The 57,671-nt window shown below is 45.5% G+C and carries 53 protein-coding genes (1 of these 53 running past the window's edge); 30 read left to right on the top strand and 23 right to left on the bottom strand.

Going from position 1 to position 57,671, the window contains the following annotated elements; genetic code table 11:
* The 3 genes in view from QW597_00265 to QW597_00255 are tightly spaced (at most 10 nt apart) and all read right to left on the bottom strand, a layout consistent with a single transcriptional unit that may run on beyond the window.
* Nucleotides 1–416: the 5' end (the start) of a zinc ribbon domain-containing protein gene (locus QW597_00265; protein MEM0155030.1), read on the bottom strand. Its footprint begins 592 nt before the window's first position; 416 of the gene's 1,008 nt are visible here — the first part of the coding sequence; its start codon is at nt 414–416; the stop codon falls past the left edge of the window.
* 10 nt (nt 417–426) lie between these two features.
* Entirely contained in the window at nt 427–1,593 is a 1,167-nt protein-coding gene (locus QW597_00260; protein MEM0155029.1) for an SPFH domain-containing protein, read from the bottom strand.
* Complete coding sequence (locus QW597_00255) at nt 1,590–2,147, bottom strand: hypothetical protein (protein ID MEM0155028.1); 558 nt, start codon at nt 2,145–2,147, stop codon at nt 1,590–1,592. The genes QW597_00260 and QW597_00255 overlap by 4 nt, the downstream gene beginning before the upstream one ends.
* A 397-nt stretch (nt 2,148–2,544) precedes the next feature.
* On the opposite strand from QW597_00255, the gene QW597_00250 reads away from it, so the two are divergent.
* From QW597_00250 to QW597_00240, 3 genes are all read left to right on the top strand, one after another.
* A complete protein-coding gene (locus tag QW597_00250) occupies nt 2,545–3,546 on the top strand; it encodes a sulfite exporter TauE/SafE family protein (GenBank protein ID MEM0155027.1) in 1,002 nt (333 codons plus the stop codon).
* On the top strand, nt 3,543–3,953 hold the full coding sequence (locus QW597_00245; GenBank protein MEM0155026.1) for a DUF1634 domain-containing protein: 411 nt from the start codon (nt 3,543–3,545) through the stop codon (nt 3,951–3,953). Before QW597_00250 ends, QW597_00245 begins: the two co-directional genes overlap by 4 nt.
* Before the next feature lie 420 nt (nt 3,954–4,373).
* The gene (locus tag QW597_00240; protein MEM0155025.1) at nt 4,374–5,807 is read left to right on the top strand and encodes an FAD-dependent oxidoreductase; all 1,434 of its coding nucleotides are present in this window, start codon (nt 4,374–4,376) and stop codon (nt 5,805–5,807) included.
* Between the two features lie 5 nt (nt 5,808–5,812).
* Here the strand turns inward: QW597_00240 and QW597_00235 are convergent, their stop codons facing one another.
* Both QW597_00235 and QW597_00230 read right to left on the bottom strand, forming a co-directional pair.
* The gene (locus QW597_00235; protein ID MEM0155024.1) at nt 5,813–6,769 is read right to left on the bottom strand and encodes a class I SAM-dependent methyltransferase family protein; all 957 of its coding nucleotides are present in this window, start codon (nt 6,767–6,769) and stop codon (nt 5,813–5,815) included.
* The gene (locus QW597_00230) at nt 6,766–8,841 is read right to left on the bottom strand and encodes a DEAD/DEAH box helicase (protein ID MEM0155023.1); all 2,076 of its coding nucleotides are present in this window, start codon (nt 8,839–8,841) and stop codon (nt 6,766–6,768) included. Before QW597_00230 ends, QW597_00235 begins: the two co-directional genes overlap by 4 nt.
* Nucleotides 8,842–8,928: 87 nt before the next feature.
* On the opposite strand from QW597_00230, the gene QW597_00225 reads away from it, so the two are divergent.
* The 5 genes from QW597_00225 to QW597_00205 all read left to right on the top strand — a co-directional run bounded on the left by QW597_00225 (nt 8,929) and on the right by QW597_00205 (nt 13,223).
* Nucleotides 8,929–9,561, top strand: coding sequence for a RibD family protein (locus QW597_00225; GenBank protein ID MEM0155022.1), 633 nt, complete (start codon nt 8,929–8,931; stop codon nt 9,559–9,561).
* Nucleotides 9,551–10,780, top strand: coding sequence for an adenosylhomocysteinase (locus tag QW597_00220; GenBank protein ID MEM0155021.1), 1,230 nt, complete (start codon nt 9,551–9,553; stop codon nt 10,778–10,780). Before QW597_00225 ends, QW597_00220 begins: the two co-directional genes overlap by 11 nt.
* A gap of 97 nt (nt 10,781–10,877) precedes the next feature.
* Entirely contained in the window at nt 10,878–11,222 is a 345-nt protein-coding gene (locus tag QW597_00215) for a rhodanese-like domain-containing protein (GenBank protein MEM0155020.1), read from the top strand.
* A 57-nt stretch (nt 11,223–11,279) separates the two neighbouring features.
* Nucleotides 11,280–12,494: a 2,3-bisphosphoglycerate-independent phosphoglycerate mutase gene (locus tag QW597_00210; GenBank protein MEM0155019.1), complete on the top strand. Its 1,215-nt coding sequence runs from the start codon at nt 11,280–11,282 to the stop codon at nt 12,492–12,494.
* A gap of 69 nt (nt 12,495–12,563) precedes the next feature.
* Entirely contained in the window at nt 12,564–13,223 is a 660-nt protein-coding gene (locus QW597_00205; GenBank protein ID MEM0155018.1) for a hypothetical protein, read from the top strand.
* A 36-nt stretch (nt 13,224–13,259) separates the two neighbouring features.
* Here the strand turns inward: QW597_00205 and QW597_00200 are convergent, their stop codons facing one another.
* Nucleotides 13,260–13,553 (bottom strand): TA0938 family protein, encoded by a 294-nt coding sequence (locus QW597_00200; protein ID MEM0155017.1) that lies wholly within the window; start codon nt 13,551–13,553, stop codon nt 13,260–13,262.
* On the bottom strand, nt 13,537–14,436 hold the full coding sequence (locus tag QW597_00195) for a C2H2 type zinc finger domain-containing protein (protein MEM0155016.1): 900 nt from the start codon (nt 14,434–14,436) through the stop codon (nt 13,537–13,539). The genes QW597_00200 and QW597_00195 overlap by 17 nt, the downstream gene beginning before the upstream one ends.
* 129 nt (nt 14,437–14,565) lie before the next feature.
* Between QW597_00195 and serS the strand changes: the two genes are divergently transcribed.
* From serS to QW597_00170, 5 genes are read left to right on the top strand one after another with little or no spacing between them, the layout of a single operon-like run.
* The gene (gene serS, locus QW597_00190) at nt 14,566–15,897 is read left to right on the top strand and encodes a serine--tRNA ligase (protein ID MEM0155015.1); all 1,332 of its coding nucleotides are present in this window, start codon (nt 14,566–14,568) and stop codon (nt 15,895–15,897) included.
* Nucleotides 15,898–15,955: 58 nt separating this feature from the next.
* Nucleotides 15,956–16,732, top strand: coding sequence for a polyprenyl diphosphate synthase (uppS, locus tag QW597_00185; protein ID MEM0155014.1), 777 nt, complete (start codon nt 15,956–15,958; stop codon nt 16,730–16,732).
* The gene (locus QW597_00180; GenBank protein ID MEM0155013.1) at nt 16,733–18,037 is read left to right on the top strand and encodes a tRNA(Ile)(2)-agmatinylcytidine synthase; all 1,305 of its coding nucleotides are present in this window, start codon (nt 16,733–16,735) and stop codon (nt 18,035–18,037) included. It abuts the gene before it with no gap.
* On the top strand, nt 18,034–18,489 hold the full coding sequence (locus QW597_00175; GenBank protein ID MEM0155012.1) for an AAA family ATPase: 456 nt from the start codon (nt 18,034–18,036) through the stop codon (nt 18,487–18,489). The genes QW597_00180 and QW597_00175 overlap by 4 nt, the downstream gene beginning before the upstream one ends.
* A gap of 16 nt (nt 18,490–18,505) precedes the next feature.
* Nucleotides 18,506–19,117: a CDP-alcohol phosphatidyltransferase family protein gene (locus QW597_00170; GenBank protein ID MEM0155011.1), complete on the top strand. Its 612-nt coding sequence runs from the start codon at nt 18,506–18,508 to the stop codon at nt 19,115–19,117.
* On the opposite strand, the gene glmM is transcribed toward QW597_00170, so the two are convergent.
* Nucleotides 19,106–20,470, bottom strand: coding sequence for a phosphoglucosamine mutase (gene glmM / locus QW597_00165; protein ID MEM0155010.1), 1,365 nt, complete (start codon nt 20,468–20,470; stop codon nt 19,106–19,108). The two genes, QW597_00170 and glmM, sit on opposite strands and share 12 nt — an antisense overlap.
* Before the next feature lie 299 nt (nt 20,471–20,769).
* On the opposite strand from glmM, the gene QW597_00160 reads away from it, so the two are divergent.
* Complete coding sequence (locus tag QW597_00160; protein MEM0155009.1) at nt 20,770–23,232, top strand: hypothetical protein; 2,463 nt, start codon at nt 20,770–20,772, stop codon at nt 23,230–23,232.
* A 27-nt stretch (nt 23,233–23,259) separates the two neighbouring features.
* On the opposite strand, the gene QW597_00155 is transcribed toward QW597_00160, so the two are convergent.
* Nucleotides 23,260–24,339: a glycosyltransferase gene (locus QW597_00155; GenBank protein MEM0155008.1), complete on the bottom strand. Its 1,080-nt coding sequence runs from the start codon at nt 24,337–24,339 to the stop codon at nt 23,260–23,262.
* A 186-nt stretch (nt 24,340–24,525) separates the two neighbouring features.
* On the opposite strand from QW597_00155, the gene QW597_00150 reads away from it, so the two are divergent.
* Complete coding sequence (locus QW597_00150) at nt 24,526–25,233, top strand: iron-containing redox enzyme family protein (GenBank protein MEM0155007.1); 708 nt, start codon at nt 24,526–24,528, stop codon at nt 25,231–25,233.
* Nucleotides 25,234–25,293: 60 nt separating this feature from the next.
* Nucleotides 25,294–25,710, top strand: a complete 417-nt coding sequence (locus tag QW597_00145) for a DUF296 domain-containing protein (protein MEM0155006.1) — start codon at nt 25,294–25,296, stop codon at nt 25,708–25,710.
* On the opposite strand, the gene QW597_00140 is transcribed toward QW597_00145, so the two are convergent.
* Genes QW597_00140 through hppD form a run of 4 tightly spaced genes read right to left on the bottom strand, consistent with a single transcriptional unit; the run spans nt 25,711 to nt 29,872 of the window.
* The gene (locus QW597_00140) at nt 25,711–26,748 is read right to left on the bottom strand and encodes an iron-containing alcohol dehydrogenase (GenBank protein ID MEM0155005.1); all 1,038 of its coding nucleotides are present in this window, start codon (nt 26,746–26,748) and stop codon (nt 25,711–25,713) included.
* The gene (locus QW597_00135) at nt 26,745–27,887 is read right to left on the bottom strand and encodes a homogentisate 1,2-dioxygenase (protein MEM0155004.1); all 1,143 of its coding nucleotides are present in this window, start codon (nt 27,885–27,887) and stop codon (nt 26,745–26,747) included. Before QW597_00135 ends, QW597_00140 begins: the two co-directional genes overlap by 4 nt.
* Before the next feature lie 11 nt (nt 27,888–27,898).
* Nucleotides 27,899–28,783, bottom strand: a complete 885-nt coding sequence (locus QW597_00130) for a fumarylacetoacetate hydrolase family protein (GenBank protein MEM0155003.1) — start codon at nt 28,781–28,783, stop codon at nt 27,899–27,901.
* A 3-nt stretch (nt 28,784–28,786) separates the two neighbouring features.
* Complete coding sequence (gene hppD / locus QW597_00125) at nt 28,787–29,872, bottom strand: 4-hydroxyphenylpyruvate dioxygenase (protein ID MEM0155002.1); 1,086 nt, start codon at nt 29,870–29,872, stop codon at nt 28,787–28,789.
* A 707-nt stretch (nt 29,873–30,579) separates the two neighbouring features.
* On the opposite strand from hppD, the gene QW597_00120 reads away from it, so the two are divergent.
* A complete protein-coding gene (locus QW597_00120) occupies nt 30,580–31,269 on the top strand; it encodes a chlorite dismutase family protein (protein MEM0155001.1) in 690 nt (229 codons plus the stop codon).
* Between the two features lie 32 nt (nt 31,270–31,301).
* Nucleotides 31,302–32,753, top strand: coding sequence for a THUMP domain-containing protein (locus tag QW597_00115; protein ID MEM0155000.1), 1,452 nt, complete (start codon nt 31,302–31,304; stop codon nt 32,751–32,753).
* Here the strand turns inward: QW597_00115 and QW597_00110 are convergent.
* The 4 genes from QW597_00110 to QW597_00095 form a co-directional block, all read right to left on the bottom strand.
* Nucleotides 32,724–33,386 carry a hypothetical protein gene (locus QW597_00110; protein MEM0154999.1) on the bottom strand — a complete coding sequence of 221 codons (663 nt, stop codon included), beginning with the start codon at nt 33,384–33,386 and terminating at the stop codon, nt 32,724–32,726. The two genes, QW597_00115 and QW597_00110, sit on opposite strands and share 30 nt — an antisense overlap.
* Before the next feature lie 40 nt (nt 33,387–33,426).
* A complete protein-coding gene (locus QW597_00105) occupies nt 33,427–34,770 on the bottom strand; it encodes a DHH family phosphoesterase (GenBank protein MEM0154998.1) in 1,344 nt (447 codons plus the stop codon).
* Nucleotides 34,771–34,775: 5 nt separating this feature from the next.
* Nucleotides 34,776–35,213, bottom strand: a complete 438-nt coding sequence (locus QW597_00100) for a 30S ribosomal protein S15 (protein MEM0154997.1) — start codon at nt 35,211–35,213, stop codon at nt 34,776–34,778.
* Between the two features lie 73 nt (nt 35,214–35,286).
* A complete protein-coding gene (locus QW597_00095; GenBank protein ID MEM0154996.1) occupies nt 35,287–36,006 on the bottom strand; it encodes a 16S rRNA methyltransferase in 720 nt (239 codons plus the stop codon).
* A 105-nt stretch (nt 36,007–36,111) separates the two neighbouring features.
* Here QW597_00095 and QW597_00090 point away from each other — a divergent pair, with 105 nt between their 5' ends.
* Entirely contained in the window at nt 36,112–36,624 is a 513-nt protein-coding gene (locus QW597_00090; protein MEM0154995.1) for a TIGR00725 family protein, read from the top strand.
* Between the two features lie 5 nt (nt 36,625–36,629).
* Here QW597_00090 and QW597_00085 read toward each other — a convergent pair whose 3' ends face one another.
* From QW597_00085 to QW597_00075, 3 genes are all read right to left on the bottom strand, one after another.
* Nucleotides 36,630–37,397 carry a hypothetical protein gene (locus QW597_00085; GenBank protein ID MEM0154994.1) on the bottom strand — a complete coding sequence of 256 codons (768 nt, stop codon included), beginning with the start codon at nt 37,395–37,397 and terminating at the stop codon, nt 36,630–36,632.
* Entirely contained in the window at nt 37,394–43,717 is a 6,324-nt protein-coding gene (locus QW597_00080) for a hypothetical protein (GenBank protein ID MEM0154993.1), read from the bottom strand. Before QW597_00080 ends, QW597_00085 begins: the two co-directional genes overlap by 4 nt.
* Nucleotides 43,718–43,804: 87 nt before the next feature.
* Nucleotides 43,805–44,275, bottom strand: a complete 471-nt coding sequence (locus QW597_00075; GenBank protein ID MEM0154992.1) for an AAA-associated domain-containing protein — start codon at nt 44,273–44,275, stop codon at nt 43,805–43,807.
* 252 nt (nt 44,276–44,527) lie between these two features.
* On the opposite strand from QW597_00075, the gene QW597_00070 reads away from it, so the two are divergent.
* Complete coding sequence (locus QW597_00070; protein ID MEM0154991.1) at nt 44,528–45,523, top strand: hypothetical protein; 996 nt, start codon at nt 44,528–44,530, stop codon at nt 45,521–45,523.
* Here the strand turns inward: QW597_00070 and pheT are convergent.
* Together pheT and QW597_00060 are read right to left on the bottom strand one after the other, a co-directional pair.
* The gene (gene pheT, locus QW597_00065; GenBank protein ID MEM0154990.1) at nt 45,520–47,154 is read right to left on the bottom strand and encodes a phenylalanine--tRNA ligase subunit beta; all 1,635 of its coding nucleotides are present in this window, start codon (nt 47,152–47,154) and stop codon (nt 45,520–45,522) included. The two genes, QW597_00070 and pheT, sit on opposite strands and share 4 nt — an antisense overlap.
* A 46-nt stretch (nt 47,155–47,200) precedes the next feature.
* Nucleotides 47,201–47,521, bottom strand: coding sequence for a ribbon-helix-helix domain-containing protein (locus QW597_00060; protein ID MEM0154989.1), 321 nt, complete (start codon nt 47,519–47,521; stop codon nt 47,201–47,203).
* Nucleotides 47,522–47,634: 113 nt separating this feature from the next.
* Here QW597_00060 and QW597_00055 point away from each other — a divergent pair, with 113 nt between their 5' ends.
* The 10 genes from QW597_00055 to QW597_00010 all read left to right on the top strand — a co-directional run bounded on the left by QW597_00055 (nt 47,635) and on the right by QW597_00010 (nt 57,111).
* Nucleotides 47,635–48,186 carry a gamma carbonic anhydrase family protein gene (locus QW597_00055; GenBank protein ID MEM0154988.1) on the top strand — a complete coding sequence of 184 codons (552 nt, stop codon included), beginning with the start codon at nt 47,635–47,637 and terminating at the stop codon, nt 48,184–48,186.
* Between the two features lie 112 nt (nt 48,187–48,298).
* Nucleotides 48,299–49,045 (top strand): flagellin, encoded by a 747-nt coding sequence (locus QW597_00050; protein MEM0154987.1) that lies wholly within the window; start codon nt 48,299–48,301, stop codon nt 49,043–49,045.
* A gap of 51 nt (nt 49,046–49,096) precedes the next feature.
* Complete coding sequence (locus QW597_00045) at nt 49,097–49,564, top strand: flagella accessory protein C (protein MEM0154986.1); 468 nt, start codon at nt 49,097–49,099, stop codon at nt 49,562–49,564.
* The gene (locus tag QW597_00040; GenBank protein ID MEM0154985.1) at nt 49,554–50,258 is read left to right on the top strand and encodes a FlaD/FlaE family flagellar protein; all 705 of its coding nucleotides are present in this window, start codon (nt 49,554–49,556) and stop codon (nt 50,256–50,258) included. Before QW597_00045 ends, QW597_00040 begins: the two co-directional genes overlap by 11 nt.
* Complete coding sequence (locus QW597_00035) at nt 50,248–50,667, top strand: flagellar protein F (protein MEM0154984.1); 420 nt, start codon at nt 50,248–50,250, stop codon at nt 50,665–50,667. Before QW597_00040 ends, QW597_00035 begins: the two co-directional genes overlap by 11 nt.
* Nucleotides 50,667–51,116 carry a flagellar protein G gene (locus QW597_00030; GenBank protein ID MEM0154983.1) on the top strand — a complete coding sequence of 150 codons (450 nt, stop codon included), beginning with the start codon at nt 50,667–50,669 and terminating at the stop codon, nt 51,114–51,116. The genes QW597_00035 and QW597_00030 overlap by 1 nt, the downstream gene beginning before the upstream one ends.
* A gap of 4 nt (nt 51,117–51,120) precedes the next feature.
* Nucleotides 51,121–51,792, top strand: a complete 672-nt coding sequence (locus QW597_00025) for an ATPase domain-containing protein (GenBank protein MEM0154982.1) — start codon at nt 51,121–51,123, stop codon at nt 51,790–51,792.
* Nucleotides 51,793–51,810: 18 nt separating this feature from the next.
* Nucleotides 51,811–53,430: a type II/IV secretion system ATPase subunit gene (locus tag QW597_00020; protein ID MEM0154981.1), complete on the top strand. Its 1,620-nt coding sequence runs from the start codon at nt 51,811–51,813 to the stop codon at nt 53,428–53,430.
* Nucleotides 53,431–53,435: 5 nt separating this feature from the next.
* On the top strand, nt 53,436–55,091 hold the full coding sequence (locus QW597_00015) for a type II secretion system F family protein (GenBank protein ID MEM0154980.1): 1,656 nt from the start codon (nt 53,436–53,438) through the stop codon (nt 55,089–55,091).
* 40 nt (nt 55,092–55,131) lie between these two features.
* Complete coding sequence (locus tag QW597_00010; protein MEM0154979.1) at nt 55,132–57,111, top strand: type IV secretion system DNA-binding domain-containing protein; 1,980 nt, start codon at nt 55,132–55,134, stop codon at nt 57,109–57,111.
* A 55-nt stretch (nt 57,112–57,166) separates the two neighbouring features.
* Here the strand turns inward: QW597_00010 and QW597_00005 are convergent.
* A partial coding sequence (locus QW597_00005) for a competence damage-inducible protein A (GenBank protein MEM0154978.1) occupies nt 57,167–57,671 on the bottom strand: 505 nt, incomplete at its 5' end.

Raw genomic sequence — 57,671 nt, 5'->3', positions numbered from 1 at the left:
ACCCAGTATGGAATATAAGCAAGATTCATGCCCTCGCTCTGAGATTCTTCCTCGAGGTGCCTCCTTAAGATGCCCCGATCCATGTAGTCATGGAGGAGTTTTGTAAGACTATCCTTATCATTTATCTTCAACGGCAGCATGGAATGTTTCTGGACATTTCTCCAACCGTCAGAGTTAAGCGTGACGCTTGCTCCGCAATACTCGCACGTTATAATCATTTCACCAAGTTGAGGCTTAATTGGAGCACCACAGCTCGGGCATTTCATCGCCTGGATCTCCGGGGCAGCGATCACAGGTCTGCTGTCCTGGCTTTTCTGTCCAGCATTTCCTGAAACAGCCAAACTGGTCTTCGCACCACATTTAGGGCAGAACAAGGCATCATCAGCTATCTGAGCACCACATTTTTCACAATACATTCTTTACACCTCACAGTTGTTTTCCGCAATTCGGGCAGAATTTTGTTCCCACAGGGGATTCGGTCCCACAATTCTGGCACTTTATCTTCTGGGGTTCCAAGCTGGATCCGCAATTCGGGCAGAATTTTGTTCCCTCGGGAGATTCAGTTCCACATTTCGGGCACTTTATCATTCCTGTCTTCTGCTGTATCGCTAAAGACGCACCGCAATTCGGGCAGAAGGTAGAATTTGCCGGTATCATTGATCCACACTTTGGACATGCCTTCATCTGGGGTTGCTGCATTCCAGAGGTCATACCACCCATCATCTGGCCGCTCATCGCGTACCCCATTCCAGCCCCAGCACCGAGCCCTATGCCAATGCCTGCGCCAGCACCTGCCATACCGGAAGGGTTCTTTGCGGCGTCAACCATCGCCTCACCAGCCTGCAGCTGCAGATAATTCACGCCGAGCACAGACATCTCAGATCTTTTATCTATGGCCTTCTGCACATCATCAGGCAGGTTGACGGTCAGGCCAGAGAGCTTATTTATTTCTAATCCGTATTGCTGGAACTGATCCGGAGCAGTTGCAAGTACCACCTGTTCAATATTTAGAAGGTTTGCAGGTATGTCAGTGACCTTCAACCCCTTCTCCTTCATCTTTCCAATTGCACTGTAAATTAGTATTACCATCTGCTCCTTTAACCTGGTTTCAACCTCTTCACTGGTTTCAAGGTTGAAAGTCCCTACGAACTGGTTTATGAATACCTCTGGGCTGGATATCTTCCACCTGTACTCACCGAATACCTTAAGATTTACCACTCCGAATGTGGCATCTGTGAACTGGTAAGGCTGAGTACTGCCGAACTTTCCGTCAAGTATCCTTCTCTGAATATAGTAAACTTCAGCCTGTTGCTGTACCCCGGCAAAAAATTTAAGGAGTCCGCCAACGACAGGAGCATTGAAATCTGTCAGGGCATACCTGTTTGGCTGATCGAAATATGTCAGTACCTTTCCGTCTCTGAAGAAAACAGCAGTTTCATCCTCGCGTACCACTATGTTGTCGTTAAGCCTGATCAGGCGCGGGACCTTCCACATGATGCTTCCTTGCTTGTACTCAGTTTCCCAAGCTATTGTTGTGGAACCAAAAACGCTTCCTCCCTTATCAGGAATATTCTTAGACTTCTTTCCGATCATTGCTTGTCACCACCTCTGCTTATCAGTATATTCTCAATAGTTTCAATTCTCTTTTCCCAGTTATTTTTCACTTCCACCGCGAGACCGGAAATGTCATCCATTCTCTGCTTGAGGGCATTCGAGTCATTAAGGGGTAGAGATCCAGAAAGAGTCTCGAATTTTTCTGAGTAGTCTAGAAATCCGAGATCGTACTTGTACAGTGAATTGAGTCTTGAGGCATCTATTCTTATCGTCGGGGAAATTCCTGTATACCCCTGTGCGGAATGGAGTATTTCACCATCAAGCTGCTGAAGTTTCGAAAGGGCAGAGGCAATGGAGGTCAGGTTGTTGAAATCCCCATCTGATGCTAATCTGCTTCTAGCTGACTGAAGAGCAGCAATTGATCTATTGAGGGAACTGGAGATCTGCTTCCGCAGCAATGCGTCCGCAGCCCTTAAATCGTCGCCAATTCTGTATTCCCTGAATCCAGGTATAATTAACTGTATCTTCTTTAAAAGCCCGCGGTTCTCCTTCACTTCCTGCGGGATATCCGGGTTAGGTTCTTCAGGTTGCATTAATATCCCTATCCACAAATGTTACCTTAGCATAAATAACTATGCGGATAAGGATCTCCGTTTCAATACTGCAAAGATATTAACTCTACACCAATAGCATGAAACCCCATTAATTTAAGTCACTAATATGAAACCAATTAAAAGGACTTGAAATAATTCAAGATAGGATATAAATCATATTATAAAGCGATTTGTGAAATTGTCAGCAACATAGTTTACCAAGATACATTTACACAATACCAGCGGTCAAATTATCCAGAAATAACGCAGGAAATAGAGGTCCACTTCAACTGGATAATACATACGACTTACAAACCTTTCATATAAAATTCGTAACTTGGATCGGCTTAAACGTTAAGCGAATTCAATTTATAATATCTTTCAATAGGTGTCGGTCATGTTTGCGACATTGGCTATAATCGGCAAATTCTTGTCTATCGTCATTGGAGGCATTCTTGCAGGTTTCATAGGATCATTAACCGGTCTTGGTGGCGGTACAGTTCTTGTTCCATTGCTTACTATTTTCTATGGAGTACCTATTATTTTTGCCACTGGTGCCAGCCTTATCTCTACCATTGCAACCTCGGCCGGTTCTGCGAGTTCGTACACTAAAGAGAAAATTGCCAATATCAAAATAGGCGTTGGCCTCGAAGTCGCAACGACGACAGGCGCAGTAATAGGATCACTTTTGTCAGTATACCTGACAGGTCACAATTTCGAATGGGTAATATACATTATTTTCGGAATCGTCTTGCTGGTTTCGCTGATCCCGACCGTAAAACGAGGACAATCAGAGCTCCCCCCTAATATAAAACCGGACTGGACTACCAGATTGTTCGATCTTTCGGGCACATATTACGACTCAAGGCTAAAGAAAAAAGTCAGTTACGACGGAGTTCGATGGTGGCTAGGGGAAATCATAATGTTATTTGCAGGCATAGTTTCTGGGCTTCTGGGAATAGGAAGTGGCGCCCTAAAGGTTCTTGGGATGGATTGGGCCATGAACCTTCCAATGAAAGTGACCACGACAACCAGCAATTTCATGATTGGAATTACCGCGGCTACGGGGAGCTCTATTTACTGGTATTCTGGATATATTCAGATATTCATTGCAGCCGGTACGGCAATCGGTGTTGTCATTGGGGCGTACTTTGGCGCAAAGGTACTTGTAAAGATAACCAATAAAAACATCAGGTGGATCTTCCTGGCACTCCTTTCTTTCCTTGGTGTGGAAATGATTCTCAAGGGATTTAGCATAGATTATATAATTTCTTTGGCGCCTATTGCCGAGTTTTCAATTGCTATTGTCTTTGCAGTTGTATTCATTACAATTCTGTTTATACACAACCGGAGGCGGGTAAATAAGGCTATGTTGATTGAAGAGGTGAAGCAGAAATGAAGGAGATCGATATATATAAGCTGATAAGTGCCACACTGAGAGCAGGGGTTCTCCTGAGTATTTCATCCCTAATTGCAGGCGTCGTTCTGATGTTTGTTAGAGGTGGCGCCGACGGGTACACAATCCAGCAAATATCATACTATTCAACCCCTCCTCCTACGAATACTACCTTATATTCCAAACTGATCCCGCTTAACAACATATTTGCTGGGATTTATCATCTCAATGGTGCATATTTCGTTTCTTTCGGTCTTTGGGTACTTATATTTACCCCCATAACAGTCGTGTTCTTTTCACTTATATCGTTTGTGAGGGAAAGAAACGCACTTTACATAATCTTATCTTCAGCTGTATTATTTGTGTTGTTTTTTGCCATGCTTGTTGTACCGCATTTTGTATTATCTTAAAGCAGCACTTTGCTGCCTAATACTATTTTTTTCTTTATCCGACACCACAGACAGTTTCATCATCCGGGAAGCCTGTCATCATAAGAATACACAGTCTCCTCCTTGACGAAACACACATTGGCTGTTTGAGCTGGGTTTGGCAAATAGGTCCCTCACTCCAAGCCAAATATTGGATGCGTTAAGAAACTGGTTAATCAGGAGAAGCGAAAAATCATCTGTACCTAGAACGCAACTGTGATATTGAGGCATATCCTCTCCCTAACCGTATAAAACCGGATGTCTAATGGGCTGGCAATTCCAGAGATCACAAAATTAGGTCTCCCTAAAAATATCTTTTCCGGCTGATTTCACCTAACCTGAGGAAAAGCTATTCGGGATAACATTTATAATTGTAGAGATAATTTCGTATGGGTCAGGTAAGTGCTCAATTTCGAACGTGTTAAACAGAGTCATGAAGATCCAGAAAAGCGTGTCAGATCATTCGATCTTGAGCCCGTTAAGGAATACACGGATAATGAAGCATTTGCTGAAGCCAACAGATGCATTGGCTGTAACATCTGCACACAGGCATGTCCAGCAAGCCTTGATATTGGAGGTTATATCCGAAGCACTGCTGTGGGCGATCCTGCCCAGACAGTGAGGATCGTTTTCGAAAACCTTCCATTCCCGGCCATCATTGGACGGGTATGTACTCACCTTTGCGAGGATATCTGCGTTCTCAAGGATGATGGAGGACCAATTTCAATTAGGCACCTGAAAAGGTATGCAGCGGATAAGTTCGAAGATTATGGCAAGATTCTCGACATTCCTAGAAGGAAATTTGTTGGAAAGCGGGTAGCCGTCATTGGCGGTGGCCCTGCAGGGCTTACAGCCGCATTTTACCTCTCTCTTCAAGGTGTTAGGGTAACTATATATGAAGCCCTTCCGGTACTTGGGGGATTCATGAAAACAGGCATACCGAGATATAGGCTGCCGCAATTTGTCCTCGACAAAGAAATCAACTTCATACTTTCACAGGGTGTTGAAGTGCACCTTAATACTGCTGTGGGTAAGAACATAAAGTTCTCAGAAATCATGAGCAACTATGACGCGGTGTTCCTAGGAATTGGAACACATAAACCGCACATGACCGGAACTCCCGGATCAGATGCACCCAACGTTTTGCACGCAATGGATTTCCTCCAGCGGGTGAGTTTAGGGGAGCACATTGACGTTGGGGAGAATGTGGTCGTCATTGGCGGCGGCTTCACAGCCAATGATTCCTCAAGGACATCTATGCGCCTGGGCGCAAAAAACGTTACCATAATGTACAGAAGGAGAGAACAGGATAGGCCCGGATACCCATCTATGAATGCGGAAGAGGAACTTGAAGAATCTGTGGAAGAATTTGTTAACTACGAATGGGAAGTTACCCCGTTTGAGTATGTTAAGGAAAAAGGAAAGGTTGTCGCGGTAAAATACTGGCAGAACGAGATGATAATAGAGCAGACTGGGAGGGCAAAACCCGTCCCGATCAAGGATAAGGTCCATACCAGGAAGGCAGATCTTGTCATTGAAGCTACTGGCCAGGATTCAGATTACTCTTTCATGGATCCAGAGTACCTGAGAAATCTGAGACTGAGCCCACAGGGGCATATCATGATTGATGCCAACGGAATGACATCAGTTCCCGGTCTCTTCTCTGGAGGTGACTCCACCAATGAGAACAAGGATCTCATTTCTGCTGTAAGGGATGCGGACAGATCAGTTCTGGGAATGCTCGAATACCTTAACCTTATGGACACGATTCACGAAGACAAACTGCCATTGCTTGACAGATGGAAGACATATCAGGTCACTGCAGGAAGGGCATAAGTTTTCTATAGTACTTTGAGAAATTCCATAGAATAGAGGTTTTCACTTTTTGAATAACCATGTACCTCCCTTTTCCAGTTGAGCTTCATCCCTTTCTCCCGAAACAGTTGCATTCTGTCCATAATCCCCTCCAGCGTGCTGATCTCATAATAATTGACAACTCCCCCGGTCTTCAGGGAAGATACTGCCTCGTCGATGAAATTGAAAGCACTGTGAGGAAGATTCATTATTATTCTGTCGAATAGACCGTGTTTGTGCACTTCATTCCCTGAATCAGCGCAAATGGGCTTTATTGATCCGATGATCCTGTTTAGCAAGATGTTTTCCTGCAGCAGCTCGATCGCCCTGCAGTTTGAGTCGACGGCAACTATTTCCGCCTTAACCCTTTTCGCAATAGAAATAGAGAAAGGGCCGATCCCGGCAAACATGTCGCACACCTTTTCGTTCTCCCTGACAGTCTTTGAGATAAGTAGCCTCTCAGTTGCGAGTCTCGGTGAAAAATACGCCTCCTTTACATTCACCCTCAACGTTATACCATTCTCACGGTAAAAAGCCTCCGGGAGATCTTTCCCGGCCATAAGTTCAAGCGTGCGCGTTCTGCTGTCTCCCTTGACGCCGTGGTCGAGGTAAACGGTAGTTATCATTCTTCTTGTCTCCAGGACCTCTCTTGCCCTGTCCAGATACTTATTCCGATCATTCCCCTTGAAGATCGCTATATGCCCGATCACGTCATATGATCCAACAACTGGCACAGGTTTCATGGGAACTTCATGAGGTATACCTTCTACGTCCACGCATAATTTCTTTATGGAATCTGGCAGTTCTAAACCCTCATTCACTGGAATGTAAACTTTCCCACCTGCATTGTGTATCCTGTATTTCCTGCTTATAATATTGGCTTTTTTCAGGTCGTTGATGTATCTCTGTGCACTTTCACTCTTCACGCAGACATGAATGGTCATTGTTTCCTTCCCGCAATTCTTCTTGCATGGTTTACTGTATCATTTGCCAGTTTCGATGAAAACCCAAAGATCTTAGAAATGTCGGCGGGATCCGCATTTGAAACCATCTCAATACTGCTATACCCAGACCTGTGAAGTCTCCTGGCCCTGACGCGCCCGATGTTTGGTATGGTGATGAGGGAAATTACATCCTCCCTGATTCCTTCCTTGATCCTTATGTTTAATCTTTCAAGGTCTCCCCGTATCTCGGGCTTGAACAGTTCAGCAAGCCTGGAGAGGGAGTATGATATCCAGTCGGCAGAGGCGATTTTGCTCTGCACATCCCCAGGCCCTATGTTGAATCTTTCAGTAATTTCCAATACAGGCACTTCATCTATCCACTGGCGCATAACCATGGCTGTCTTGGCGGCTGAGAAGGTCTCCTCATCGGCCTCGAGGAAATCAATGCTTTCCAGGAACTCCGATATCATGGGTTCATCCGCCGATCTGGCAGAGAAATTGACCATGTCTGGCGTGCGGCATATGTAGAAAAGCGCAAGATCTATCGAATGTGGCTTCTCAAAGTATTCCCTCAGTATAATTGCAGTTGCTGGCTCAATATAAAGATCGCTAACAGTTTTTCCGAATGTCGTGGCTTCGTAGGTTCCCAGCCTCTCACGTATGAAATCCTCGGAAATTAGGAAGCCAACAGTTCTCTCTAGATCTGGATAGACATCTGAAATCCGGTTCTGCTGTCCGTAGAACGTTTCTCCGAAGAATTTCTCCACCTCTCCAAGGTTCTTTGCAATGCCTGTGGCTATTAGGGCGAGGACGTTCATCTGAAGAGCGTGTTTCTCCCCAAAAATTGACATTATAGGTTCAGGGTCGCCAGAGAGGTATTCATGGGCCTTGTCTACTGCATTGCTGGTGGATGCATACAGAAGTGCCCTGCCCTCGGTGTCGTATCTCGGCCTTCCGGCCCTTCCAAGCATCTGGAGAATCTCGATGCGCTTGATGTACTGGCTATATCCTCCACTGAACCTGCTCATATCCCTGACGATAACGGTCCTTGCGGGGAGATTGACGCCGGCAGCCAGTGTTGGGGTCGCGACAAGTGCCTTTATGTACCGTTCCTTGAACAGTTTCTCAACGCTTTCTCTCTCCTTGGTGGAAAGACCTGCATGGTGAAATGATACCCCTTTCCTTAGTAAACCCTTCAAAGTTTCCTGGTACCTGTCTGTGTCATCGCCAAGATCCATCAGGCTATCCTCTAGGAAAACGTACTTTCCAGTCACCTGGGATAGCTGTTTCGCAAGGTTCTCCGCCCTGCTTCTGGAATTGACGAAAACAAGTACCTGCCCGCCATTTTCCACATCTTCGCTTATGATGTCCTCAAGGTAGTCCTTCCCGCGGACCTTTTCCATCTTGCCATCGGAATATTCTATTTCGTTACCGTTTATGACGCCATATCTCAGCGGAACTGGCCTGAAATCGCTTTTAACCAGGTCGCTTCTCAGCCATTTTGCGATCTCCTCCCCGTTGGAAATGGTGGCGGATAGCGATATGATGGAGATATCCGGATTAAGGTAAAGGCAGGAGGAAAGGACCATCTCCAGTTTTGGCCCCCTCTCAGGGTCACCGATGAGATGTACCTCATCGGCAATTATGAGGCTTATGTCGTAAAGCATGGAAGGGTCGTGTCTTATCATGGAATCTGCTTTCTCAGATGTACAAACGACTATGTCGTAGTTCTTTATGAACGCAGGCGAAGAATCCATTTCACCTACAGCAATTGTGACACGAAAGCCGAGTTTACGAAGCTTCTTCAGATCATCAAATTTCTCTGATGCCAGGGACTTCAATGGAACAATGTACAGTGATTTCAGCCCCTTCTTCTGCTTCTCCATGATTGCGGCGTACGCAATTAGGGTTTTTCCGGAGGCAGTGGGTACCGAGACAAGCACGTTCCTGCCGGCCCTTATGCTCTCAATGGCCTTGACCTGATGTTCATAGAGATCGAGATCGCCGCCGGCAACCTCAAGAAATTCTTGTGGGTATCCCAGATCACTTACTTTCATCTTGACAGTTGACATTGCTACACGTTTAAAATATAATTCCATGTCTGTAAAGATTTCAATAAACAGGGAACCATTATTATACAAAAAGCCATAATTGGTCTGATGGCAGGAAGACCTCATGTAACGATAAACGTGGCACAAAGCCTCAATGGCATGATCGCTGGGAGAGGAGGTAGGCCAGTGTCCATTTCCTGCAAGGCTGACATAATTCGGGTGGATCGCATAAGGCAGTCCGTGGACGCGATCTTGGTTGGTGCCAACACAATAATTAACGATAATCCGTTTCTCACGCTGAAATCCGACAGGCAGAGGGGCCCTAAGCGGATCATTCTCGACCGTAGAATGAGAGTACCATGGGGATCCAATGTTTTTGACGGATCAGTGGAAACGATCATTTTCACCTCGGTCAGTGAAAGGAAACCCGACAACGCAAGGACAATAGTCAAGCCGGATCAATGGCTTACCCCGGAGAATATACTTTCTGAAATATGGTCACTTGGGGTAAAGAAACTGCTCATAGAAGGTGGCCAGACAGTCATCGAGGAAATCCTTAATGCAGGGTTGTGCGACGAGTTCTTTGTATATCAGGGAAACGTGATCATCAGCGATGGACTGCCACTCTTCCGAAGCCTGAGAGACATTAAGGATACGGTGCTGGAGAAAACAATTATTGGGAATGGAGTGCTGTACAGAATGGATTGCAAAAAATTTGTAGGTGAACTCAATGGAAAGTAAGGGATTTTTAAGGCTCCAGTGGGCAAGAGAGCATATGGATGTGACGTCTCAGATACGTCCGAGATTTATAAAGGATAAACCATTCAAGGGACTCAAGATATCTATGGCCTTGCATGTTGAGGCAAAAACAGGCATTTTTGCCCTCTTACTGAAAGAGGGTGGCGCCGAGATCAACATGGCTTCGTGCAATCCCCTAAGTTCTGATGACAGTGTTGTGGATTCCCTGAAGAAAGACTATTCCATGAACGTGTTCGCCAGGAAAGGAGAAGATGAGAAGGAATACTATGAATATCTGAACAGGGCACTGGATATCGGTCCGGATATAATAGTGGACGATGGTGGCGATCTTGTGAAGCTTGTTCATGGCGAAAGAAGAGAACTGCTGGACAATGTTATTGGCGGTAACGAAGAAACTACCACTGGGGTTGTAAGGCTTAAGGCAATGGAGAAGGCTGGAGCCCTTAAGTTCCCAATGTTCGACGTAAATGATGCACAGATGAAGCACCTTTTTGACAACAGATATGGAACTGGCCAGAGTACACTTGACGGGATCATGAATGCAACAAATGTCATCATAGCTGGAAAGAAAGTGGTGGTAGCCGGCTATGGATACTGCGGGAAGGGAATTGCGCTCAGGATGAAGGGCATGGGTGCAAAGGTCACGGTGACCGAGATAGATCCTGTGAAGGCTAACGAAGCCATGATGGAAGGTTTTGTCATTGAGCGTATGGAGGATGCCATAAAGAGCGCGGACATGGTAATCACTGCTACTGGGATGAAAGACGTGGTTACCTATGAGCACATGCTCAATGCAAAGAAGGACGTCATACTCGCTAACGCAGGTCACTTCAACAACGAGATCACGGTGAAGGACTTAGAATCAAGGAGTATGGGGATGGTACCGGTCAGGGAAAGCGTCAAGAAATACAAGCTTGAGAATGGAAACACAGTGAACCTGATCGCCGATGGAAGACTTGTCAACCTGTCATCCGGGCAGGGTCACCCAGTAGAGATCATGGACATGAGCTTTTCGCTCCAGGCGCTTGTTGCAGAGTACCTGTCCAAGCACTACAGGGATCTCGAAAACAAGGTGTATCCTGTACCTGAGAGTATCGATTCATATGTTGCCCAGGCCAAGTTGCAGGCTCTTGGCGTAAGGATTGACTCCCTCACTCCTGATCAGGTAAGGTACGCAAACTCTTGGGAAGAAGGTACATAATCGAACGGGTTTCTAATACTGAAGCACTTTTCCCACCTATTTTTCATATTCACTAAGCTTTTAGCAATGGATTTATAGCCGATGATATTAGCCAGCAATGAGTATTCTTGATTTTTTCAGGAAACCGGAACTGCTTCAGGACCTCTCCCCGGACGAGTTTGAACAGAAGCTGAAGCGGGATGACGTTATAGCCCTTGATACCAGGACCCACGCGGAATACTCGAGGGGGCACATAGAAGGGACCAAGCTCCAGCCATTGAGCACAATCAAGAGCATTGTGGGCGATCTAGAAAAGGACAGGCACTATGTTCTTGTCTGCGCCACAGGTCATAGAAGCAGGGCAGCTGCTGCCACCCTTATCAGGAACGGCATCAATAATGTCAGTCATCTTGAGGGGGGAATGCGTTCATGGAACAGGGCTGGTAAAAAAATAGTCAAATGATCTATATTTAGCCTCAGCCTGCGCAGTGATTATAAATGAATTTACTATCACATTTTCATGAAAAAGATATTGCTCGTGATCCTTGATGGGTTAGGAGACAGACCGAACTGGGAACTTGGAAACATGACAGCCCTGCAGGCTGCTTTCAGGCCTAATCTCAATTACATGGCTACCAAGGGAATAAACGGCCTGCAACATCCCATTTCTCCTGGGATCCGCGCTGGATCTGACACTTCTCACCTCTCACTCCTGGGATATGATCCTGTATCCGTATATACGGGAAGGGGCCCATTCGAGGCCATGGGGCTTGGAATGGACGTTCTTGCAGGAGATATTGCATTCCGTGCTAATTTTGCATCAAGAGACGATTCCATGCGCATACTCGATAGGAGGGCGGGGAGGATCACAAGCGGTACAGCTGAACTGGCGAAGGCGCTTAATATGGAGATAAACGGCGTTGAATTTCACGTAAAGGAAGGAGTGGAGCATAGGGCTGCCCTTGTAATGCATGGAGAAGGTCTTTCCCCAAACGTGACAGATTCAGACCCGCACGAAGCTGGAAGAAAGGTTACCAGCGTGAGCGCAACAAAAGATGACGGGGAATTTACAGCATCTGTTATAAACAAATTTATAGTTGAATCCCGGAAAATATTGGATGAACATGAAGTAAATCATGATAGGATAAGGCAGGGTCTCCCACCAGGCAATGAACTCCTTCTCCGGGGTGCTGGGATCGCTCCAAAACTGGAATTATTCCAGGACAAGTTTGGAATGAAGGGTTCCTGTGTCGTGGGTATCCCAATGATTTCGGGGATATGTAAACTCGCAGGCATCGATCCAATTAAAGTTCCCGGTGTAACCGGAAGAGTAGATACCGATTATGAGGGAAAGATAAGGGGCGCCGTTGACGCGCTGAGGAAATATGATTATGTTCTGGTGAACGTAAAGGCAACTGACATAGCCGGACATGATGGCGACCCTGGACTCAAAAGGGACGTGATAGAGAAGATTGACCTTGCGCTCGGTCAGCTGAAACATCTCTCACAGGACACAGTTGTATGTGTCACCGGAGACCACAGCACTCCGTGTTCTGTTAAGGATCATTCCGGAGATCCAGTTCCAATACTCTTCTACACCGACGGAACCGTTGCGGACAACGTCATACAGTTTGATGAGATAAGTGCTCAGAGTTCTGCGCTGAGGCTCAGAAGTGTTGATGTGATGCCATATCTTATGCAACTTTCCGACAGAGCTGAAAAGTACGGTGCATGATCGGGAACATCCCAGCGTTAGGGAAAGATAGATTCATATACTCCTTCGTCGTGTCATGTCTGACACGGTATGACAGGATGGAAGCGTTCCGTTTGGGAAGATATTACTGAGAAAATGAGACTGAAGAGCATCTTTCGTCTAGAAAAAAAGAGGCAAAAAAAGACATCCTTGAGTTATTCACAGCCGAAGGGTATCGCCTATGCGCTCTTGTTTTCAATGCTTCTCTGGTGGATTCCTGTCGCGGGCCCAGGCATTGCGGGTTATCTGGCTGGAAGAAAATCCGGTTCAGTGGGTAAGTCACTCATGACGGCCCTTATCGCGGACGCCCTGATCACATTTGCTATGCTTTCGCTTGCCCCGTTCACTAGCGGTCCCCTTGGGGACGTTTCAGCATATCTCAGGAATGGTGTTGTGACTGCTTCATCCTCATCTCTCTTCATTGTGTCCAATGTCGCGACCGACCTCAACACCTATTATGGCTTTGTGAAAACCGTAGCAGTAATCCTGCCCAGTGCGATCGCAACTTTGACCATATTCAGCTATGTTGGTGGATTCGTTTCTTCAATGAAGATATCTGAGGAGAATTTCAACTATGGTTACATCAATAACAACGCCGGGGCCCCTTCATGGAAAAGACCCAAGGTGGAAATACACGAGAGAAGTGTAACGCCATTCACGGCAGACAGAAGGGATGATGACGGCGCGCTTGGCTGGTCCAAAACAGATTAAGTTGTTTCACAGCATTCGTTCCACCACTCGAATAAATCATCTGTCCTCAAATTTCATCAGTCTTCCGTCTGAGTACGTTCTGAAATAGTATTTGTATTCAGAACCACCATTTCTGGCCTTACAGTTTCTACCCGATGAATAATTCCCAACAAGTTCAACGTAATCAATGCTGTTCCACCCCGTTCTCCTTTTTATCTCTGCCACCATGTTTCCGAAAATGTCCGCGCAGATGTTACAGCAGAATAACATCTTCTCCCCGTCAATCTCCCGGTAATACTCCCCCCATGTGGCATCACAGAGCGCGCAACCTTCCTTATTGTTTGTTTCCAAAGCTCTCACCCCTCTCAAGTCTTGCCTCTAGATAGCTGCTGAAAGCGTCAACGGACTTCAGGTAGGCGTACTGTATGCCCTCTGTGTCTTCTGGCTTCCTGTATTTTTCTACAAGGTCCAGCGCAATATAGGAATGAGAAACGTCCGCCTCATACCCTTCCCTGAGAAAATTCTTCACCGAGGTGGGGATATTATTCATGAGGAGAAAATCGGGATTGAAATACTGGTATTTTGCCCCATACCTGCCCAGGTCCCTGTTTGCTATTAGCTCTAGAGAATGCATCGCCGCCATTACCCGGATCCAACTCTCATTTCTTGCGAGCTGATCCCATGTTCTGGTGGCACTGGCTGTGGCTTTCAGCGGTTTTTCAGAGAGTATATACTCCCTACTCATGCCAAGTGCCTCACCCATCCTTATGAGCAGCTCGTGATGTGACGGTTCTTCGCTTCCATAACCATGAAGCTCTGTCATTATGTTATCCAGCTCGTAAGACTGAACGTCCTCAAAGTCGGTCTTGGCAATGACGTAGGAGCATGATTTTATCCACTGCTTTAGAAAATGGTGATGCTCCACAACATATCCTTTCATGACATCTGGGTTGTATGCCTGCATGGAGAGAATGAATGGGTGGGGCATGTCACCACGGAATCTTCTGATAAAATCCCTAATTATCCAGTTTTTCAGGTCACCATCACTCAGATGATAGTATCCGGCAAGCTTCTGTGCAAGATCCAGGTGGGGAGCCTTATTCTTGGTTATATTCCTGTTCAGCCAAGAAACGTGAAGGGAGTCACTCTTTTCAGCATACTGGTGGAAGTGATATGCCATATCTTCGTAATTATTCATGGGGAATTCAGCGTCGCATACAGGACATATGGGCATAAGATAACTAGCAAGATACGGTATAAATACGTTTTCTAGTTTCGGCCATGAATTGCGCGGACATGATCTCCAGAAGGAACGCCGGTTGATCTGTGAAAATTTATAACAGAGGCACCGATCGGCATTCAGATGATAGATGTTAAACTCCTGAGAGAGAACCCTCAACTGTTTTACGATTCCTGCAAAAAGCGCTTTTTCGACACCGCTATTCTGGACAAGTTCTTTACACTCGATTCATCGTGGCGAGATAAACTCAGGGAGATCAACGACATAAAACACAGCAAGAACCAGATTACGGAATCAATCTCTAAGGCAGTAAAATCAAGTGGGGATGTCTCGGCTGAAAGAGAAGCCGTTAAAGATCTCAACGCAAGGATTGCAGTGCTTGAGGCTGACCAGAGCAGGATATCCGAGGAGAGAGATACTATCCTCCGGTTGATCCCGAATCTTCTAAATGATGACGTTCCCGTATGCCAGGGGGATGAGAACAACAGGATCGTGAAGTATGTTGGGCATGCCACGGTGTATAAGGAAGATCTTCCAACGTTCCTGCGTGATTCCGGGAATTCCAGTGATTATGAAACCACAGACAGCCGACCGGTAAGTCACGTTGACATTATCAAGGATCTGGACATTGTGGATCTGGAACGTGCCGGGAAGATTTCAGGGGCCAGATTCTTCTTTATCAAGAACAGGCTGTTCAAGCTGGAGCAGGCACTGATAAATTATGCAACAGATTTCCTGGCAGACAGAGGGTTCACGGTTGTTGAGCCTCCGCTGATGATTAATTTTGATTCCATGGCTGGGGCTACCGATGTGGAAACCTTCAAAGAATCTCTTTACAAGATAGAGGGGGAAGATCTCTACCTGATAGCAACGTCTGAGCACGCCATTGCGGCAATGCTGAAAAATGAAACTCTCGAGGAAAACGAGCTTCCACAGAGGGTTGCAGGCGCTTCCCAGTGCTTCAGAAGAGAGGCGGGCGCACATGGGAAAGACAGCAAGGGAATATTCAGGGTGCACCAGTTCAATAAGGTGGAGCAGTTCATCTTCTGCAAGCCCGAGGATTCTTGGGATTATTTCGCTGAAATTCTCGCGAACAGCGAAGATATATACCAGAGCCTTAGATTGCCGTACCGGGTCGTGAATGTGTGTTCCGGAGAGCTGGGGTATCTCGCCCAGAAGAAGTACGACATGGAAGCATGGTTTCCTGCACAGGGGAAATTTAGGGAGATCGTTTCAATATCCAACGACACTGACTACCAGTCAAGATCGCTGGGGATAAAGTATCGCACCAGAGACGGGAACAAATTTGTGCATACGCTCAACGGGACAGCAGTCGCTACTAAGAGGATACTTGTAGCAATTATGGAGAACTTCCAGTACGACAACGGAAAAGCATTCCGAATTCCTGATGTGCTTGTTCCATATACCGGATTTGACCATATAGATCAGAAATGATGGCGACAATAAAAGAAGGAAAATTTGATTCGCTGTATTGCAATATCTTGGCAGAAAGATGGGCGTAACCTCTAAGTTCGGAGACTTCGTAGGTCAAATATATGAGAGAACTCTTCTGCAGGAGATTTCCCGCGATAAGGTTCCCAATCATCTCGGGATAATAACTGACGGTAACAGAAGATATGCGAGATCTTTTGGAATAAGCATCGACGAGGGCCATGTGGCGGGAAAGAACAAGCTGGAAAACGTTCTCGACTGGTGTCGGGAGGCTGGCATAAAGATCGTCACCGTGTATGCTTTCTCCACAGAGAATTTTCGCAGGGACGAAAAGGAAGTCAAATTTCTCTTCAAGCTGATAAACCAGGGCCTTCTTGACCTTATGAAAGACGAGAGGGTTCAGAAGTACCGCATTGGAGTCAAGGTCATTGGGGAAAAGGTCTATCTTCCAGAATATCTCATAGAGACAATCAAGAAAGTAGAACAGGAGACTTCTAAAAACAAGGATTTTAGGCTGAACCTCGCCATAGGATACGGTGGAAGAGAAGAGATCCTCAACGCAGTAAGAAGATTGCTCGATGACGGCATGAATGGACGTATAAAATCTTCAGATATCACGGAAGAGAAGTTCAGGCAATATCTTTACGACGGAAATACGCCAGATCCAGACCTGATCCTGAGGACGAGCGGTGAAGAGAGGGTATCAAATTTCCTGCTGTGGCAGAGCGCCTATTCCGAGCTCTACTTCAGTGATGTTTACTGGCCTGAATTAAGGAAAGTCGATTTTTTAAGGGCCATAAGGTCATATCAGATGCGAAAGCGGAGGTTTGGAGAATAGTTGTATCTGGCTTTTGACGATACTGACTCAAAGGACGGCATGTGCACCACTTATCTAATGGCAAGATTCCTGTCTGAAACAAGGTATTCCATAGTGGGGTTCCCGAGGCTTGTTAGGCTGAACCCAAACATAAGGTACAAGACCAGGGGAAACGGGGCGCTGATGGTGCGCATTGGAACCGGAGGGAGAGGAAACCCCAGTAAAATTGGAACTTATCATGGAAAGGATATTGTTTCGTACGAGGATGCAGTTGATGTTTCAGATCCGGGAGAAATCCTCGAAGAAATACTTGGTCTTATGGATATCCTGGCCAGATATGATGATCCGGAAACAAATCCAGGTGTGGTAATTTCGGGGAGGCAGTTTCCACCGTGGCTCTATTCTGAGGCTCTTATCCGGGAAGTCACCATGGGTGAGGTGGAGGAATTCCTCAGGGAACATGGCGCAACATGGGTAAAGAGGAAGAATGGAAGAGGTATTATCGGGTCGGCAGCTGCAATATCATGGCCTATGCATTCCCTGACCTATGAATGCATATCATACAGGGCTCCACATAATGTGCTGGATAACAGAACTAAAGTTGAAGCAGCGGAATATGCGGACTCTCTGCCAGGCACTTTCAACAATATAGACAGGGAGAATGGTTATGCTGCAATATTCCCAAGAGAGAGAACACCTGTGATGTATGGCATAAGATCGACAGGTTATGAGGGTCTGCTAGAAGAAACGGAAATAATGGACCGTAAGTTTGGTCTACAGAGTGAGGGAAAAATCCTATATGTAACGAATCAGGGAACTGACGATCATATACTCTTTGATCCGCTGGTGCTGAGGGAACTTGGGTCTTATAGTCTGGAGGGGGAAGTTTCAGGAAATCCATGGGTGATCGATGGGGGACACTACTTCGCCAACATTATGAATCGTAATCTTGAAGCGAGGATTTGCGCCTTTGAACCAACTAAGTCCTTCCGACGGATTTTTTCTCAGCTGCGATCTGGAGATCGTGTTCGTGTCTTTGGTTCATATGTGGATGGAGCTATTCATGTGGAAAAGATGCAGGTACTAGAGGTATCAAGGCAATTCTCCAGAGTATTGCCTTACTGCAATGAATGCGGTGCACAGATGAAGAGCAAAGGTGAAAGTGATTTCCGATGCCCCATGTGTGGGAAGAAGAAAAGATACGCTGAATACAGGGAGACCAAGAGAAAACTGTCAGCAGGATTCTATGATGTTCCCGTAATGGCGCGCAGGCATCTTTCGAAGCCATTTGAACTTGAAAATATGAAAGAGGAACCTGCACAATGATTTGCATATCAGGGGTTCCAGGCTCTGGAAAAACGACCATCTGTTCTTTACTCGTCTCCAAGGGTATGGATTGCAGGTCCGCGAACAGGGTTGCAGAAGATCTGGATTGCATAAGCAACGGTGCAGTCGACATCGATAAGATGAGGTCAAGAATGCCTCAAGTTGACGTTTTAGAAGGACATTACGCTCACTTGCTAGGCTGTGAAGCCGTTATAATACTTACTGCCCGTGAGGATATAATCAGGGAGAGGCTTTCAGCGCGGGGATATCTTAATGAAAAAATTGAGACAAATATCGATTCCCTTCTGGCAGATACGATCTACTATGAATCACTTGATCTGCTCCCCTCCGGAAAAATCTTCAGGGTTGATACCTCAGATATTTCTCCAGAACAGGCTGCGAATTTGGTAACACAGACCATAAGGAACCTCAGGATAAATAATAAATCCTAATTCCTGCTGAACCACTATGGTTCTCGATTCCATGCGTTCGCGAGTAGACCCTTATTTGCTTCCAATAGCAGAGAGATTCAGCAAAACAAGCCCTGATCTCATCTCGTATCTTGCCCTAGTTTTAGCTGCTCTTACTGGAATTTTCTACTATCTTTCGTCTACCTATTTCCTCATAGCTGCATTCATAGCTCTCCTACTGTCCTCTCTTTTCGATGCGCTTGACGGAAGGGTGGCGAGGCTCAGAAACTTATCCTCCAAAAGAGGGGACCTCCTGGATCACGTCTTTGACAGGTATGCGGATGTATTCATCATAACGGGAATAACGTTCTCTAGATTTGGAAGCGTTCCGATTGGCCTAGCAGCCATTATAGGTGTTATGCTCACGAGTTACATGGGTACACAATCCCAGGCTCTCGGGCTTAAGAGGAATTATTCTGGCATACTTGGGCGAGCCGACAGGCTTGTCTTCATACTGGTCGCAATTATGCTTCAGATTCTCATCTTATGGTCACATAATTACTATGGAGTGCGAGTTGACGTTTCTACCATACTACTCATTTGGTTTGCCATAGGTGGAAACATAACGGCAGTGATGCGGTTCAGGGATGCCTACAAATCACTTACCTGAGTTGACCGATTTAACGATATCAACGAATTCGTTCTCAAGGTCCGAGGCAGCATTCGGGTTCTTTGACTGAGAGTATACCCTCACTATGGGTTCAGTTCCAGATGGGCGAATAAGGACCCAGCCATCTTTTCTTATGACCTTTATCCCATCCATAAGATCGGTGACCTCTTCACTCAGCTTTGCAATTAGGGCATTCCTGACATCTGTCCATGGTCTCTTGAGATCGACGCTTCTCTTGATGAGGTGATACTCAGGTATCTGCTTCAATAGATCTGAAGGTGTTTTGTTGGTCTTGGCCATCAGTTCCAGAAAGAGCGCGACTGCCATTGCGCCGTCCCTGCAGTACTGGTGAGGACCATAGATTATTCCACCGTTTTCCTCCCCGCCAATCTTTGCTCCATTCTCTATCATTGTTCTAGAAACAATAGGTGCTCCAACCCTCGTTCTAATAAGCCTCGCTCCTGCTTCACGGCAAACGTCACCGATAGCATCAGAACTGCTGATCGGGGTGACTGCAATGTCCCCATTCTTGATCGAGTTCTTGGTGATCAGTGCAAGGGTTCTGTCTCCATCAATGAATTCTCCGGATTCGTCCAGTACTACCGCCCTGTCGGCATCTCCATCATGAGCGAAACCAACGGCGAATCCACCTCCCTTCATTATGGTCATGATCGATCCAAGATTCTCAGGTTTCGGCTCGGAGTGCCTGGCGCTGAACGTCCCATCAGGATTGGCGTTAAGGGAAACAACAGAACACCCAAGATGCTTCAGAAGATCCGGTGTGCTTTCATAAGAAGCCCCATTTCCGGTGTCCACAGCGACTCTGAATGCCTTACTCCTTATGAGTTCAACGTCTACCATCGACATAACTCCCTTGATATACTCCTCGACGGCACCAGAATATCTTCTGTACCGTCCGATAGATTTCCAGTCGGCACTGGTGAAGTCGTTATCATAATATAGCTGCTCGATACCTTCCTCACCTTCACTGGGCATCTCTGTTCCGTCTCTGTGAATGCACTTAATGCCATTGAAATGCGGAGGATTGTGCGAGGCAGTGATCACGATCCCGTACATTCCTTTCTTCTTACAGAAATACTGCAGTGCGGGTGTTGGAACTATACCCAGATCAAGGATATCTGTACCAGTTGACATGACTCCCGCTGAAACGGCAGATAGAATCATGTCTCCGCTTATTCTGGTATCCTTTCCTATGACTATCTCGGCGGAATTGACATACGTTCCTATTGATTTTCCAATTTTTTCGCAGAACTCCACGTTGAGGTCCTTGTTTGGCGTTCCCCTTATGCCATTTGTTCCGAAAAGTCTTGGACGTGCATCATTGCCGGACATATCAATAAGCATAACGATACCTGTAATAAATATTTCAAGAGTTTAAGGCACCACCTTTCTCAAATTCTGCTGTGCCAGATTTATTCATTGCAACACATTGTGAGACTAAGTTCAGCGACATCTGTTGAATATGGGAATAATTTGGGAAAATTTGCTAATTCCTAACGCTCTTTAAACATTTCAAAATACACTCGATAAGTTTATCACTGCCGGAACTGCAGTTCACAGGGTTAGCATTGGTGAAACAGGCACAATTTTCTTCATATAAAACTTTATCTGCTGTATCTCGTTATATTTGTATGGGAAAGTTAACGGGATACATCCTTGGCGTCTCAGGGGCTCTTCTTGTCTCATATTATGTCCTGTCGATCTATTACGCTCCGCTGATCAACTGGTTAGGCCCCTTTTTTGGAACGCCGATTATGTTTCTCCTGCCCATCCTTTTCCTGTTACTTGGAAATCCACTTGCATATCCTGTCCTTATTCTCGCGTGGCTGTTCATCGCATTAATGGTTGCGGTTGGAGCGCGTAAAGGAGGAAAAGCTGTGGGAACAGCATTCACGGTATATCTTTCCATTCTAGGGTTTCTTGTTCTGTCCGCACTGGCAATCGCCTTTGGACAGGGCGTACTCTCAGGAAACATTTTTGGAGGTTCCTCTCTTAGTTCGTTCGGGGGAATACTTGCCAATCCACCAGCGGGAACGAACCTTTACTCTCTTGAAAATGAACCGCTCATAGGTAACCTAGTTCTCATTTTCTCTTCATACGCAAACATCCTTGGAAGCAATCCCGCGGGTACAGGGTCAATAAGCACAAACGGTATAATAAGCGCAATAACAAACAACTTCCTGATATACATGCTCATAAATTTCATAGTTTTCCTGGTAGCTTCCTATATCCTCGGCAGGGTTATCAGAAGCTTTATACTGCCTAGGAGGAGTTTTGCCAAAGCGGCTTCACTATTGATAGTAATGGTGGTTCTCGTCAGTGGCGTATTCGTATTCACAGATGGAAATGGACAGTATCCGCTCCCAATTGCACAGAGCGGGACAGCGCAGTCAACGCCATCCCATGCTACTGGCATATCAATTTCACAGGCAATGTCCCTAGCACCATACAGTGCAAACTCTTCCATAGGTTCATTTACACCAGACGTTCAGAAGTCGTTTAACGCCGCTTATTATGCCGCAGGTGTCGTGGGAAAGTATGGCGGTGTCTACAATGTCTATGTAATGGCAGGTGGCGTTAATGCCAGTGGAAGTTCCAGCTGGTATAATACCGGTGCGGCCAGCCATTCATATTTTACCGTGGTTCTGTATACTTACAATCTTTCACAGGTAATCAGTTCGTTTGCTTCGGATTCGTTTGTAAATGGGACATCTAGCCTTGCTGGCACATCGACCCTTGCGAGCATTCTAAACCTTGTGCCCGGGATAGTGGTAGTGGAAGGATTCAACGGATCGACCACGCAATCATCGTCTCTGGCAAGCCAGGCAGCCTCAGGAATAATATCAGAGTCTGGTGGGTCTGGCGCAAAGCTTCTAATCAGCCTTAACGTGAGTTCTAATTCCAGTCTTCCAGGTTTCTCAGGGTCGCTCTATGTGTACGCCGGTGAGATGGCGTGGCCAGGCAGCCTGAATAGTGTTATTTCCCCCATAACAGGTGCAATGAATCAGAGTGGTCCCCTCACTATGTTTGAAAATGGCATGAGCAGCGGTTATCTCATTCCTCAGAGGACTTCAACCAGTATGAATGGGCTAATCATGGTCGCGGGGGTTGTCAATCCATCACTGTTCAACTCATCCTTGCTGTCACAGTTTGGATTCAACGGTCTCAACGGAACTCTTACTTTAGACAGGATAGTGTTCGCCGGAGGCATATTCTATAAAGCTGACGTATTTCATTCCTCAGCCTCACCGAAGACAATACAATACTCAAAAATTTTCAACTATGCGGATTCCGTAAATTTCACGTCCAACAATATAGTGTATGGCCTCACGGTTGGATACCCCCAGATAGAGTCAATTGCAGGCAACAATGTTAGTGGGTATAATTTCACTACATATACCACCATTAGAAATTTTACTGACCCTTTCAGGATGAATGGAATCAACTTCAGCGCGGTGCATATGACTGTGCCGTATTACCTTGATATGGGATCAATAAGCCTGTCCACCAACGCGGTTTTCCCCGCAAATATAAGTATGGTGATTGAAGCTGCAAGTATTGGAAAGGGGCTCTACAGGATCAGCACCATTTTGACCAATAGGGATACGGACACACTGACTCAACTGAGCCTGAGTGAAAACAGCACTATTTCCATGTATAGGGGATACATGAACCTGACTGGTGGGTACTCATATGTGACTGCTCCCTCACTAGCCCCAGGAGCTTCCCTCAACCTGACGTATCAAGTTTCCCTGAAGAATTTCGGATCTTATGCCATCGCGGCTCCGAACATCAATTACACTTCAAGTGGAATACGTTTCAACGTTACCGGCAGTCCTGGAACCATAGCCGTTGCACCCCCGAACTTCCTGCAGGCACTGGTGGCAGTGGAAGCTGGAGCGTTTTCCTTCCTTGGAAATTCATCTCCGTTCAGCGTAATCTTCCATCAGATCACACCTGGCTTTTACCTATTCGAGCTCATAGCCCTGCTTATACTCTTTCTAGATGTATATATCGAGGTACGAGCGTACAGAAGATGGAAAGCGGTCAGGAAAATGCATGAGGAAATGCCTCCACAACAGAAAAATCCATGATATTTGCCGTGATCGGTGGTTATTCACTCATTTTATTGGATACTCCCGTCCTCTCCACGTAATCTTTTTCATTTTTTTTGCTGCAATAAGGTTGTACAGATACAGGTAAGGGATTCCGAAGCTCATCAGGAAGGCAAACAACCTGTTTTCCCTGCTTCTCCTCGCATTCTTAAATGCAGTTATGACTGAAGGAAGAAGGAAGACGAGAAATAACGGTGATACGAGGAGAGACATCACTACTGAGCTAATCAGCAGGAAATCTGTAGATCCGAAGAACAAGACGCCGTACTGGAACACTCTTGGCGAGGAAGACTCTGAAAGGGCAGTCTGCCTGTTTGCCCACTCTAGAAACACGCTGAAATTATCGGTAGAGTTTATGACTGGCTGTGCCAATCTTGAATAGAATATTTTCTTCCCAGATCTCTTGACAAGCTTTGTAAGCGCTATGTCATCGGAAATAGACGAACTGAATTCACGCATGTCATTTTCGGAGGCTATTAGATTCTTGAGAAACGCAAGGGATCCTCCCCAGCCAAATCTTGTAATTTCGGATTCCATCATACCAACGCCCACAAACCCCCAAACCATTTTCACCTTTGACCAGAATCCGCCAACCGGCTTGAAATAAGGGAAAGCCGTGACAAGGCCATATTCCCCACGAGACAATGGAAATACAAGGTGCCTCAACCACTCTCTTCCAACCAGGATGTCAGAATCAGCAATGACATAAGCATCATAGTCGGTGAGTTTAGAAATGGCTGTGGAAATCGCCCTGACCTTTCCGCTGCATCCTTTGCAAATAAATTCGGATTTAATGACAGGGATGCCGGTTTCCTTTAGAACTGGAATTGCCGGATCTTCCATTTCATCGACCACTGCAACACAACTGAATCTGTCGTAGTTCTGATCCATTATGGATGCGATATTTTCCCTGAGCGAGAAGTCAAGGCCGCGGCAGGGAATTATGACCAGTGTTCTCAGCCCTGCATTTCCGGGAACTTCAATGTTCCTATTACGGTTGCCAATGGAGATCAGGAGCAGACCAAGAAAGGTCAGTGAAAGAAAGCCTGTGAAGGCATAAAATGCAAATTCGTACAGCGAAAACATCATCAACTACCTACGATCAGGCAGAAATATCTCCAATATAATAATCTCTCCTAGCTTTGAAGTATTGTTTCTCTGCCTTTTCCATAGTGATCTGACATCTCAGAACTCAGAGGTATCTGACTGCTACTCCGCATCGGCAATCAGAAAGATTTTATAGAGATATTATCATGTAATACAGGGAATAATATGACTCAAGAAGTGTCCAATGACTTTTATGGAGAGATGTACGGTTTTGTTAAGAGGCACAGCGCAATAAACAACGAATTCATAGACCGTTTTGCGAGAGGCGACATTACGGTTTCTGAATTCAAGCGTTTTTCACAAGAGTTCTATCATTTTACTCGCGAGTGGGTATCAATACTTTCAGTACTTCTTGTTAATACGCCAGATGAGAACGACGCGAAGAACCTGACCACGATCCTCGTGTCGGAACTCGGTGACATGGATCCGACAAAGAGGCATGAACTTCTGTACAGGAAATATCTCAGAAGCATAGGAATGGAACCTAGGGAAATCATGGTCAGGAAACAGGTCCCGTCAACAAAGGCATGGCTCGACGGCATGCGAAAGTATTTCGGGAGCGACCACTTCGAAGCTCTCGGCGCAGAGTTTGGTCTCGAGAACATGGCGATACCAATGTGGGACAAGATTCTGGCGGGCTTCAAGGTATGGAAACAGAAACATCCTGAATATGCAGGCATGGATATAGACTACTTCACATTTCACAGGGAACTGGAAGAGCACCATGAGGAGGCGATGGAGGATGTCCTCGGAGCTCACAAGGATGATCCAGTGGCCCAGAAGAAATTCATGACCGGAGCGGACGGAATACTGAGACTTGAGGAAAGGTTCTGGATCGGGCTTGGGGATAAGAATAACAGATCGAATGCCTGAAACAATAAAAACCAAAAATTTTCTGTATCAACCTTTTATCATTTGCCGGAATGAAGTGCCATGATGCATGCACGTGAGAATGACAGCGTTATATTGAAAATTGAGAGTGGGGAAGACGTTTTTCAGGCTCTGGAGAAAGCAGTCAGTACATATGAAATAGGATCGGCCACCATCCAGTGGGGAATAGGAACGCTTCATGACATAGTGGTTGGATATTTCAACGGGAGGGAATATGAAAAGACCACATATAAAGAAAGCGCTGAGATAGTATCATTCCACGGCTCCATTGCCTCAAATGACCCGAGATTCCACATTCACACTTCATTTGCCGTAAGGGATCATTCAGTTCACGGTGGGCACCTTTTTTCAGCAGTCGTAGCCCCGCTTCTTGAAGTAGAGATCCATGTGTTAGGAACCGTGAAACTTGGCAGGAAACGTAGCGAAGGAAGCGGCCTGAAAGAACTTTACATCCTGTGATTACATGAGGCTGCGTAATAGCTTTCTGACCTCCGGATTGTCATCCTTGAGTTCGGTCATTATTGTAGGCAGTTCCTCCTCCGTAACCCCGTAGTCTGAAAGCTTGCTGTTGAAGCCAAGACCTTTGATGAAATATTCTACCATATCTGCGGAAAGCATCGCCGTTTCCTCGGATTCCTTCCCTTGACCTCTTAGGTTTATTGATATCAGGGACAGTTCTCTCCACTTTGTCCTGGCATAAAATCTCATCACGGCAGGTAGCGTTATGCAGGATGTTATTCCATGTGGGATTTTGTATCGTGCGCCTATGACTTTTCCTATACGGTGGCTAAGCCCCATTGAAGCATCATAAACATCAAAATATGAGTACCAGGATGCAAGCTGGCATTCCATAAAGTTCTGCTCGCTTTTTCCGCTCAGGTTCTCGAAGAGTTTCTTTATGGCTATGAGGGAAAACGTTATTGCAATCTCTCCAATCTTTTCCGATATAAGAGTCTCAACGGCATGATCCAGAGCGCGAATGCCGGTAGATCTCCACAACCATTCAGGAGTTTCCTCAGGCCCGGTTGGATCAAGAATAATGTACTGCGGAGTCAAGTATTTTTCTCTTATGCCTTTCTTAGAGTTATTCTGCGTGTACCCGGCAATGTGGGAAAATTCAGCCGATGAGAGTGTAGTAGGTATTGCAATTTGAACAAGCTCCTTCTTCTTTGAAAAGTGTTTTGCAGCTTTCGAGGCGTCAATTACGCTTCCCCCGCCGACAGATATGATCAGGTCAGCGTTTGTTCTCTTAAGCATCTCAACAAGTTTGTTGATCTTCTCCTTTGGAGTGTGTTGTGTCATTTCCCTGTATTCGGAAAAAGGGATGTTAACACGTTTCAGTACAGCAGCATAAAATCTCGTCTTGGACACCGAAGGAGAAGTTACCACAATTGCCCTTGAACCCCCAGCCTCCTTTATGAAATCGTTAATTTTCAGTATGCTGTCCTTTCCATAGGCCACCGACCTTATTGGGATATAGTTGTAGGTGTATATCATTTATACCAGGACTTCATATATTCTTTGTCCTCAATATTCTCGGCATCAGCCGTAAGCTGAAGAGGATCATAAGCTTCAACCATCACAGCCACTTCGTCTGTAGATTCCACTCCAATGGCTTTTTCTATTGATCCGGGTTGCGGTCCATGTATCAATCCTCTAACGTGCAAAGTTATCGACCCGGGATTGATCCCTGTCCTGCTCATGAAGTTTCCGGTCGAGTAAAACAGAACCTCGTCCGTATCTATGTTGCTGTGGTAATAAGATATTGGTATGGCCCTAGGATGGAAATCGAACTTCCTGGGAAGGAACGTTCCGATCATGAACGACTTTCCGCTGAACGTTTCGTGGACGGGTGGGGGCTGATGAAGTTTTCCAACGATGGGTGAAATCTGGCTAACGTTTATTGCATATGGATACAGGTACCCATCCCAACCTACCACATCGAACGGGCTTGTGTCTCGTTTCTCGACTAGGTAGTGGTCTCCATAATCAACCCATACTTCAAAATTCCCCCTATCGGAAGATGGCTTCTCTATTTTTGGCACTCTAATATCCCTGTCATAATATGGAGCGCCTTCTTTCAACTGCCCATAACCGTTAAGGTATCTGGTAGGCATTGAGATCATGTCTCTCGACTCAATGAAGAACGATTCAAAATCACTACTGCTGTCCAACCTGTATGTAGTCCCCTTTGGAATGTACAGATAATCTCCCTTTAGGACGTCAAGAGAACCAAGCATGGAGTGAAGGGTTGCTATACCTGAGTGTATGTAGAAAAGCTGATCATGCAAGGCGCTCCTGAATAGCCTTTGTGTCCGGGACTCCGGCTTCAGGATACCCATAGACATTCTGCTGTTGTACAAAAGATAAGTCCTACTGTCAATAAAGTCCCCAGATCTTTCGCACTTCTCCGACTCAATGTGTCTATGCTTGTATTCCTCTGTGCCGGAAACGATCTGTTTCTTTTCTGATCTGCTTACAGAAGCCACTCTAGTTGGCTCCCCGGTATGATATAGGAGCGAAAACGGCCCTTCGAAACTTTCCTCGCCAAACAGCTCTTCTCTTAGCAACTTTTCCCTCTTCTCATAGGTATGTCTGCTTTCCGGCATTTCCCCCTGCCTTACATAATACACCACTCTATTACCTCCTAAACCACTACGTTTTCAAGCTGACCAATGAGATCAGCAGAAAGTATGATAACGTCACCGCTCTTCAGCCAAGGGTGATCCCCAGATTCCAGGATACATCCAGTACCAACCGTGCCTGTCATTATCACATCTCCCACTCTCAGCCTCGATTCAAGCGATGCCCATTCAATCAATTTCTCTATATCCCAAAATATGCTATTGAGGTTTGCGGACGAATATGTTGAACCATTCACCGAAGCAGTCATTTTCAGGTTTATCTTTCCATCCCTCTGCTTTCTCTGTAAAATTTCGTCAGCGGTAACGATAAGAGGTCCCAGGCTGGTTGCAAAGTCCTTTGCCTTGGCAGGTCCGAGGCCAACTTTCATCTCCTCCCGTTGAATATCTCTTGCGCTCCAGTCGTTGGCGACGGTTAAACCGAAAACGTAATGCCAGGCATCTTTTGCCTGAATGTTTTTTCCATCTCTGCCTATCACCACCGCAATCTCAAGTTCAAAGTCCATTTCCCTGGTGTAAGAAGGGATAGGTACGGTGCCTCCAGACGGGTAGAGATTCGAGGTGTTTGAGAAATAAAATACGGGAAATTTGTACCATTCGGGTACCATGTCAAGCCCTCGTTTTTTCCTTGCCTCTCTTACATGTGTCTCGAAGGCATAAAAATCTCTTATTGACCGTACATCGGGCAGCGGGATGAGCTTGTCCATTGTGCTGAAGTCACCTGCCGCTTCCCGCGGGATATGGTCTACAAGCAATGATGGAAGATTGTAGAATTCTCTCTCGACTCTTTCAGGTGCCATACCTAGCATACTGTGTACTGGGTAAGCTTTCCCATTCTCAACGAGAACTACCGTCGGTTCATTTCTGTGCAGGACCCTGGCAATTTTCATGCTTCAGAGATTCCCTCTTTTCTGCTGCTCAAGTTCAATTGACTCAAAAAGTGCCTTGAAATTCCCGTTTCCGAATGAGATTGCTCCCTTTCTCTGTATGATTTCATAGAAGAACGTGGGCCTGTCTCCCATAGGCTTGGTAAATATCTGTAGGAGGTATCCATTTTCATCCCTGTCAACCAGGATCCTCAGATTTCTGAGTTTTTCCATATCTTCGCTTATGGGACCCACTCTCTCTTTCAGATCCTCATAATAGGAATCTGGGGTGTAGAGGAACTCTATGCCTCTGCTCTTCAGGTCTGAGACAGTCCTTATTATATCGTCTGTTTCCAGGGCTATGTGCTGAACTCCTGGAGAATTGTAATAATCCAGATACTCCTGTATCTGCGACTTTTTAAGGCCATACGCGGGCTCATTTATGGGGAATATGATCTTTCTGTTGTTGTATTCTACCACCTTTGATTTTAGAGCCGAATACTGTGTGCTTATCTGCTTGTCGTCGAAGCTTATGAGCTGCCGGAAACCAAAGCCATCTATGTAGTACTTTACCCAGTTTTCCATATATCTCTCTTGGACGTTCCCGACAACATGGTCTATGCGTTTTATTCCAACAGACTTTGAGTCGCTTTCCACCTCCTGAAAATCGGGAGGAAGGATATCATCATACTCTGAATAATCCGTTATCGTATGGACAGTTTCTCCGTAGGTGGGAGCGATGGCTTTCCTGATCTTTCCAGAATTTGTTTTTATGGTCTCCACCTTTCCCAGCTTCACCACATTTCGCTTCCCAACTTCTTTTGCTGTTTCGTCGATGTTGTCTGCCTTGAGGGAGATGTCCTTCACGCCATCTCCGTGTTTTCTCACGTGTTCTGCAATGGGAGAATTCTGATCAAGGAAGCTTGTCAGCTTGAGTTTAACGGATCCCTGGCCAAGGAGGTATGACACACGATCCCGGACGCCGGTTTCCGGGCCGGCATAGCCGAGGAGGTCAAATCCCATGGCATTTCTGTGAAAGTAAGCCCATTGTTTTGCAGATCCCACGTAAAACTCGACAGCGTCGATGGAGTCAAGAATCCTTTCGGAAGACATGATTATACATGAATGGGTGAATAAAAAGGTTTTTCGTTGATAAATACTGGCTTGGCATGCACAGATATGTATGTTTACTGAGTAATGATTCTAATATCATATTAACACAATTCTATAGCTCGACTGGAAGGTACTTTTCGCCATATGGTTGATCTTAATTCAAACCTGTCCTTCGCTCATATGGTGCTTCCTATTACGGCGACATGGCGCGGTGTAGACCAATTTATCGCGGCAAATTTGATAGTGAAGTGAATGAAAATAAGCGCAAATCTGCATTGAGAGAATACAAGAGTCATAACGCGATGGTATCGGGGCGCAGCAACGCGTGTGAATGAAAAGCCTCTTGTTCTCATTTTCAGGGCCGTTCTGTCTATTGGTTTACGGCAACGTTACCAGGGATCACTCAATTCCGCCAACAGTTGCGTGAGTTATTTTACTGCCGGGCGCTCGTAGCCGTTTATCCAACAGAATCCATTTCTCTGATCAATCATCTGATAGGAGAGGTTGGTGGGATTATTAACCGGGGAATGATAGATTAAAATATCTATGTCGTCAAAATGATCAGGTTCTGCCAAAGAGATACTTCTCCGCTTGAAAAGGGCAGAATTTGATCACACTGGCAGTTATACTGCTATATTATTTTTCTGACAGTGCAGTGCTGTAATGGAAAAATCTAACTAATAACTGGCAATGTGGAACAGATCAAATTGGCTGAAGAAATTTATATGATGGTAATTTCCTACAGGTTCAGGTCCCCATTCTTTACCCTGACCATGGAGAAGAGGTCCTCTCTCTCCACTGGTGTGGCCGACATTATCAGCAGCTTCTCAAAGGAAACTACGAACTTCCTCTCCTATCGATCGATGAGATATGATGGCGACATTATTTTCTGGTGCTCCTCCCACAGTCCAGAAACCCTGGAGTCCATAAAGTATACGCTTAATGACAAGTTTACAGGCTACCTAAAGGCAAATTATAGCATGATATCACTGTACGAAGATTCTCCCTATCTCAAGCCAGGGCTTGCTCTTGACGATACACTGCGTCAGGATCCTATGAAGTATTTTGTCGCCTATCCGATGAGCAAGGAACCTGAGTGGTATCTCATAGACTACGAAGAGAGGAAGAAAATCATGGCGGAACACATAGGGATGGCTCTTGCTGACCCTGAAGGAAGATCCGTGAGATCCTACACTACCTATTCATATGGACTCGGCGATCAGGAGTTTGTAGTAATCTATGAAACAGACTCACTGGCCGCATGGTCACATGCAACTAAGAAGCTCAGGGAGGCCAAAGCCAGGAAGTGGATTATAAATGAGACTCCCATACTTGTTGGGATACACAAGGCGGCAGGTGCATTGCTTCTTAACGATCAGAAACGTGAATCCTCATAAACCCTTTTAATTCAGTATAAAATTACCTGATCGTGTACATCATCAGGTATTCCGAGATAGGCCTGAAGGGAAGAAAGGCAAGAAATGAGATGGAGAATCTCCTTGCCAGAAACGTTTTGAAGAGCCTCAAAAACCACGGCATTGGAGGCACAGTAAAGAAGGAATCCGGAAGAATCCTGATCTATCCAGATAGAGAAGACGGGAAAGCTGAACTGGCCATTGAATCTACAATGGGGGTGAAGTCATTTTCCCGGTGCATAGAATATCGGGCTGAAAAGTTCGAGGAAATTGTTGAAATTGCAAAGTCACACTTTTCTGATGCCGTCAGGGGTAAGAAATTCGCTGTAAGATCCAGGAGGAGTGGAAATCAAAATTTCACCTCGATGGACATCGACAGGGCAGTGGGGTCCGCTCTATATGATTATTCAGCGGGGGTTGATCTCCACAACCCCGATATAGAGATCGGTCTAGAAATCAGGGATTCGCTTCTATTTCTTTATGACAGGATAATAAGGGGACCGGGGGGACTGCCTCTTGGTTCACAGGGAAAGCTCATCAGTTTGATGTCAGGAGGCATCGATTCACCTGTGGCCACTTGGATGATGATGAAACGCGGCTCACCATGCGACATAGTTTTCATTTCGCTGGCTCATCCCGTGGATACTGTTGCATTTCTGAATTCTGCTACAAAACTCCTTGGAAGATGGTGTGTCGGGTATGATCCCATGTTGCACATAATCGACGGCAGGCCTCTGATAGAAAAGTTGTCAAATGAAGACCGGTACCACTATCAGAATGTTGAGTTCAAGAAGGTTCTTTACTTGATAGCTCAGGGCCTGGCGCAGGAATATGGCCACCTGGGCATTGTTACAGGAGAATCCCTTGGGCAGGTTTCTTCACAAACTGCAGAGAATCTCGCTGCTCTTAGCCATGGCATGGACATTCCAATATTCAGACCGCTGATCGGCATGGACAAGGATGAGATCGTGGACATTGCTAGAAGAATAGATACACTCCCTGACTCAGACCTGGGCGAATTCTGCTCGTTGTTTGCGGACAGGCCGATCACGAAGATTCGCGCGGACACGCTTGAAGATGATATGAGAGGCCTCGACTTAACAGAAAACCTTGTGAGGAACAGGTTCTCATTGCGTTTCTCGGAAATAGAAAAGTACAAGGCCTCGATCATGGATACCGCCGATACTGTGAAGGGTATACAGCCCAATTCCATTGTTATTGACCTTAGAAGTGCAGCAAGCTATGATCAGTGGCATTACCCTGGAGCGATCAGTGCAAGTCTGGGTGATATTGGGGAAATATTCTCCAAGCACGGAAAGGACAGAGTTTACATAGTTTATTGCAAGAAAGGCCTACAGAGTGCCAATGCCGCTTCAAAGATAAAATCTCTGGGTGGAAACGCTTTCTATTCCAACGAAACATCCATCAGGAAATTATCAGGATCCGCTCTGGCTGGAAAGGGCTAGTTTCTGAATGGTTACAAATTCTTTCTCGAAGACATCTTTTCTGCTGAATTTTCTTGGAATTTCCATCGGATAACTGTTTCCCTCTATGAAGGCTATTCTGGCTGCGGAAAGCGCATTGTCATGTATCCTGTGCGGTACGCTTGTGTTAGATTCATCCACCACAGTCACTCCGATGTTTGTGCCCCCTAAAGTATCCATAATCTCCATACGGTTTGGCCTGTCCCCGTTACCCATTTTTATTGATATGTTTCGGTAGGCATAGAATTCAGCAATATCAGATACCTCCCTGCCAATGCTCTTGATGTCGGGGCATTCAAATGCCTCCATCAAAACGCCATCTGCTGTGACGGCTATGCCGGGTTTCGGCCCCGGATCAATGCCAATGATCACCCTTTCAAAATGATACCTGTTAAGCAATCGTGGGAGGGCCATTCGTATAGCGTGCTTTGCCTCCACAGACTTGACCTGTTTCGGAATGCTCAAATCGCCTTCTGAACTCAGGACAACAACAACGTCTGGCGGAATTCTTTCAGGGTCCTCAATGCTCACAAACGGCAAATCCCACTCCTTCAGGCGAAAGATTACGTCGTGATAAAACTTGAAGTCCTGGGTAAATATTCCTATCCGACCCATTCAGTTGCCTATGCGCATATGATTTAAATGTTTTGTGTCTTCAGGTAGTAGCCCCAGAAAGCTGTCCCTTCACAAGATCGTTTGCAATCTCGACGAACTGTTTTTCTTTTCCTCTAGGTATTACGGCTCCAGCAGCTATATCGTGACCGCCTCCGCTTCCACCAACCTGCGTGGCTGCCTCTCGCATTACCACTGATAGGTTGAGCCCCATCTGCACGAGCTTCCTTGTTCCGCGGGAGGATACCTTAGTGTTTTCAGATCCAGCATTGAAGCCGATCAACGGTTTGTCCTGTTTAAGCAGGTAAAGCGAGAGTATTCCGCTTATGGAACCCGTCATTTCACCTTCAGGGGCATAGAAGTACCTTATGCTGTCCTGTTCATATATGTCTTTCAATACCCTGTAGGTGTATTCAATGAGCTTTGTCCTAGATATCCTCCAGTTTGATATCATCTCATCTTTCACGGATTCGTCACCTAGGAAATACTGAACAGGAATAGAGTTCTTCCCTATCTTGCTGTTGCCATCAACTATGCTGCTGATCTCTTTTGATGAATACCCAATCTCGTTGAACCTCACTATATCGTTTTCAAGGTACTTCATGGCTTCCAGACCGACGTTCTGGCTAATCAGCTTTGCCGCCAGGGCATTTGACAGGGTGCTTTTATCGTTATCCTGAAGATCATAGACACTTGACTCTGGATCTATTCCGAGTCTTGAAAGAAGTCCGTTCACGTTTTCGGGGTTTCCGGTAAGATCACTGAAGAATGGATCAGTGGAATACGTAATGGCATCCTTGACTTTACCGCCCTCCAGGTTGAGGGTATGAACCGTTTCATAATCTTTTCCGTACTCCCGGCCAAGGGTTTCATTAATTCCCCTGAGTCCCCCAATATCCTGTTTATCGGCTATGGCCCCTGAAATGAAAAATGGGTAGAGATCCCTGTTCCCCTCGTCCAGTACAAGAGCCATGAGAAAAGCCATCGTTGAACCGCACGCTTCGCGGGTTCCGTCTATGCCAAAATCTCTGGCATTAATGTTGAGGCCCTTTATGGTGGACTTGTTGTAAAAATGATGGTCCAGAATAATGAGTTTTTCAATGTCCGGGACATATTGTGCCTGATCTGATCCTGCATCAACTATTATGGCCAGGCGGTCTGGGTCTTCCTCTATCCTTCTCCTGAAATTCTCGCCATCAAGGTTCTTTATATATCCCAGGTGAAACTTTATGTTCAGTCTTTTCAGGGCTGCACAGATAACCATCGCCGCGCTAGTCCCATCACCGTCATAATGAGCAATGACACGAACATAATCAGAATTCCTTATCAGGGTAGAACCCCGGTAAAGAAGTTCATACAATTTCTGGTCAATTATGTCCTTTAGCATCTTTCTTACAGCACTTTACTGAGGTTCCATTCAGGTGCAATGCTGCCCTTGCGCTTGTAATACCTCACAAGTCTAAGCATTTTTGACATTATGAGCATCTCTCCCCTTATGTTGCTCATATCTTTCCTGTTGGACTCTGTATGTTTCCTCACGTTCTTGTACCTGTTTATAAGATGGCTCAGATCCTCGGGAAGGTCAGGTTTTATCCCATTTTCCCTCAATACGGAGCCAATCTTCTTGCCAAGGATAGGCTTAGATCCGGGGACGCCGTATTGATCCCTCAGTCTTATCCCTATCAATGAATTCGAAAGTCCCTGCTTGTTCAAATCTAGAATAGACTTAGATATTTCTTCATCGCTTACGCTTAACCATGCGGGTCTTCCCTGACCATAAACCCTGTTCGATCCGGATTTTCCACGCTTCCTTGTATGCATTCGTGCCATTAACAGTATCTCCTGGTTTTAACTTCATAACAAAGGTATTAATCAATATTATGACCAGAATGACCCTTTGACGTCAGATTTCTCTGCTTCCTCGCGGCAGGCGATCCAGAGAATAACCTTTCATGAAGTCGTTTTTCCTTTCATACTCCGTTATGACTTCCATCGCCACAGACCAGATGGTCAGTTCTTCCCTGAAAATTGTACGCCTTCCATATTGACCAAGATCTGACTTATAATTGCCTTCAGAGAAACCACCTATCACAACCACTAGGTCGCCGGGTTCTCTAACCACCTCGCTGACGCTGGATATCTCTCCACCAGGTGCAAGTACCACAACATGTTGCGCGGATTTTCCTAATGCGTCATGAACGGTGCCATCCCGGATCGATAGGAGGGCCTTGCCATCAGCAACTATTTTTCTCTCTGAAAATAGTTTCTCAAATAGCCCGATGAACCTGTTGTAGGCTCTCGGGATTCTCGTTTCCGGGGAAACATCTATTATCAGGTTATTTCTTGTATGTATCATTATCCTCAGGCTGCCGATCTTGTTCAGTATGGACTCTAGGGCGACCAACATAAGTATATGAATGATGTCGGGTCTGCCTCTGCGTCTTGATTCTCCAGGAAAATATCTCTCGATGGAGGCGTGCATAAAATTGGAATCGAGAATCATGTTCTCAGGGCGTTTCTTCCTTTCTCTTGAAATCTTCTGTATGGAGTAGTCCTCCCTCATCTCAATGGGGACGGTTTCAAGTTCAGCATCTGCTATGACGATGGTGAGCACGCATACCACAATCCGTCACCGGAATTATACGTATCGATCTCTATATTTATGCACAGGATCAGGCACATTGATATGAGAAGTAAGCTTTAATGAGTTACAAGTACTCTTCCTCTTGTGTATAATATATCCGTTATAGGCGGAAGTAACATTACAGATGAAAACTGCCTCATTGCACACAGGGTTGGCGAATTGCTTGCTGAGAACACGGCAGTTGTGTTTTGCGGCGGGCTATCCGGGGTAATGGAATGTGTCGCTGAAGGTGTCAGGACCAAAGGTGGAATTGTGGTGGGAATTCTTCCCGGGTACAGCCCCGTTGAAGGGAATTCCCACTTGACCGTATCCGTACCGACTGGCATGGGATACGCCAGGAATTTCCTTGTGTCGAGGGCAGGAGAGGCTATCATCGCCATTGATGGGTCCGCCGGTACGCTTTCAGAGGCTGCTTTTTCCATAAGCGAGGGAAAGGATGTCATCTCTCTGAATTCCACTGAGATCGTGCCAAGAAAGAAGCAGGAAGGCAGATTTATTTCTGTCTCTACTCCGGAAGAAGCAGTTACGCAGGCGATGAAGTCCGCTGAAACTCACAGAAAGAAATTTATGGAAATAATGAGGAACCTGAAAGACTAATTTACCTACCTTCTCCATTTTGGCCTGCTGGGCCTATTTGGTCTCCTTCCAGAGGCGAACACGACGAATGCCATGAAGATAAAGACACCAATTGCAATGTAATAAATCCAGTTGTAATTTGCAGGCGTTCCAACGAAGAACGTTGTCGAGCTGGTTCCTGTGTTGCCATTGACCTTGATCATGGGATTGTTCACAGTCACAGTAAGGGTGTATTTGCCGTCAGATAATATGTAGTTGAAAAGCTTGACTGAAACAACCTGGGATGAACTGGGTTGGAGGTTCACAGTTTTTGTTCCATAAACATTCCCGTTCAGATCAAATGTCACCGTGACGTTGCTTACGGCAAATGCATTGCTGTTTGACACTACTGCGCTAAGAGACACTGTATTATATACGTTTACTTCAAACGTCTGTGAGAAGTTCTCATACTGGTGGCCGTACATGGCACTTGTTCTTACAAACATGTATATTGTCTGTGCCTGAAGAGGGGCAGTCACATTAACCGATGCATCGAAATTTGTTCCACCAAAGTTTTCGAATGTATTGGTTGGGGAAAAGCCCGTGAGGTTATCCCCTGCAAAGTATATCACTGTACTGTAGTTTGTAAAGCCAGCTGAATTATTTACATACACGGTAAAGGTTTGTCCAACATATACGTTCTGTGGATACTCAACATTTACAACGTCAATCACCGGAGAAGATGCAGAAGAAATCAAAGCAAAAGCAGGCAGAGTCACTAATAAGGCCATTATTAGTATGGGGAACGCCTTCATCTCCTGAACCTCCTACCACGGTACACTGCAATCGCAATTCCTCCAATCACTGTGACCGCTATGACGAGTAATCCAGTCACTACAGTTGACAGAGGGTTCCCAGTATAATTAGAGATTATCCCCTGTCCCTGTGGAAACGGAGAGATGCTGGCATATGGATATTCCACAGTAAATGACAGGGGAACAGTTATGTTGTTTCCATATGACATAGTAGTGAAAGCCAATTTTATAGGAGCACCTTCTGCATATGCAGTACCGTTTGGAGTAAGTATCATAGACAGGCTAATGCTCTGCCCATATGGAAGGTTAAATGTAGTAGAAACCTTGCCATTATACACGACCGCTGCGTTCCAGTCATATAAGTTGATGGTATTCTTATCGACTATAGATCCGTTGATCGCAATTGCTGTATTCCCGGTATTCTCCAAAGTAATATTATAGATTAGCTTACCATCCTGCGGCAATCCAAATGGAGAATTCAGGGTAGCAGTAAATCCGACCCTCGGAGCAACGTTCACGTCGAATGATCCAGATGCAGTACTGCCGGAGTATGTCAAGTTGACTGGAACAGCATTGATACCGGATGGAGGGTTGTTAAGCGCATAGACAAGTGCGGAAACAGCCACTTTCTGACCAGGTGCGAGATTAAGGTAGGACTGATTGAAAAGAATGTGCCATTGATTGCTTCCCGAAGTCAGCGTGACCGACTGCTGAACATTCTGGCCATTGGTGACATTGAAATAAACCTCTGTACTGTTGGTTACATTACTTCCGGTAACAAGGTTTGGATAAGTACCGTTCTGTATTATCGTTATTTTTCCTGTCACGACCTGGCTAAGGGCCAGAGTGATTGACATGTTTGAATTCACGTATATAGTGTTGTTAACGGAATATGATACAGAAAGAAGGCTACCGTTATATGCGAGAGCGTTCTGGCTTATATTTGCGGAAAACGAATAGTTTCCTTGCGGAAGGAGCAAATTCGCCTTTGAACTGTTAACATTTATGCTGTTCGGGTATAGTGTGACCTGAACATTTGTGTTGTAGATCTTGGAACCGACGGTTACGATCACGGAAATAGCATATGCAGGCTTCAGGCTGAAATTATCGTAATAAGTCCCGGAAAATGCAGGTATTGTAACTCCACCATAATAGCCTGTACTCGATGCATTGTTCAGTGCGTAAATGGCCCAGCTGCCAGTTGGTATAGATACACTGAATATACCGTACGTATTGGTGGCAGTTCTGGCTACAACCGTACCCTCAGTAGAGAGGATTTGTATCACTGTATTTTGCATTGCCTTCCCGTTGAAGGTAACAGTTCCAGTTAGCATGGTATTGATTTTTGTTGAAGTCACTATCACGTTGAATTTATTCGTATAATATGTGTTGAACGATCCACTGCCAGAAACAATATAAGAGCCGGTTGCGTTTGTAATGGTGTCATAATATTTTACATTGTAAACGCCTGCAGGGAGCAATATGGAAGTAGTAGAAACGTTCGCAACTCCACCACTGATTGATAGCGTATAGTTTCCAGCAGAGATCCCAAGGGAATTCTCCAGCGATATCATATCTGCACTCTGTAGTGATGGTGTAACATTCATGTTAGAGGTGAGATAGTAAGACTTCCACGAAACTTCCGGGGAAACTGAAGAATTCAAGTAAGCGTATACCAAGTAATTGCCAGCCGGGAGTGGCTTACTGTTGTTGACAACAGTCCCTAACGAGTTGAAAATCTCATAGCTGGTAGCGTTTATGCTTAAGTTAGCGTATGGAGCGGCGAGTAATGTTACAGATTGTGTTACTTTATTCGGCACCACTATCACGGGATCGCTGAGATTTAATGTTGCAGTTGAATTACTGGCAGATGCAACATATATCCCGGGAAAGACGGAAGCCGATATTCCTGTTTCGCTTCCGGATAGATAATAAGTATTTGTACCCTTGAGAACCAAGTTGGTTGATCCTCTCAGTTTAATTGAGTTATTCACAAATGATATTGTAATGCCGACTGTCACTGGTGTCATGGAATATGATTGCGTATTGCTGGAAAGAGACATTGTGGTAGAGGTGTAAAGTGAACTCATAGCATACGTCGTCAGATCCTTTGATCCGTTTAGATAATATACTGTTGCCTGGCCATTTGATACCTTGCTGAAATATACGGGGTTACCTGATGAATTAAGGATTGAGATACCTGAGCCCACCATAACACCGGAGTTGCTTGAATCTGACAGCGTAATTGTTGCCGTATTGGTGTATTGCTGGGTGATGGATACATTTCTGGCGCCAACAAGATACACATTCTGGAAGCCTTCTTTGATGCTACCGAGGTAGACAGTAAGACTTGATATTCCATACATCCCTTCCGGAAGAAGTATTGTGTACGGCGTTGGCCCGGAATAGGAATATGTGAAGAAAGCAGAGCTCCCCATAAATTCGTAGCTCCCGCTGTAAGCTGTAATGCCTGGCAGGTAGGTTGAAACCGTGATCGGGAACGCAAGGCTCATGGAACCAGTCAAAGTAAAATTTGATTGTACGGTGATTGTTTTAGTGAAGGAATTGCCGCTGGATGAAGCATAAAGTGTATACACTCCATATGGAACCTCCGTTGAAAAAGCACCTCCGGGTCCGATAATGGTGCTATAAGTTGACGATATCTGACCATTTGGGTAGAGATAAAGAATAGTGCCTGAGGGCGCTCCGGATAATGTTCCAGAGACTATGCCGCTAAGCGTTGCAGATAGATTGACGGAATAATTCTGCCCCCATCCCGTGAACGTCGTTGTGGAAACCCCTGTCTGCGAACTGCCCTTATAAGCCTGTATTGTGTAAGTACCCGGCTGTACCCATAAATTAGCATGCCCAGAACCGCCGGTTGTGTTGGAATATATTGTTGTTCCATCCGAAGCCTTAACTATATATCCTCCGGAAAGGCCAGAGGCAGTGGTGGTATTTACAAAAATACTGTCGAAGGAAATTAGTAAAGGAAACGCTACATTTGCGCCAACCACAACATCGCCTTGCAGGAGGTTGGCATAATAAGTTCCATCCGTGAATATCGACAACTCATAACTGTATGGCAACACGTCGGATGAGCTATAGACTCCATTAACTAAGGGTAAAGAAACGTTTACGCCATATGTTGAGTTAACAAGAAAGACCGTACCAGTCATAATGCGTTTTGAAATAAAATCTCCAGGAATAGTTGCATTTGCATTTTTGACTGTCTGATAATTGTAAAACGCAGTTCCCGAAACTTTGGAAGCAGAAACTTGGTAATTTTCAGTTACGTAATAATTGGGCAGGCCAGTTGTCATGTTTATGCCAAGTGCGGTCCTTTCGGCTTGCTGTGTGGAAATGTATATATTCGTGGTCTTGAGGACATTTTTTCCATAAAGATACAGCGTGTTCAGAGTACCCGTGCTGAATACAACTGTATCGTTTCCAGGAACCGCTGTGATATTATAGTACCCGGCGGAATTAGTATGGACAACATCATGCGGTATCCCATACTGATCAAAGAGGGTGACATTGATCCCGCCGACTCCCTGGCCTCCGGGGGTTGTTACTCTGCCGGTTATTATAGCTCCAGGATAGTAAGCCATTATGGGATTAGCAGTGGAAACCATCTGTGTTGCGGAAGGAAAAATCACTGGGGTGCCGATTCCTTTCACCAGATCGTAATAAGCCTGCTGCAGGGGGATGTCCTGCCATGCGTTTGGGTGTGCAGCGTAGTCGGTATAGGGATTCCACGGTATCAATTCGTACACGATCTCAAAATTGCTCATGTCCCAAGCCGGCATTATTGTATAGTTTGTCGCACCGGCAGCCAGTCCCGGGATTCCACTTGAAAGGCCAACGGCAGATCCTGGGTATCCGATCTGCATGCGATAAATCGTAGTATTGTAGAAGGCAGAAGTGTACTGTAGCGACTCGCCGGTAACATTTGCCGCTGTGGGAACATTATTCAGCGTGTATGTCCCATTTGTTGTCTGCACCAGTATATTGTAATAGTTGGTCGGTACAATAGCACCACCTGAGCTAACATAGGCTGGTGTGTCCGTCAGATACGCAGGTGCATAAAACGTGCCAGTATTATTGATGGAAGATGGGAAAAGCGTGTTAGGCACCTGTATGTACTTGATACTTATGCCAGTAACCTGGCTCAATGCAGTATAAGCATCCACAAGTGTGTTTAATGAGTATTGAGATGCAAGTTGCCCAGTAACAAGTGCGAAATATGCATTGGTCGAAGTGATAGAACTGGAATAATCCCCATACACTGAAGGTTTGCTCATTATCCAAGCTTTGTATGCCAGGGGGTTCTGATAAATGCTGGCCAGGAGCGAAACCTCAGAAGAACCGAAAAATCCGACCAGAACATTGTTCACAGGCGTATTGAAGGAATGCTGAGAACTGTCAAATTCCACCTGTATTGTTCTTGCGATGAAGAGCGCTAGAATCTGGCTCTGGTTTTGCGCTAACAGGATCTGTCCTGCCACCTCGTAACCTTGCTGAAAGTCATCAGCTACTGTTGGATGCAGACCCTGTTGCAGTTCCTGAAAACCATAATCCCACCATGAAACATATGCAGGTTTATCCTGCAGTGGCAGATTAGCGTCCTGGGTAGCCAGCCATGAATAAGAAAGAGCCAGGGGCTGGGTGGAATTCGATATCAAGTTTCCAGTCGCACCCACATAGTATAACTGGTTCGCAGAAAAATTGGCCGGTTGAAGTGAAGAGGGGATTACATTATATATTTCCTGATTGTACTTTGCCGCTGTGTTCGAAGGAATAGCAGAGGATATTAGACCCAGCCCGGAGGAAATCACCATCAGAACGATGATAACTACAAACACAGTATGAACCCAGCTTATATTTCCCCTCAGGGATTTTCCAACACTTGCCAAGGGCGCGCCTGATCTCTTCTTCATATCATAAAGCTTGACCAGGTGAGCGAAGTACATCAAAAGTCCAGCTCCAAGAATTGCATAGGCCGGAGCCGCAGTGATGTTGAATCTTGCAGCTTCAAAACTCATATATATTGAAACCAGTGAGAAAACGAGGAAGAAGAACATGGAGTCTTTCTTTTCCTTGATAAACAAGTATACAGCATACGCCAAGCCCGTGACTCCGAGGATGAACTCAAACGCGCCAAACGATGAAATATACTCTCCCAAAGGTAAGGATGCGGCCTCTGCTATGGTCTGATAGACCTTGGTCTTTATGAAATATCCGTCTCCGCTGAGAAGGGTATTAAAAGCGTGGGCATCAAATATGGCAAGTGCTCCCAGTAGTATAGCTCCAAGGATCGCGATGATCGGAACTGAAATTATCCATGGTCTTCCTCTTATGGCAACAAAAACAAATCCCATCACGATTACAAGTATGCCAAGCAGAAGCACCGGAGTGAACCATACGGAATAGTTGCCGATTCCCAGATAATAATATGCCCCTAGAAAGAATCCAAGGAGGATGCTAATGGCACTCAGGTAAACCAGGTAATCGCTTGGTCTTTTAATGAAAAGATTATAAACATATTGAACGAGTACATACAGCAGCAAAATGACGACTGCATATGCATATCCCTGCCATGACATCATCAGAGCAGCCAGGGAGGTTCCAGATAACATTGCATAAATAGTGGCTAGCCGATTTCTATTGTAGAAACTACGAATTGATGTAAGGATTCTGGTCGGCGGGAATAACTTTTCAACTATCTTATCCTTGTCAATGGATACAATTGCCCGCTGGAAGAAATAAATAAAGAAGAGAACAAAAAACAGTTCTGGGGTATGAATTCTGCCGTCGGAAAGGTAACCAGTACTGACATTGCTTGGCATCAGCAGGTAAAGTATGGAAGCCACAAATCCTCCTTTCTTTCCGAAAACTTCCTTTCCCATCAAATAAACAGGGATGATAAGGAGTGCCCCGAAGAAGGCATCAAGCTCCTCGAACGTGAAAAATGCCGCGTTCTGAATGTTCATGAAAGGAGACATAAGAACAGCTATGAACACAGTCATGACCTGGAAGAACGGGTTTCTCGGGTTTGTTGTTCCAATAGGATAATTTAGAGATGGTTCAAACATAAGCCAGTGGCCTGTCTGCAGGAAGTGCTGTATTGTGATCCAGTTAAAGTATGGGTCACTGCCACCGGATGTAGTGAAGAAGAAGTTCTGGAAAGTGGATGACCAAGCATAATAGTTCGCAAGAAATAGATAGATACCAACAAGCACTGTGATAACTACTACTTCAGGGTATTTTCTGATGAATCTCTGATTCCCCGAGGAGGATTCCGCGTACGACAATTCCATCTAAATGCTACCTAGGAAGCTCTAATAGAATCTTCGTATAAAAAACTAATTCAGGTACTGCTCGGCTTGACTTTGTTAATATAGCACTCAACTCAACAGCACAATCTCTTCAGTATCGCTGTCATATTCGATGAGTCTTGAGTAGCGGCCCCACGTTATTATAAGTCCAAAGGTCTTTTCATTATCGTCGGAAGGAAACCTATTTCCGATGAATTCAAACAGGTCATCCTTTGAAATTCTGCTTTTATCATCCTTTCTGCAAAGCTGCATCAGTGAATGGAACGGTTCCAGGTTCGGGAGTTGTTCCTTCAGTATCTCCCTCCGATCGTTAATGCCGGACTTCAGAAACCTTCTTCCAAGTTCCGTAACCTTGACGTCTCCGCTGGTGACGTCGATAAGTTCAAGTGCTTCGGCATCCCCAAGAAGATTCATGAGAGTTGTTCTCTCTTCGTCAAGCATATCATCTAATTCTGCAATATCTACGGCTTTTCCAACATCTTCCAATATCTCTAGGAGGCCAACGATGTCACCGGTGTTTTGCGTTTCAATACTGTGCATAACAGATATTCTAAACTTAATGAGTTAAAGGTTTTAATAATTTCTGTCTGCACTGTGTTTTTGGGTTGAGAGCAAATTGTGGCATAAAACTTAAAAAAGCATGAAGACCATTCTGATTAGAATAATCTCTTTTCGTTTTACCACAAAATTATCGCGATTTCTCTGTTCCGCACATGTAAACAACTGTTTAGGAGAAATAAATGAAAAGTTAATTTACCACTAGTGGCATAATTAGACCGATCTAGAACGGACTTGAAAGACATACTGACAGCAGAACTCAATAAGAGGCGGGAAGATGGTATCCTGCAGAGCGAAATTGAGTCATTGTTCGGGTTTTCACGGGCACATGTTTCCGAGACTCTTTCCGATATGGAAGCCAGCGAAAAAATTATTTCAAGAAGAGAGGGAAAACTAATCAGAAAAATATGGTCTGCAGAGTTCTTCCCTTTCCCGATTCAAGACAAGATACGCATCGGGCTACTGAGATCAAGTGAATATATCCACTATACTGCTGCTGCGCTAAACGTCTGCGAATCCCACAAACTAGAACCGATCCTAAGATTTTTCAACTCTTCCTCTGATGTCCTGGATAGCCTAATTGCAGGAAGCATTGAAATTGCCCTCGCCCCGCTGTATACCCAGATTATGTACTCAGTTGTAACTAGAAAAACCAAAATTGCGACTTCCATCGCTTCCGGCGGGTCGTCCATTTTTAGGAATGGTAACACTGAAAGCCAGAAACTTGGAACATCAGATACCTCTACCATGATTCTCTTATCCATGGCGTTCCGGGGCAAACTGGACGAGAACCTTGAAATATACACTGATCCTGATGTGGCTCTGGACAATATCAGGCGTGGCGTTTACGGATATATAACTATTTGGGAGCCATACTGCACCATACTCAGGAACCAGAAGCGATTTGAGGAGATTGCAACCTATGAAAACGTTCTCGGCGATATGCCATGCTGTGTTTCTTCCATAAGAAATTCCACCGACGAGAGCATAAAGAAAATAATCTCAGAAATAGATAAATTGTACGATTCCGGTGGTGAAGCAATGTCTGAATATGTGCAGAAAGCCATCAAGCTTTTTAGTCTCAAGCTGGTTCTGTCGGGAGAGACACTCGTGGAATCCATGAAAAGTTATCACAAGTGCAAAAGAATTGACAGGAACCAGATAGTAAGTTACATGGATCTGCTCAGGATACCAGTTTCACCGATGATGATTGATTATATGCTGATCTAAACCGCCTCTATAATATTCTTGAACACCGAAAGATCCAGCTCCGCAAGGGATACTGGTGTTTCTACGCGATACAGATCAAGCAATTCCGGATGCATCTCGCCAATGTAGCCTATCTCGGTTCCAGACATAAAAATAGTCCCGGTTCTCCCGTCTACTAGGCCATCTCGGTGTCCATGTTCAATTTTAATTTTTTTCTCGGAAAACCTGCTTGTAAAGTATTCCAGTATTTGCTTTGCTGACGAGAACGTTGCGCGGCTGTCGTGAAGCATGATGCAAACATGTGCCTTCTGAGTACCATTTGATACGACGTCTCCGACCTCAAAAATCTTTTGTGGAAGGGGTCTGTTCCGGTTCTGTTTTATTATTTCCATCATTCCGGGGAACAGGCGATCCCTTACCATGGAAAAATCAGAGCTTTTCGGATTGAAGATTCTCACTCCCCCTTCATATTTCAGGATTCCATACGGCAGCTGCGACCCAATGACATAACTCTTGACCTCCTGATACCCTGATCCTGTAAGGACCTCCCTGATCGTGTCAAGGAATCCGTCACCATGATCCCGGACACCCAATGTTTGTGGTGGTATTACCCCGTACGGTATACTGTCATATCCGACGCCCTTGGCAATGTCCTCAATGATGTCCACTGCTCCCATGACGTCTATCCTGTTGCCTGGAACTTTGACATGATACTCATCTCCCGTTTCCTGAAACGTGAAACCCATTCTCTTCAGAGAACTTTCTATCTCGCCATCATTAAGGTCGTACCCCAATACCCTTTTTATTTCACTGCGCCTGACAGAAATAGTTCTGAGGTTCTCACCCCTCAATCTGGACAGTGTTTCCGTGGAAATGCCCGTTATTGACGGTATTGAAATGGCGTATCCCATTGACCTGAACTCGTATGCAAGGAGCAAGAGCGCCTGGATTGCAGATAATTCCTGCATGCCCTCCACATCGATGAACATCCTTGACGACCTCTCTGTAATCCTAGACCTGTAGCTGTTGGCTATTGGAGGAATTGAAAGCACTTCGCCTGAGGAGTCCTTTATTGCGTTAATCCTATCCATGGAAGGCAGCAGTGACGAATACTTTTTGCCGGTCAGGTGATTCTGCAGTATGTCGAGTGCGGTGCCTTCAAGCTCTCCGTCAAAGGTCTTCATTCTGATTTTCGTTGTTAGCTCGAGACTGTAAGTAAGTTCTCTCTGACTTTCTTCCAGAGAGTGTATTCCCGCTGAAATGTTCTTTCTCTCCCTACCCAGCGTATCATGAAGCCGTTCCTGATATTCTATAATTCGTTGGAGTCTCTCGCCGAGTTCAGGCCCTTCAGCCACAAAACAGAGAAAAAATGGTCTTATGCTGAGCGCATCACTGGTTATATGTACAGATATTTCATTATGCTTCAACGCCAGTCCGGCTGGTTCTTCCTTTCCATAGAAAATGTCCATGGATTTTGACAGTGAATAGAAGGAAAAGAGATCAGGCCTGTCCGGGTTGAATTCAACCTTAACGTAATCGTCATCCGAATCCAAGGAGAATCCTATTACACGGGAAAACCTTTCCAGACGGCTCAGAAACTGATCCCCAAAGGTTCTCTGCAGAAACTCCCTGGTATCCCTGATTACTACCATTCAACAGACAGATCGATGTGCAATATTTAAAAGTCTTTGTACTCAATCAGTTTTTGCCAGAGATTTCGTCTATCTCCTTATTGACCTTCTTGAGTGTATAGTCTCTCAGTACAATTCTTATGAGATCTTCGAGGGAAATAGCATTTCCTGTATCTACATCTCGTTCCAGATCTTCCAGAACTTTCTTTGGCAGAACAAGGTCAACCTTGCTTGATCCTCCCTTACCCTCATTCTTCTCAATAAACTCATTTATCGCGAGCCTTATGATATCGGAAACGCTTTCATACTGGAAGTTTTCTACCATGTCTTCAAGCTTCCGCATCACGTCCTCCGAAATCCTCACTGTGATCCTGTAGGGTACAGACATCATTCCACCGGGTCATACGTATTATGTCATGGATACGTATACTTGTCTGACACTTCTTTAGGGCTTATAAACCTTTTTGGCATGTCCACCTTCATTGGCAGGGATCAAAACGTATGACGTTTTTAACGTGGATAACATCCCACTCAATGACCATAAAGATAGGAAAGAATGTTTACATCGCTCCCACAGCTGTGATTCTCGGTGATGTGGAAATCTCTGACGGGGTTTCAGTTTTTGACAGTGCAGTCATCAGAGGTGACATGAATACAATATGGATAGGACAGGATTCAAACGTCCAGGACAATGTTACCATACACACAGATTCAGGGAATCCCACTGCAATTGGAAAGAACGTATCCATCGGGCACAATGCGGTTGTACATGGAGCCACTGTGGACGACAACGTCATAATTGGAATGGCCTCGGTGATTCTCAACGGCGCACATATAAGGTCTGGCACGGTTGTTGCAGCCGGTTCTGTGGTAAAGGAAAATTTTGAGTCACACGAAAATTCCCTTCTTGCAGGAATCCCGGCTGAGGAGAAACGCATATCCGATTCCTTGCTCGAATACGCAATAGCAAACGGAAGGTCGTACCAGGCAATCAGGGACAGGTATCTTGCCGGGGGCGTGGACAGGATCAGCGGAGAGATGCGAAGTTCATGAACAATAAATACATACACAGCTGGTTACATCATTGTGAATGTACGCAGATATAGCACATTCTGCAAAAAACCGATAATAGATGAAGACGCCTTGAATTGGATGAGGTGTCTAAGTGAATAGAACCATAATAAGAGGTGTAAAGGCACTCAGAAAGGCGTTCAGCCTGAAAGTGAACAGCAAAGCAGACACGGGAATAGGAACTCTCATCGTGTTCATCGCGATGGTTCTTGTTGCCGCAGTTGCCGCAGCTGTGCTCATTAATACGGCCGGATTGCTTCAGACGAGGGCCCAGACCACAGGAACCCAGACCACACAGCAGGTATCGAGCGGGCTAAGCATAAAGGCCATATATGGAATGGACAACAATTCGTCTCAGCCAGAGGCTGGAGTTATAGAGTACATGGCAATATATGTCACGCCAAACTCAGGAAGCGCGCCAATTAACCTTGGAAATGCAACTATAACGCTGACCTATGAGAATTTCTCAGCATCGCTGACGTACAACTCCAAGGCATACAACAACGTATTTAGCGGAACACAGAATGTTTTCAACACTACCTACTTCAAGAATCTTGCGGCAGCTACTGGATCATCGCACTTTGGAATTCTCGGAATAACTAACCCTGGAAACTCCATAACAGCAGCATATCCGGTTCTCACAACTGGTGACGAAGCAGCAATACTCATAAACGTATCAGCGGTATTTCACACTGGCAATTTCAGCAAAACGACAGTTGACAATGGAATTTCGCAAGGTCAGCAGGTAACTGGAACTATAGTTCCGCAGGTAGGAGCAACTTCGACGATCTCTTTCACGTCTCCGATAGCTTACACAACGAGAGTGGTACAACTCCAGTAAGGGATTGTATCATTCTGGGAACAGTGATATCAAATGGGTCTTCTTGACAAGATGAAACGGGGGAAAAAGGAGACCACAGCCACCAACGAAACTATCTACAAAAACCAACCCCAGCAAATCCCAGGAGCAGATGCGGGCCAGGTCCAATCTGAGAACGACAAGTTCGTAGAGAGTGTGAACCAGAGAATAGCCAATCTCGAAAACGATCTGGGAAAGCTGAATACGACCACCGACAGTCTCAAAAGGAATATCGGTGAAATTCGTACTGAACTGGAGGCCATGAAGGAGAATGTCAAACTGGTTGTCTCGCTATACGAGATGGTCTCAAAAGACTTTAATCCTTTTATGGATACTACTCCGGAAGAGATAAAGGCTATCACGGATAAAATGAGGGAAGACATGGATGAGATGAATAGAAAAATCACATCGGCTATAGATGATCTGGGAGAGCTCTACGGAACTCCGAACCTGGACGCAATAATCTCGGAAACAAGCGGAGGAGAGACAAGTGATCAATGACGCCTTGAAAGGATACCTGCAGACAAAAATAGACTCTGCAGACAAGTCCATACCGCATTTTGTTCTGGAAGAACTGAGACAGAGAATCCTCACATCCGACGCTAAATTCGGCAAGACAGAAATCGATTCGCTATTTGACAACCTGAAGTCAAAATATGCACAGAGCAAGGAGGGAAGTCTGCTCGGAAAGGTTGATGCCATCTTCAAGGAACTCAACAGCATGGAGAAAGCGCTTAACCAGTCCCTGGTAAAGAAACCAGAGGATGCGGGAGAGCCTGTCGACGAGCCTGAGAGGAAACCGGAAGGCAAGGTTCAGCCCTGGAAGAGAATCCGAACTCCAAAGGTCGAAAGGATCGGCGATGACATCATCTCGATGATGGTGGCAATGAGATGGCTTGAATTCCTGCTTGATAACTATGGCCAGGAGAATTCCATGGATGTTCTCGACTATTACGAGAGCATCGGATGGATCTCCTCGGAAGTTAAGCAGGATATGTTCAAGTACATCAAGATGACCAGCATCATATCACCGCCACAGGAATACAAAGTGAAACCTACAATACAGGATCACATAATCAACATGCTATTCATTGAAAAGCTGAATGGCGAGGAGATAACGCGCGACATGATCGAGTCTCTCGAACGGGACTTCAGGATGTTGAAGAAAGGGGTCGACGAACTATATGGGATTTAGTTACGTGGCAGCTGTGGCAATTTTGCTCAGTTCCTCCCTTATTTTTTTTGGTATAGTATACGGAGAATTCATGCAAAATAACACTCAACTGGGCTCTGCTCAGAATACTCAGACTCAGCAGGAATACAATCTGCTGAATTCCAAAGTTAATATAACCGGATATTACGTGGAATCCGGGTCAGCATATAATGTAACGATAAATATGACAAATACTGGAAGTGTGCCGTTAGATCTCAATACAACTACATTGCTGGTTAACGGTACGATTTCCTCATTCACGTCACCAACTGTGTATCTGTTTCCGCTTGGAAACTCCAGCATCACATTCCACGTATCAACAGCCAGGCTTATGCCGGTTGAAATAATATTCAATACTGGATATCAAAAGTTCATGGAGGTGATTTCGTAATGGCATCGGGAGCAGCTTCAGAGATGATATTCTTCATAGCCACAATGGTTATAGCGGCATCTGTCGTGGGTGTACTTGGCGGTCAGGCCCTGCATATGACCCAGAGCATGAGCAGTTCCTCCCAGGGCGTATCGTCCATGATCCAATCCAATTTCGAGATAATAAACGATCCGTCAAACATACCGTTTTCAAACGGCTACAATTTCTACGTGAAGAACACAGGTTCGGACGCGTTCTATTTCACTAATTCATCGGTGTCGACTGTAATCAATGGAACGCTCTACAGCGGCCCCCTGGTTAAATATATTGCACCGGGAAATTCGGCACAACTGACCCCGGGCCAAGTGGGAACCATAATTGTGAATGTGGTATTAGCTCCGGGTTATTACACCATTTCGGTTACGCTCAGCAACGGGCTTACCAAGTCAATGCAATTCCAGGTAGGATGAAGATATGTATCTAAGTTTCAAGATTGAAGGCGATGAGCTTGATCGGAGAATGGGGGGTGGTCTGTATGTAGGTCAGATAGCCACGATTCTTGGTGGCACTGGCGAGGGGAAGACCCTTATGGCCATAAGGATGGCTTATGGAATATTGAAAAATGGGTCCAACATATGTTATGTCTCATCCCAGTTTCCTGTCAGGGAATTTACATCCGAGGCAGATACTCTCGGATATAACATGTTCAAAGAAATACTTACGGACAAATTACTGTTCATTACGTCTGTCTTCATACTTAGGAGGAGCAAACGGGCAGATCTGGACGACTTGCTGAGTCTTGACAAGGTAAAGGAGAAGCAGGTTCTCATAATCGATTCCCTTTCGCCGGCCATGTTCAAGGATTTCGACGTTGCAGCATTCCTGGAGAGACTCAGGAAATTTTCCGAGGGCCGTATAGTAATAATAACCCTGAATCCTGAAGAACTCGACTCCAAGGCTATGAACAAGGTGAACCAGCTTTCCACTACAATAATACACATGCGATCAAAGGATCTAGCCGGCGAGAGGAAGCATTACATCGATCTGATGAAGTTTCCCATGGCAATGAAGAATTTCCAGCAGTCCATTCCCTTCAGGATCGAGCCAAAACGCGGTCTTGTTGTGGAGATATCAAGTGTGTCGTGATGATGAAGGTGAGATCTAATGGCGGATGAGGTTACATCAGATACAATACAGGATGCCCTGAATCGAAATCCGCATCTTGCGGAATATTTGGTGAACTACAGGCGCAGCACGGGCAGGGTGCCAGAGTTCATACCTGTTCCAGACAACAAACTGAGGTCAAGAACAACAATCGATATCATCTACCCAGTTGGTGACCCTATTTTTATACATGTACTTAAGGAAAAGAACTCAATAATCTACAAGCCAATAGAGCCGACGCTGACCGATGAGGAGCACGATGTCATGGAAAAAACCATGAGTATTATTCTAGAACATGCTGCAGATTACCCTGCTCCTGAAAGCCAGGATATACTTGAGGCAAACATCGACAAGATTTACTCTAAGATCGTGAGCATCGGATCATCAAACAAGGAAAAAGGCGGTTCCGTCACGGTCGTGAAGGGTCTTTACGAGAAGTTGCTCTACAACATCAAGAGGGAGGTTATTGGGCTTGGTCCCATAGAACCGCTCATACGGGATTCCAACATAGAGGATATCAGCGGCATCGGCGCGGATGGGGTATATATTGTCCACAAGATCTTCGGAAACATAACAACTACCGTAACCTTTGGGGACAACAATAGGTTAATGCTCTTTGCAAAGAGAATAAGCGAAAGGGTTGGAAGGCCTGTTAGCGACAAGGTTCCTATTGTGGACGCCACACTGCCAGACGGCTCTAGGCTATCTGTAATATACAGTATGGACGTGTCAGCCAGGGGTCCAAGCTTTACCATAAGGAAATTCTCGGATATACCCATAAGCATCATTCAGCTGGTACAGTACAATACACTCAGCGCAGAGGAAGCCGCTTACGTTTGGCTCGCTCTTGAATACGGACAAAGCGTCTTTGTATGCGGCGAAACCGCTAGCGGGAAGACCACAGTAGTTAATGCAATAATTCCCTTTATCAGGCCGGAACTGAAGGTGTTTAGTGCGGAGGACACCCCTGAAATCAGGGCTCCTCAGGAAGCGTGGCAGCAGCTTGTAACAAGAGAGAGGGGGGCAGCTGACAGCAGGGTAACGCTTTTCGATTTGCTGAGAACCGCCCTTAGATCGAGGCCTAACTACATCATAGTGGGGGAAATACGAGGGGCGGAAGGATCAATGGCTTTTCAGGCAATGCAGACAGGGCACCCCGTCATTTCAACGTTCCATGCAGCCTCGGTGAGGAAGATGATTCAGAGGTTCACCGGCGATCCGATCAACATACCTGTTACGTTCATGGATAACCTTAATATTGCCATGATCCAGCAGGCAGTATATGTTAACGGAAGGTTTCTGAGAAGAACTACCAGTATCAACGAGATTGAGGGTTACTATGAGGAACTGGGCGGTGTTTCTACAAAGCAGGTTTTCCAATGGGACCCAACCACTGATACTCACACTTTCAGGGGAATGAACAACAGTTATATTCTGGAAAAGAGAATCGCGGTTACCTCCGGCCTGGAGGATCCGAAACTGATCTATGATGAGCTCAACAAAAGAGCGAGAATAATAGATTACATGGCGAAAAACAACATAAATGCTTATTTCCAGGTTTTTGACCTCGTCAAGAAATTCTATCAGACTGGAGATGTAGGGCTGCCTGTATACGGGTGAACTGAATGGAAGAAGTGATAAGGCTAGGGAAATTCTCGAACATCGAGTTCAGGCGAAACGATGTCTACATGATATTGGCCTCTTCTGCAGCCGCTGGGGTTTCCCTTGGTCTTTACATTATCACAAATTCCATGGACATGATTGTCATAAGCATCACATTCATTCTCGCTATGGTTGGACTGGTCCTGAGGCCAATCATTGAGCGCGACTCAAAGAGGGCAAACATCAACGCCAATATACCGTTTTTTGTTACGGCGCTTTCCACGCTTTCAACCAGTGGGTCGAACAGAATTGAAGTGCTGAACATCCTTTCAAGGAAGGAAAAAATAGGAATAATAAAGGACGAACTCAAGAAAATCGTGAACCTTGTCACCAATTGGCGGCGGGGCCTTTCCGAAGCGGCCAATGTCATTGCAAGGAAGACGCCGAGTGACCTTTTCGCGGACTTCCTTGACAGGTTTGGGCAGGCTCTGGAAAGTGGTCAGGATTTCACGGAATTCGTGAACCTTGAAACCGATGCGGTCATGAGCAATTTCGAATCCGCGTATCTTTCATCACTGGCGACATTTGACCTTTACAAGGACCTTTACGTTTCATTGCTGCTTGCTTTTGCGTTCCTGATAGCATTCATACTTATCATGCCTGTTCTCGTGCCGGTTAACATTCTCCTCCTTTTGGGTTTCAGCCTAATAACCATAGCCCTAGGAGAATTCATGCTGGTCTATGCAATTAAGATGGTTCTCCCAAACGATCCCATATGGCACGGTACCGGCATAAAGACTAAAGAGGAACTGGTGCAGCGGAAGAGGATCATTATTGCAGGAGTTTTTTCTGTGGCTGTTGCCGCAGTGCTTTACTTCACCAGGCTTGTAGATATGATACCTTTCTACTTCAGCGCAACCCTTGTGGTCACGCCGCTGGCTTGGCCAAGCATCGTTGGTTCTAGGCTTGAGAAAACCATAGGAAAGAAGGATGACATGTTCGGGAGCTTCATGCGTTCCTTATCAGGTTCGGCTTCTGCTAGGGGAAACATGATCATTGATGCGATGAAATCAATGATCGTCCATGATTTCGGTATTCTGACAAGAGATGTAAAGAACCTTTACAAAAGGCTGGTTTACAGAATTGACAATTTAGTTGCGTGGAGGAATTTCAGCGCGGATACTGGATCTCACCTTATTGAGCTGTTCACGGAATCCTTTGTGGAGAGCGTGGAACTTGGGGCGGATGCCTCAGCCTCCGGAAACATCGTGAGCGAGAATGTGGATAAGATCACGAGGCTAAGGAGGAGAAGGAGACTGGCAGTCAACACGTTCACCGGCATAGTATTCGGCCTCACTGGTGGACTTGCTTTCTCCCTTGCCATATCATTCGGCATATTGGAAATCATTGATAAGGTGTTCAAGCAGTTCCAGATCAGTTCACTCTCAGCTTACGGTATATTCTTCAGCCCGCCGACGGCGACAATCATCAGCATAGAAGTCTTCCTCTTCGCCATACTCTTCCTTCATGCATTCATATCTGGAATGGCTATGAAAATAGCCGATGGCGGTAAGAAGAGTCATGGAATCCACTACGTGGTCATCATGATGTGGATCATCTCCGTTATCGTCTGGGGAACGCTGCAATTAACCTCTCTTCTCCTCGGGTCGTCGTTCTGATCATGGAAATAATTTATTTTTGTAAACGATTCCAGCGGGTATGTATAATTATGTCCCCTGGATATCAATGAATACCAATCATTACCACTCTGATAAAGGTATTATGATGGGATCCTTGCTTGACGGAAGTCCTGTGTCGATCCCCGTGGAAGATCTCATGGGGCATATGATCATAGCTGGCAAAACTGGTACCGGTAAATCTGTGTTTGTAGGACAAATGGCTCATGAGATCAGCAAAAGAAAAGACTGCAACATAATTTTACTTGACCCTCACGGTAAGCTTGCAAGAAACTTTGTCGGCGGGAACAAAATGAAGAAACTCGTTTATATCTCTCCAAGAACCAAGACCCTTGACGGCAAGGAGTACTGTATACAGCTTAATGGTATAAACACGTCATCCACAGGCACTGATCCGGAAAACAGCCTTGGGTGGGTCAGGGAACTATTTTCCAGGGAATCATCGGTGTCTAGCAACACGTGGGGGCCCAGACTTGGATTCATATTCAGAACCCTGCTCACAGAGATGGTAAGGCAGGAAAGAGACTCAACCCTCAGGGACTTGGCAAGGCTCTTGGAAAATCCTTCCCAGTTACGCCTGCTATTGGAAAGGACCCAGGACGCTTCCACGCGGGATTTTATCTTGATGCAGATGAAAGATTGGCGGAACTGGAATGAATATGTCTCCAGCGCACTGAATAAACTTGTGCCCTTAATATCCAGCAGGTCGGTATCCCCTTTGATATCGTCCAGAAGAGATTCACTGAATCTGAGAGAAGCCATAGAAAAAGGGAACCACGCTTTCGTTATTGAAATCTCCAAGAATTCAATGCCTGAGGACACGTCACGGATAATCACTTCAATTTTCCTGCAAAGGTTCTGGTCTGAATATTTATCTCTTCGGAAACCGGTTGAGACATACGTTATTGTGGATGAATGCCAGCTTGTTGAATCCAGCATCATTGAAAAACTACTGGGAGAAGGGAGAAAGTACGGTCTAAGGCTTATCCTGGTGACGCAGTCTCTAACCTCTTTCACGGAGTTGAGGAGAAATTCTATTCTTTCAAACGTGAGGAATTTTGTGATTTTCAACGTGTCCGATGAAGACTCAAGATTACTGTCAGGGACAGTCAGCCTCGGCAGGAAAGACAGAACACTTTCCTACGTGATCAAGAACCAGAGGGTCCACGATACCGTAATATGGTCGCAGGGAGATACAGGACTCTCCGGGCCAATGAGTTTCAGGCCAGGCATGATAAAGGAGACCGCGGAGACAGAGTTTGATGAAGCAGTGGACAGGAGCATTTTAGAATTCGGTTCTCACATTGAGGCAGATGATAACTTGGAACCTGTAACAAGCAGGCATGATCATCTTATATATCGATTCGGAAAATACCTTGCTGGAAAGAATGTCTTGCTGGCCACAGGGAAGAAGGTCAATGGCATGCTGCCGGATGGACTGTTCACATTCAACGCTACAGAATATATACTGGAAGCCGAATGTTCCGACCTAGAGAATGTCTACAGGATCTTTCACAAGATCAAAAGCTATCCAAACAGGAAGATTGTTTTTATTTGTTATGCGGAAGATGCTACCAAGCTGTTCAACCTCCTGGTCACGGGGTTCACCTCAAGGTGGAGGGGAAATCTTGTCATGGAAGTGCCAGTATATCGAGGAAATGACACAATCTACTTTAGGGACATATCCGATTATCTAGAGCGGATATATCTTATTGCAGTAGACGGAGAGGAAATCAGGTATTTTTACGGGAAGAAACTTAAGCGGTTCTCAATGTCCAGCTTTAACGGTCATGGGAGCTTCATGGATTCGCTGGCGGAAGAGAAGCATGGTGAGCTCAAGTTGTTGCTTTACCGGGAAATGGTCAAAAGCAGATTGCCTTTCCTTAGCACCGAAGATATTAGTAAGGGGGATTTCACTGACGGACGGAAAATTTTTGATTTCCTTGGGAAAATTGCAAACAAGCCCTTAATTCTAATGCAGGATATTTTTGAAACAGGATAGGTTCCGCTTTAAGCCCAGGTTCTTAAAATAGATCATGATCTCGGGAAAAAGAATATCACTTGCCCCTGAGAGCATCTGCCGATTTACTTATTTCAGCCATCACTTCCTTAACCAGCCTGGTGCAATTATCCATATTATCAGAATATGCGGACACCTCGACCTCAATCCTTGGGAGTGTTCCCTCCGTGTTGAGCGGATGGGACTTTATGTAAACTCTACCATCGTACTTCCGCATTATCCTGGTAATCTCAGGCGCTAGCGTGCTCTCCATCATGCTCTCAAAAACAGAGGAATTTTCGCAGTATGAACGGTCTGAAATATACTCATCTCTCGCCAGTGAGAGGAGCGCTTCCATCTCTGTTGGGACTCCAGGAAGCAATATGATTCTGCATTTGTCAATATCAAGCACGACGCCGGGGGCGGAACCAACGGGGTTCTCTATCACCTTCGATCCCTCTGGAACCATGGACATTTTTTCTCTTTCGGGTGTGACAGGGACGTTCAGCGATGTGTAGTGATTCTTTATTACGACCGCTATGCGATCATTCCTGACCATCTTC

The sequence above is a fragment of the Thermoplasmataceae archaeon genome (genome assembly GCA_038729425.1).
Lineage (GTDB): Archaea > Thermoplasmatota > Thermoplasmata > Thermoplasmatales > Thermoplasmataceae > B-DKE.
This window is presented reverse-complemented; position numbering and strand designations above follow the sequence as displayed.

Bases quoted from the DNA above. Each gene is read 5' to 3' on its own strand.
- QW597_00025 (MEM0154982.1), top strand. From the start codon at position 51,121: ATGTATCTAAGTTTCAAGATTGAAGGCGATGAGCTTGATCGGAGAATG.
- glmM (MEM0155010.1), bottom strand. From the start codon at position 20,470: ATGTCCGGCAATGATGCACGTCCAAGACTTTTCGGAACAAATGGCATA.
- pheT (MEM0154990.1), bottom strand. From the start codon at position 47,154: ATGGTAGTAATCAGGGATACCAGGGAGTTTCTGCAGAGAACCTTTGGG.
- QW597_00130 (MEM0155003.1), bottom strand. From the start codon at position 28,783: ATGAAAATTGCCAGGGTCCTGCACAGAAATGAACCGACGGTAGTTCTC.
- QW597_00220 (MEM0155021.1), top strand. From the start codon at position 9,551: ATGGAAAGTAAGGGATTTTTAAGGCTCCAGTGGGCAAGAGAGCATATG.
- QW597_00145 (MEM0155006.1), top strand. From the start codon at position 25,294: ATGATGCATGCACGTGAGAATGACAGCGTTATATTGAAAATTGAGAGT.
- QW597_00160 (MEM0155009.1), top strand. From the start codon at position 20,770: ATGGGAAAGTTAACGGGATACATCCTTGGCGTCTCAGGGGCTCTTCTT.
- serS (MEM0155015.1), top strand. From the start codon at position 14,566: ATGATAGATGTTAAACTCCTGAGAGAGAACCCTCAACTGTTTTACGAT.
- QW597_00020 (MEM0154981.1), top strand. From the start codon at position 51,811: ATGGCGGATGAGGTTACATCAGATACAATACAGGATGCCCTGAATCGA.
- QW597_00215 (MEM0155020.1), top strand. From the start codon at position 10,878: ATGAGTATTCTTGATTTTTTCAGGAAACCGGAACTGCTTCAGGACCTC.
- QW597_00085 (MEM0154994.1), bottom strand. From the start codon at position 37,397: ATGAAGGCGTTCCCCATACTAATAATGGCCTTATTAGTGACTCTGCCT.
- QW597_00255 (MEM0155028.1), bottom strand. From the start codon at position 2,147: ATGCAACCTGAAGAACCTAACCCGGATATCCCGCAGGAAGTGAAGGAG.
- QW597_00080 (MEM0154993.1), bottom strand. From the start codon at position 43,717: ATGGAATTGTCGTACGCGGAATCCTCCTCGGGGAATCAGAGATTCATC.
- uppS (MEM0155014.1), top strand. From the start codon at position 15,956: ATGGGCGTAACCTCTAAGTTCGGAGACTTCGTAGGTCAAATATATGAG.
- QW597_00230 (MEM0155023.1), bottom strand. From the start codon at position 8,841: ATGTCAACTGTCAAGATGAAAGTAAGTGATCTGGGATACCCACAAGAA.
- QW597_00245 (MEM0155026.1), top strand. From the start codon at position 3,543: ATGAAGGAGATCGATATATATAAGCTGATAAGTGCCACACTGAGAGCA.
- QW597_00170 (MEM0155011.1), top strand. From the start codon at position 18,506: ATGGTTCTCGATTCCATGCGTTCGCGAGTAGACCCTTATTTGCTTCCA.
- QW597_00010 (MEM0154979.1), top strand. From the start codon at position 55,132: ATGTATAATTATGTCCCCTGGATATCAATGAATACCAATCATTACCAC.
- QW597_00260 (MEM0155029.1), bottom strand. From the start codon at position 1,593: ATGATCGGAAAGAAGTCTAAGAATATTCCTGATAAGGGAGGAAGCGTT.
- QW597_00030 (MEM0154983.1), top strand. From the start codon at position 50,667: ATGGCATCGGGAGCAGCTTCAGAGATGATATTCTTCATAGCCACAATG.
- QW597_00210 (MEM0155019.1), top strand. From the start codon at position 11,280: ATGAAAAAGATATTGCTCGTGATCCTTGATGGGTTAGGAGACAGACCG.
- QW597_00140 (MEM0155005.1), bottom strand. From the start codon at position 26,748: ATGATATACACCTACAACTATATCCCAATAAGGTCGGTGGCCTATGGA.
- QW597_00175 (MEM0155012.1), top strand. From the start codon at position 18,034: ATGATTTGCATATCAGGGGTTCCAGGCTCTGGAAAAACGACCATCTGT.
- QW597_00060 (MEM0154989.1), bottom strand. From the start codon at position 47,521: ATGTCTGTACCCTACAGGATCACAGTGAGGATTTCGGAGGACGTGATG.
- QW597_00035 (MEM0154984.1), top strand. From the start codon at position 50,248: ATGGGATTTAGTTACGTGGCAGCTGTGGCAATTTTGCTCAGTTCCTCC.
- QW597_00015 (MEM0154980.1), top strand. From the start codon at position 53,436: ATGGAAGAAGTGATAAGGCTAGGGAAATTCTCGAACATCGAGTTCAGG.
- QW597_00100 (MEM0154997.1), bottom strand. From the start codon at position 35,213: ATGGCACGAATGCATACAAGGAAGCGTGGAAAATCCGGATCGAACAGG.
- QW597_00045 (MEM0154986.1), top strand. From the start codon at position 49,097: ATGAAACGGGGGAAAAAGGAGACCACAGCCACCAACGAAACTATCTAC.
- QW597_00250 (MEM0155027.1), top strand. From the start codon at position 2,545: ATGTTTGCGACATTGGCTATAATCGGCAAATTCTTGTCTATCGTCATT.
- QW597_00155 (MEM0155008.1), bottom strand. From the start codon at position 24,339: ATGTTTTCGCTGTACGAATTTGCATTTTATGCCTTCACAGGCTTTCTT.
- QW597_00235 (MEM0155024.1), bottom strand. From the start codon at position 6,769: ATGACCATTCATGTCTGCGTGAAGAGTGAAAGTGCACAGAGATACATC.
- QW597_00055 (MEM0154988.1), top strand. From the start codon at position 47,635: ATGACGTTTTTAACGTGGATAACATCCCACTCAATGACCATAAAGATA.
- QW597_00225 (MEM0155022.1), top strand. From the start codon at position 8,929: ATGGCAGGAAGACCTCATGTAACGATAAACGTGGCACAAAGCCTCAAT.
- QW597_00110 (MEM0154999.1), bottom strand. From the start codon at position 33,386: ATGGGTCGGATAGGAATATTTACCCAGGACTTCAAGTTTTATCACGAC.
- QW597_00195 (MEM0155016.1), bottom strand. From the start codon at position 14,436: ATGCCCATATGTCCTGTATGCGACGCTGAATTCCCCATGAATAATTAC.
- QW597_00075 (MEM0154992.1), bottom strand. From the start codon at position 44,275: ATGCACAGTATTGAAACGCAAAACACCGGTGACATCGTTGGCCTCCTA.
- QW597_00150 (MEM0155007.1), top strand. From the start codon at position 24,526: ATGACTCAAGAAGTGTCCAATGACTTTTATGGAGAGATGTACGGTTTT.
- QW597_00205 (MEM0155018.1), top strand. From the start codon at position 12,564: ATGACAGGATGGAAGCGTTCCGTTTGGGAAGATATTACTGAGAAAATG.
- hppD (MEM0155002.1), bottom strand. From the start codon at position 29,872: ATGTCTTCCGAAAGGATTCTTGACTCCATCGACGCTGTCGAGTTTTAC.
- QW597_00105 (MEM0154998.1), bottom strand. From the start codon at position 34,770: ATGCTAAAGGACATAATTGACCAGAAATTGTATGAACTTCTTTACCGG.